The organism is Collinsella sp. CLA-ER-H9, assembly GCF_040092295.1.
GTDB lineage: Bacteria > Actinomycetota > Coriobacteriia > Coriobacteriales > Coriobacteriaceae > Collinsella.
The window spans coordinates 1-57,671 of the sequence record NZ_JBBNLV010000009.1 but is presented as its reverse complement, the minus strand read 5'-3'; the positions used below and the strand labels follow the sequence as shown (position 1 = coordinate 57,671).

The following is a 57,671-nucleotide window of genomic DNA, read 5'->3' as shown; positions in this document are numbered from 1 at the left end:
ATTGAGGTCCTGCGGGAGCACCTGGCGCAGCAGGTCATTCTCGTCGACCGAGGTGGGGCCGGCGATCTCGGAGTTAAATCCCACGCCCTTGTTGCCGACGCGATCGGCGATGATCTTGTCCAGACCCACAAAGGCACCGCCGCAGATGAACAGGATGTTGGTCGTGTCGATCTGCAGCAGCTCTTGCTGGGGATGCTTGCGGCCGCCGGTGGGCGGAACGCTTGCCACCGTGCCCTCAAGGATCTTAAGCAGCGCCTGCTGAACGCCCTCGCCCGAAACATCGCGGGTGATGGAGAGGTTCTCGGCCTTGCGGGCGATCTTGTCGATCTCGTCCACATAGATAATGCCGACCTGCGCGCGCTCGATATCGCCATCGGCGGCGTTGATAAGCTTGAGCAGGATGTTCTCCACGTCCTCGCCCACGTAGCCGGCCTCGGTGAGCGCGGTAGCGTCGGCGATGGCAAACGGCACCTCGAGGATGCGCGCGAGCGTCTGGGCGAGCAAGGTCTTACCGGTGCCGGTGGGACCGAGCAGCAAAATGTTGGACTTGGCGAGCTCCACCTCGTCCATATCATCACCGAGCTGCGAGTCCAAGCCGTCGTCAAAGGCCGAAAGCGCAGCGCCACCCTCGATCACGCGGCGGTAATGGTTGTACACGGCAACCGACATGGCGCGCTTGGCGTCCTCCTGGCCCATGACATAGGCCGAAAGCTCGTCATAGATCTCGTGCGGTGTCGGCACGTGCGTAATGACCTGGCGGGCGTCGTCCTCGAGCTCAAAGCCCTCGGCCTCGGGGTCCACGGCAGGCTGGGACGCAGCCTGGCCGTGATCGTTGAGGAAGCCCGGCAGCTTGCCGTTGCGGGCAGCGTCCATAAAGTCCGAAGCCAGCGACTCCTCAAGGATCTCGGAGCAGGCGGCGACGCACTCGTCACAGATAAAGATGTTGGTCGGACCCTTAACAAGGCGGCGAACCTGCCCCTGCTCTTTTCCGCAGAAGGAGCAGCGGATGGGGTTGCCGTTCTCGTCGAAGTTGTCCTGCATGTTACCGGCCATCCTAAGCGTCCTTCGCGGCGATGTCGCGCGAGGTGACGATACGGTCGATCAGGCCGTAGTCGAGGGCCTCGGCAGCGGTCAGGTAGTTGTCGCGCTCGGTATCGGCCTGGACTTTCTCGATGGGCTGGCCCGAGGCATCGGATAGGATCTGGTTGAGCTCGCGGCGGGTCTTCTTGATCTCCTCGGCCACGATCTCGATCTCGGTCTGCTGGCCCTGGGCACCGCCGCTGGGCTGGTGAATCATGACCTTGGAGTGCGGCAGGCAGAAGCGCTTGCCCTTGGCGCCGGCCGAAAGCAGCACGGCGGCCATAGAGGCAGCCATACCGACGCAGATGGTGGAGACCTGCGGCTTAATGAAGTTCATAGTGTCCAGAATCGCCAGGCCGGAGTAGACCTCGCCACCGGGCGAATTGATGTAGAGCGAGATATCCTTCTCGGCATCCTGGCTCTCAAGATGCAGCAGCTGGGCAACGACCAGGTTGGCGCTGACGGAGTTGATCTCCTCGCCCAAGAAGATGATGCGGTCGTTGAGCAGGCGCGAATAGATATCGTAGCTGCGCTCGCCGCGCGGCGTCTGCTCGATAACGTATGGCACGAGGGCGGAATCGAACTTAGCGATCATACGCATCTCCATTTCTCTCTTGCGGACCAAATTGGTTCTAGATAAACGTACGGTGCCCGCATGCTATGCATTGGCTGGCACCGTACGAAGCAACCGGATAACCGGTGTATAACTTTACCCCATCACGGGCGCACGCATGCGCTCGCGGGCAAGGTGGCGAGAATTACTCGGCGTCCTTGGCGGTCTCGTCGACCTCGGTCACCTTAGCGTTCTCGACCAGGTGGTCGACGGCCTTGGAGCGACGGATGGACTCACGGACGGCAGGCATGCGGCCGTCGGCGATGAACTCGGCCTTGGAAGCCTCGACGTCCTTGACGCCGGCCTTCTCGAACTCGGCGTTGATGTCGTCCTCGGTGACCTCGATCTTGAGCTCGCGGGCGAGGGCGTCGAGAGCCAGGGACTCACGGGCAACGTCGTTGGCCTGCTTGTGCAGGTCGCCGATGAACTGCTCCATGGTCAGGCCGGAAGCGGGCAGCCAGGTGTCCAGCGTCATGCCGCGGGCAGCGAGGTTGGACAGGAAGTTCTGGCCAAGCTCCTCAAAGACGGACTGCTCGTAGTCGGCGTCCATCTCGTCGAGCTGCAGGCGCTCGGCGAGAGCGGAGACGCAACGGTTCTCCTTCTCGGCCGGGAGGCGGGAAGCCTTGTCCTGCTCGATCTCGATCTTGATGGCGTCCCGCATAGCGTCGATGCTGTCGAAGCCAAAGTCGGACTTGACGAGCTCGTCGGTGAGCTCGGGGGTGTTGCGAACCTTGATGCCCTTGACGGTGACCTCGACGGTGTGGGTCTCGGCCTCCTCGCCCTCCTCGACCTCGTCGGTCCAGGTAACGGTCTTGACGTCGTCAACGTTGGCGCCAATCAGGGCCTCGTTGAACTCCTTGGGGTTGCTGTCGCTACCGGCGATGAGCATGCGGCCCTCGGCAGCGAAGTTGTCGGCGTTCTCGACGGCCTTGAGGTCGACGGTGACGTAGTCCTCGGCCTCGACGGCGCGACCCTCGACGTCTTCGAAGGTGGCACGGTAGTTGAGGAGCATCTCGACCTGGTTGTTGATCTCGGACTCGGTGACCTCCGCAGGGGGCATCTCGATCTCGACGGCGTCGAAGGAGGAGAGCTCAGCGGCGGGACGCAGGGAGAACTCGACGGTGTAGGTGTAATCCTCGTGATCCTTGGCGAGGTCGAGCTCCTTGTAGTCACCATTCTTGGTGGGAACGATGTCCAGCTCGTTGAGGACGGCGGGCTCGTTGGCGGCGATCAGGTCGTTGGTGGCCTGAGCGAGGGTAGCCTCGGCGCCAAGAGCGGAGTCGATGACCGGACGGGGAGCCTTACCGGCACGGAAGCCCGGGAAGCGGTACTTCTTGGCGGTCTCCTTGTAGGCCTTCTTGATCGCGGCGTCGACGTCGGCGGCCGGGATGGTGACCGTAGCGGTGAGCTTGGCGTCCTTGACGTCAGAAGCGGTGATGTTCAACACGTTCCTCCTCATACTGCCCAGCTTATCTGAGGTGCTGGTACCTTTATGCAACAAGCGTCGCGAGGGCATAAGCCGACGCGGGTGCGTTGGTGCGGGCGAAAGGACTCGAACCTTCACGGGAATCCCACCAGAACCTAAATCTGGCGCGTCTACCAATTCCGCCACGCCCGCATGAGCGCACAGATTAGGAATGATAGCAGATACGAGCGACAAGCGCACGCACACGTTTTACAGGCTCACGACCTCACCACGAGTGCAAAAGGCGGGGCGAGTTGCCCCGCCCCGCCAATTACGACTTGTTCGATGACCCGCTACTCCCCCAGCAGGGCCTTCTCGGGCGTGATCGGCAGCGAGCGTACCTGATGTCCGGTGGCGTGTGCCACGGCCGAGGCCACGGCGGCGAGCGGCGTGTTGATGACGACCTCGCCAATCGACTTGGCGCCAAACGGACCCGTCGGCTCGTAGCTCGGCTCAAAGGCCACGCGAATGTTGCCGATATCCAGGCGCGTGGGCAGCTTGTAGCTCATAAAGTTGCCGGTGCGCAGGCGGCCGCGATCGTCGTGCTCGACGATCTCATAGAGCGCGTGGCCGATACCTTGGGCAATACCGCCCTCGGCCTGGACGCGCGCGAGCGCCTCGTTGATCACGGTACCGCAGTCGACGGCCGCCGCGTAGTCCACCACAGCCACCTTGCCGGTGGCCTTGTCGACCTCGACCTCGGCAATACCGGCCATAAACGGCGGAGGCGAAACGGGCAGGCAGGCAGAGGCGTGCGAGGTGAGCGCGTCGCCGCCTGCGATATTCTTGACGCACAGGTTGGCAAAGTCGCGCAGCGTGAGGTAGCGGTTCTGCTCGCGCGCGGCACGCTCGTCGGACAGGCGCACGTACTGGCCATCAAAGACCACGTCGGCGGCGTCCACGTCCCACATCTGGGCGGCCTTGGCGCAAATCTTCTCACGCAGCTCGGTCGCGGCGTTCTTGGCTGCAAGGCCCGTCACGTACGTACCCGAGCTCGCGTACGAGCCGGCGTCGAACGGCGACACATCGGTGTCCACGCCGCGTACCACAATGAGCGAGCTCTCCACACCCAGCTCCTCGGCGGCGATCTGCGCCAGGATCGTGTCGACGCCCATGCCGTTATCGGTGGCGCCGGTGCCGATGGTAATGAAGCCGTCCTCTTCAAGGCGCATGTCGATGCCGGCGATATCCACATTGGAGATACCCGAGCCCTGCATGGTGAGCGCGCAGCCCAGAGCACGCACGCGGTCGCCCAGGTCCACGGCCAGCGGCTTGTCGCGCCAGCCGATCATGTCCATCGCGCGAAGCAGGCAGCGGTCGAGCGCGCAGGCGTTGAGCTTCTCGTTGTAGTACTGCGGCATGATCTCGCCCTCGCGCACGATGTTCTTAAGGCGCAGGTCGGCGGGATCCATGTGCAGCATGTCGGCAAGCTCGTTGACGGCGCTCTCGACGGCAAACTGGCCCTGGGTGGCACCGTAGCCGCGATACGCGCCGCCGCGGTTGGTATTGGTGTAGACGGCGTCCCAGCTAAAGCGACTCGCCTTCACGTGGTTGTAGATGGGCAGGCTCTTGTGGCCCGAAAGGCCGATCGTCGTGGTAGCGTGCTCGCCATAAGCACCGGCGTTGGACAGCGTATGCAGATCGATGGCCGTGATGGTGCCGTCGTTCATGGCGCCCAGCTTAACGGTCATCTGCATCTGGTGGCGCGAGTTGCCCGCAGTGATGGTCTCCTCGCGGGTGTAGCAGCAATAGCTTGGACGGCCGGTCTGCTGAGTGACGAACGCCACGAAGATCTCGCAGCAGCCCGTCTGCTTGGAGCCAAAGCCGCCACCGATGCGCGGCTTAATGACCTGCACCTGTGACTGCGGAATGTCGAGCGACTGCGCGACCATGCGGCGCACGTGGAAGGGCACCTGCGTCGAGGTGGTCACCGAGATGCGGCCGAACGCATCGGTCGTCGCGAAGGCGCGGAAGGTCTCCATGGGCGCGGTCTGCGTGGCCTGGCTCGTGTAGGTGCGGGTGAAGACGATGTCACTCTGGGCGAAGGCCTCGTCCAAGTCGCCAAAGTCGCTGGTACCGCTGCACACCAAGTTGCGAGCAACGTCGCCGCCTTGCGGGAACATAAAGGTCACGTCGCCCTCGGGATGGACTACGATGTCGTTATCGAGCGCCTGGGTAAAGTCGAGCAGGGGCTCAAGCACCTCGTAGTCGACCTTGATGAGCTTGAGCGCCTTGTCGGCGGCCTCCTCGGTCTCGGCGGCGACGATCGCCACCTCTTCGTTTTGGTAACGGACGAGGTTCTCGAGGATCAAGCGGTCGTAGGGACTCGGCTGCGGATAGCTCTGGCCGGCGATAGTAAAGCGGCGCTGGGGTACGTCCTCGTAGGTGTAGACGCCCACCACGCCGGGCACCTTCAGGGCGCGCGACGTATCGATGGAGCGGATCTTGGCGCGGGCATACGGGCTGCGCTTGAGCTTGACGATCAGGGCGCCGGCGGGCACCAGGTCGCCCGTGTAGACGGGACGCCCCTCAAGCAGGGCCTTCGAGTCCTTCTTGGGCTGCTTGTGGGTAATCTGCTTGTACGAGACACCGTCGCAGCTGGTGTCGTTGACCGGCAGCTCGGGCATCTCAAAGCCCACCTGCACGCCGGACTCGTTAAGAAAGCGCACGATGGCGCGCAGCTGGCTCTCGTAGCCGCTGCAACGGCAGAGATTGCCGGCGAGCTGGCGCGAGAGCTCCTCGCGCGTGGCGACGAGGCTCGGGTCCTCCTTGGCGGCGCGGGCAAGCGCCAGCACGTTCATGATGAGGCCGGGGGCGCAAAAACCGCACTGCTCGGCACCTTCGGCAGCCATTGCGCGGGCGAGTGCCTCGGACTCGGCCTTGAGGCCCTCGAGCGTGGTGATGGAGCGGCCCTCAACACGGGCGGCGGGAACCGAGCAGCTCAGCACCGGGTCGCCATCGAGCCACACCGTGCACAGGCCGCAGTTGGTGGTCTCGCAGGCACAGCGCACCGACGCGCAGCCCTGCTCGCGCAGCAGCGCAAAGAGCATGGTATCGGGGGCAATCTGAACCTTGACCTTGCGGCCGTTGAGCGTAAAGGAAAGATCGATGAGTTTGGCAGCCATTAGCGCACCTCGCTAGAATCGACGCCGGGCACGCGGCGGCAGGAATACTCGTCCGTGGCGAACTTAGGGATCTGCACGCCCTCGAGCTCGCGGGCAAGCGCGGCCGAAAGCTCGATGCCGGCGGCGCGGCGCACGGCCTGCACGGCAAGTGGCGCCGAGATGCGACGGCGGTACTCGGCCGAGCCCCACAGATTGGTGCCGTAACTCAGCGCGCGTACGGACGCTGTCAGGGCACGTAGCTCGTCCTCGGAAGGCTGCTCGTTCACCAGGCCGCATGCCTCGCCCTGCAGCAGGGTCGCGCGCAGCGGACGGGCACCCACAGTGACATGCCAGGTATTATCCCACCAGGCGGCGGTGACATTCAGCGAGGGGAAATCGGTCGCAGCCTTGCGCACGGCCTCATAGCTTGCGCGGTAATCATGCTTAACGACCACCACGTGCTCAATCACGTCGCGCACATAGCCCATGTCCACGAACTCGGCGAGCGGCAGGCGGCCGGCACCCGTCAGCTCAACATACGAATCGAGCGCGAGGAAGGCGGAGAGAACGTCCGAGAAGCCAAAGCGACCGTAAATGCTACCGCCCACCGTGGCGGTATTGCGCAGCTGCACGCCCACGATATCGTGGACGGCGAACTCAAAGACATGGTTGACAAGCGCGTTAAGCTCGGCATGGCGCTCGAGCTGGCGCAGGGTGCACATGGCGCCGATGCGAAACTCGGTCTCGGTCTCCTCGATCTGATCGAGTCCGCAGGCCGAAAGGTCAATCGCCGTCGCCACGCGACGCGAACCCAGGCGCATCCAGATGCCGCCGCCCACAATCTTGTTGTTGCGGTTCTTCTGTAAGAGCTCATAGGCTTCGGCCGCGTTTCCAACACGGACGTAGGTACCGAACTTGAGCACGTTCTCCCCCATCTCTCCACTTGTCCAGTACTTTTAAGTGTACCAAACGAGGGGCCGCGACCTTCCACAGCACAAAAACCTCCCTCCCATCCATAACTTGCGGTGAAATACGGACTATTTGTCGGGCTTAGGGCGCCCAACAGTCCGTATTTCACCGCAACTTAAGGGGCGACTGGCGGAGAACCAATGGAAATGATCCGTTTTCCTCCGTCCCATGCGGATCAAAAAAAGGCTCCCAGCCAAGATGGCTGGGAGCCTTCTGCGATGCTATATCGAGCGAAGATTTAGCAGACGCCCTGGGCGAGCATAGCGTCGGCGACCTTCAGGAAGCCGGCGATGTTAGCGCCCATGACAAAGTTGCCCTCCTGGCCGTACTCCTTGGCGGTGTCGTCCACGTTGTGGAACATGCCGCGCATGAGCTGCTCGAGCTTGCCGTCGACCTCCTCGAAGGTCCAGGACAGGTGCTCGGCGTTCTGGCTCATCTCCAGGCCGGACACGAGCACGCCGCCGGCGTTGGCAGCCTTACCGGGCATAAAGGCAACGCCGTTCTCCTGGAAGTAGGTCGTGGCCTCGATGGTCGTGGGCATGTTCGCACCCTCGCCGACCACCTTGCAGCCGTTGGCGACGAGCGCCTGGGCGTCCTCGAGCAGCAGCGTGTTCTCGCGAGCGCAGGGCAGCGCGATGTCGCAGGGCAGCTGCCAAACGCCACGGCCGTCGCCCTCGTGCCACACGGCGTTGGGCTTCTCGTCAACGTACATAGCGAGCGTAACGCCCTTGTCGTGGCCGGAGCGCTTCTTGTTGTAGACGTGCTCGAGCACGGTGTAGTCGATTCCGTCGGGATCCTCGACCCAGCCGTGAGTATCGGAGCAGGCCAGCACCTTGCCGCCGAGCTGGGAGACCTTCTGGACGGCGTAGATGGCGACGTTGCCGGAGCCATGAACGACGACGTTCTTGCCCTCGAAAGAGTCGCCGCGGCTCTTGAGGTACTCGTCCACAAAGTAGGCCAGGCCGTAGCCGGTGGCCTCGGTACGGGCGAGCGAGCCGCCAAAGGAGAGGCCCTTACCGGTGAGGACGCCGGTCCACTCGTTGGTCAGGCGCTTGTACTGACCGAACATATAGGCAACCTCGCGGCCGCCAACGCCCAGGTCGCCGGCGGGAACGTCGGTGTTGGGGCCGATGTGGCGATAGAGCTCGGTCATGAAGGACTGGCAGAAGTGCATGATCTCGTTGTTGGACTTGCCCTTGGGGTCAAAGTCGGAACCGCCCTTGCCGCCGCCCATAGGAAGGGTGGTCAGGCTGTTCTTGAGGATCTGCTCCAGGCCCAGGAACTTGAGCATACCCAGGGTGACCGTCGGGTTAAAGCGCAGGCCGCCCTTGTAGGGTCCAATGGCAGAGTTGAACTCGACGCGATAGCCGCGGTTGACCTGAACCTTGCCCTGGTCGTCGACCCAGGGAACACGGAACATGACGATACGCTCGGGCTCGACGAGGCGCTCCAGCAGGGCGGCCTCCTCGTACTCGGGATGGGCGTCGAGCGCCGGCTGAATGGTGCCGAGGATCTCGGTCGCGGCCTGGATGAACTCAGGCTGCTCGGGATAGCGGGCCTTGAGCTCTTCGAGAACTTTCTGCGTGTAGCTCATGCTTCCTCCAATGATGGGAAACGAAAATGTCGGTCGCGGCACCCTATGCGCCGCGAACTTTATCGAGTATGGATAATATCGCACTGTTGCAGCAAAGTTTCGCATAAGCCGACGAGCGGATGTTTCGTTTTGATTACGATGCAGGTAGAGGCGTTTTTGAGTGCCTGACGTGCAAAACCCGTGTTTCAAACCTGTTTCGTCCACGTGTTCCAAACCACCACATTGGGGACAGGCACCTTTGTGGTGGTTTTGGTGGTTAGAGGACGAGCTGATAGTAGTCGGCGGGGGTTACGCGGCCCCCGGTGGCGACGCGGAAGGCGGCGAGGGCATCGCCGGAGAACGGCATAGCCCAGCACAGCCCGCAGCCGGCGGTGATGGAGCCAGGCAGCGGCATGATGCGCCCGGGAACACCGGCGGCAAGACACAGCTGTTCGCATTCCATCACATCGAAGGTGCTGTCGAACGAAACGATGATTTTACGTTCGCGATCGAGGGCATCACCGGACGGGCCTTCACGGTGTGCCTCACGATACGCCGCGGCGGCCGCTTCCTCTTCCGCAGTATGTCCACAGCCACCGCAACCGCAGGTACAGGGTTCGGACCCGTCGCAAGTGCAAGGTTCTCCCGTGTCGGGACAAATATCGTGAGACATGGCAACTCCAATCGTCTAGGCGAGTAACTCGGCCGCCGCAAACTCCTCGGGCGTATTGACGTTCTCGAAGCAGAGCGTCGAGCCGGCGACCGCGACAATCTGAAGCTCGTCCATATAACCAGCGTTCACCCGGTCGATCAGGCAGCGGATTCGCTGACGGTCACCGGCGAGCAGCTCTTGGGCAACCGGAGCACACGCGTCACGGCGCCAGACGGCGCAAAGCGGCTCAATCCCCCGCTCCTCGCGCGGTACGCACACATCGAGCGCCTCGGCCTCAACATGACCAGCAAGCGCGCCGATGAGTTCCGGCGAGACAAACGGCATATCGCAGGCAACGATCGCCGCGAGAGGAAGCCGAGCCGCAGCCAACGAGCTCGCGATGCCGCGCATGGCGCCCGCCGAGCCTTCAAGGTCCGCCACCACACGCGGCACCAGGTCGCCAAACGCGCGCTCCTCAAGGTAGGCAAGCTCGCTGGGACGCGACGTCGTCACGACCAACTCGCCGGCAACTGGCGCCAGCCGACCCAGCACGCGTTCGATGAGCGGCTCGCCGCAAAACGCCATGCGAGCCTTATCACAGCCCATGCGCGACGACAGCCCACCCGCTTGGACGACACAAGAAAGATCGGCACGTCTTACGGTAGTCATACGGCAAAACACCTCCATCGGCATGCTCGAAACCCGGTGCACGAAGCTAAATACAGCCACCGAAATAGCAGCGCTACGAAAAGCTCGTGCAAAAACAAAACAGCGCCTTTGCGGCACGCAGCAAGACCGCGAGCACAAAAGCGCTGGTAGCGTATGGCGGGAACGTATGTGAATCGAACACATCCAAGACGTTTTGCACGCCTCGCAACGGTTTTGAGGACCGCGGAGCCCACCGGAGCCCATCCGTTCCCAAGTGCGGCGGTATTTTACCAAACCGAAACGGCTCCATCCCAAAAAGACGAACAAGAAGTTGCGGTGGAATAGTTCCTATATTTGCTGCCAAAGCCTCCAAATAGGAACTATTTCACCGCAACTGAGGAGGCGGGAGCGAGTGACCGGTCTAGCGTAGGGAGCGCAGGCCGCCGGCTTCCTTGTCGAGCACCGTAAAGCGCACGGCATCCAGGTGTTCCAAGATGCTGATGGCGCGCTTGCGCGACACACCCAGGGCCTCGCGCAGCACGCTCGTGGTGGCAGCGCCACCGGCATCGGCGATGGCGGCGGCAACAAGCTCGCGCGCATGGGCCTCGGCGGCAGCGGACAGGGCAACGTCGCGCTCGACCTTCACGATCGAGCGGTTGAGCGAAAGCTCGCGCAGGGCACGCGTCATGGTGTCGCGATCGAGCTGCAGTTGCTCGCCCACCTCGGGCAACGTCGGTGCATCGAGGCCGGCTTCGTCCAGCAAGGCAACGATACGTTCGCAGGCTTCGCGAACCACGCGTGCCGCCGCGGCGGCCGAATGCGGATCGAATACCTCGGCGCCCTCGGCGGCGCACACACCACGCGAGCAGCCCTCGGCAATCAGAGCCGCGGCAACGCCTTCATCAGCGGCAGACCACGCAGCATGGGCAACGGCGCCAGGCGTAAAGCCCGTCTCCTTGGGAGCCGCCGTGTGCATGGCTGACAGGGTCGCCGCCAGTGCATCCATCGCGGCGTCGAGCACCGTGGCGTCCGCCAAGTAGTCCGCATCACCCACGGCAAGCTTGCGAACGGAGCCCTGCGCCACCAACCCGCGCAGTGCGGCATCGACCTCGCCGACACCAAGATCCAAAGCGTCGGTAACATCAACCGCCGTAACCGGCAGCATCTGCAGCGCCAGCCAAGCGCCCACACCGCCCGCGGTATCGCCGGCCTCAAGCGCTGCAAGCAGCGTGCGCTCCCCCGCCGAAAGCTCGCGCGAGCGGCGGCAGCGCGAAAGCAGCACGCGCCCGCCGCCGATGAGCATAACGGGCGAATACGACAGCACCACGGCGTGGTCTCCGGCGCGCAGCGGCAGCGGCTCCTCCAGGCGCACCTGCACGGTACGGGTCTCGCCCACCGCCATGGGGGCCTCGCCCTCCAAAAGCATGATGCGACCGACAACCTCGGCCGTGCCGGCCATCACATGCACGCGCGCACCCGACTCGAGCACACGCGGCTTGGCTCCCTCACGGCCCAGGTAGGTGAACGTCATCATAAAGCGTAACGTCTGACCAAAGCGATTCGCCACGCCCAGCAACTCGCCGCGGTCAAGCGCCGCGACACCGTCACCAACTAGGTTGAGCGCCACACGCTGACCAGGCAGCGCGCGCGGCGTATCGCCATGCACCTGAATCCCGCGCACGCGACAGACCGTACGCGACGGCAAAGCCATCAGCTCGTCGCCCACCGCAACCGGCGCATCGTGCAGCGTTCCCGTTACGACAGTGCCGACGCCCTTAATCGTAAAGCAGCGGTCAATCGGCAGGCGCGGCGCGGCATCGGTGCGCTCGGCACGGTCGCGGCAGGCATCCCAGCAGGCACTTACCTGCTCGTCGAGCACCGCAAGCAGCCCGTCGATCCCCTCGCCCGTCTTAGACGACACGGGCACAATCGGCGCGCCCGCAAACACGGTACCCGACAAAAAGTCATCGACATCGAGCTCGGCAAGCTCGGTCATCTCGGCATCGGCAAGGTCGCACATCGTCAGCGCGACCACCATATGCGTGACGCCCAGCAGCTCCAGCACATGCACGTGCTCGCGGGTCTGCGGCATCACGCCCTCGACGGCAGAGACCACCAACACGGCAACATCAATGCCCGTGGCACCCTGCACCATGGCGCGCAGGTAATGCGCGTGGCCCGGCACGTCGACCAGGCCGACGATCTTGCCGCCCGGCAGCGCCAGCTCGCCAAAGCCCAGCTCCACGGTCATACCGCGACGGCGCTCAACCTCCAGACGGTCGGGATTCTTGCCGGTCAGCGCCTCGATCAGTGCGGACTTACCGTGGTCAACGTGACCCGCCGTGCCAACGATAACGGGGCACTCCACCAGCGTTTGAACCTCACTCATCGAGCAACCGCCTTCTTAACGCATGCGGCAAGCGTCGACGCCGCCGTCTCGATATCGCGGTCGCCCACAAGCGTACGGACGTCAAACAAAATGCGATCGCGCGAGGTTCGCGTGACGACCGGCGTGTCGAAGTCCTGGACAAGCGAGCGCTTGAGCGCATCGACCGTCAGGCGCGCGTCAACAAGACGCACGGCAACGCACATCGTGGGCAGCTCCACGGTAGGCAGCGAGCCGCCACCGGGGGTCGACGACTCCTCGACGATTTCCACCTGCACGGCACACGGGCAGCCAGCCTTATCGAGGCCCGCCACCATCAGCTCGCGCAGCTTGCGTGCGCGACGCTCCAGATGAGCCTGCGGCAGCGTAAGCATGCTGAGCACCGGAATATCACGATGGGCAACATCGGCACCGTCCATGTAGATACGCAGCGTGGCCTCGAGCGCCGACAGAGCCAGTTTGCCCGGACGCAGAGCACGCATGAGCGGATGTGCGCCGCAGGCCTGGACCAGATCGCGACGGCCCATGATGATACCCGCCTGAGCGGCACCGAGCAGTTTATCGCCCGAGCACGACACCAGATCGAGCCCTGCCGAAACCGAAGCCGGCGTGGTTTCTTCGCCGCCGCGCACCAAGATGTCGTCGGGTAGCAGCGCTCCCGAGCCCTGATCTTCGTAGAAGAGCAGGTCATGCTTATGAGCAAGCGCCGCAAGCTCCCGAGAGCTTACCTCCTCGTGGAAACCCTCGATGCGATAGTTGGAAGGATGGACCTTAAGGATCATCGCCGTATCGGGCGTGATGGCGCGCTCGTAGTCGCCCAAATGCGTGCGGTTGGTGGCGCCGACCTCGACGAGTTTGGCGCCCGAAGCCGCCATGACATCGGGGATGCGGAAGCTGCCGCCAATCTCGACAAGCTCGCCGCGGCTGACGATGACCTCCTTGCCTGCGGCATGGGTCGCCAACACCAGCAGCACCGCGGCGGCGTTGTTGTTGACCACGAGCGCGTCCTCGGCACCGGTAAGCGAGCGGATGAGCTGAGCGGCATGTTCCTTGCGCGACCCGCGCGAGCAGGTGTCCACGCTGTACTCGAGCGTGCTGTAGCCGCGCGCGACCTCGGCCACGGCCTTTGCCGCCGACTCCGCGAGCGGGGCACGGCCCAAGTTGGTATGGATAACGACACCCGTGGCGTTGACGGCGGGACGCAGGCTCGGCAGCGCGGAGCGATGCGCACGCCACTCGATGGCCGAGGCCAGGTCGCGCTTAGAGCGCGGGGCAGCACCGGCGCGAATGGCGGCGCGCTCCTCGTCGAGCTCGGCCGTGACGGCAGCATGCGCCACCGCGTCGCAGGTCTCCCCCGCCGCCTTCACTACCGGCCACTCGGCAAGCAGCTCGTTGACGGAGGGAATGGCGCGCAGGCGGGCGCGCACCTCATCTGACATGTTCTGGCTATCGCTCATATGAGGCCTTTCAAAACCAAAAGTGAATCAATCGTTCGAACGTCAAACTATCAGCCAACTCGATTGGCTGAATCAATCAGTCGTTATTATCCTCGCGCGCCGCAATCTTTTCCACGCGAACGGCGTTTTCCTGGGTGAGTGCGGCGCCCGTCAACGGATCCCAGCGCAACGGCGTATGGTCGAGCGGGCCCACGCCCAAGCCTTGAGCGCCACCGGCATGTGAGCCAAACGAACGCCCACCCGGGGCGGCCGACGTAAAGATGCACGCCGGATGCAGATAGGGCGTCGTCTCTACGCGCACGCGATCGCGGCCCATGTCGCTCACAAGCTCGACGACCTCGCCATCGGCGATACCCATGCGAGCGGCGGCATCGGCATTCATCTGCACAGCATCCAAGTCCGACCCCGCCTCGGCGGCACCTTGGGCCGCAAGCCTTCGCGAGGTATGCGACTCAAAGGGACGGTTGCCGCTAATGAGGCGAAACATCCCCGGGCCGGGCTCCACCATGGGCGCGATCCAACCGGGAACGCGGCCCAGACCGGTTCGGCCCCACACGTCGCTTGCTAGCGCGATCCTGCCACCGTTCAAGGGAATCACCGGCTCGCCCGTACGCGACGGCAGTGCAACGCCCGTGTCGGCCCAGCCGCGTTCCTTGAGCTCGTCCAGATCGATCCCAAACGGTGCCACCTGGGCAGCCGCCAGATCGTCAGACGTAAACCGGAAATACTCGCCCACGCCACACGCCTGCGCCAGACCGACAAAGATCTCCCGACCGGGACGCGTGTCGTTATGCAACACGGGCAGCACGGCGTTGCGGTAGAACACGCGCGAATCATTGGCGCCCACGACTGTGCCCACACCGCGATCGGCCTCCAGGTACGTCACGTCGGGCAGCACGAAATCAGAAGCACGCGCCGTCTCGGACCAGCGAATGTCAATCGTCACGAGCAAGTCGAGCTGTTCCAGAATCGATAGCCACGCCCCGGCATTGCCATAGCCCGCACCGGGGTTACTGGCATAGACGATGAGCCCACGCAAATCGCCGGCAAGAATCGACTGACCGATGGTCGTGCACAGGCCGCGCACCGGATCGACCAGTGGATAGCGCTCGGAGCCCAACTTGGGCTCACGTGGCATCGACGGCGTTGCGAAACGCGCAGGGTCCAAATCGCCCAACGCAAGCGGCGTGGGCGGGTTGAGGGCACCGCCCGCATGCCCAATACAGCCCAGCAGCACATCGACCAGACAAATCGCGCGCGCGGTCTGGGTGCTGTTGGCATACGCGATACCGATGCCGCCATGAAAACCCGCATCCACCACAGCGGCAGGCGCGGCGGCAGCGAGATCGCGCGCAGTCGCGCGGATGTCGTCCGCCGGCACGTCGCACATCGACTCGGCCCACTCGGGCGTCCAAGCATGGGCCGCCTGCGCAAGCTCGTCAAAACCCGTGGTATAGCGGGCAACAAACTCGCGGTCGTACAAGTCCTCGGCAATGAGCACATGCGCAATGCCCAGCAGCAAGGCTAGGTCGCAGCCCGGGCGTACGCGCAACCAGCGGTCGGCGAGCGCAGCCGAGCCGCTGCGCCGGGGGTCGACCACGATGATCTTCGCCCCTCGGCGACGGGCATCGTTGAGCGCATCAACGGCCCCCATCGTCGACGAATCGACGATGGAACGCCCCAGGTACATGATGCAATCGGTATGCGCCAGGCCGGAGGCGGGACTATAGCCCAAGCTGTGCTCCCAACCGGTAAGTCGGCTTACCTCGCAGGCACCGTCGGCACCGTACACGTTGGGCGAACCAAGCGCATGCATAAAGCGATGCGCCCAGTAGCGGTCGAACGAGGGCACGCCGAGCGTCATGCCCAGCGCACGGGGACCATGCCCGTCAACAATCTCCCCAAGGCGCGCTGCGATCTGCGCGAACGCCTCATCCCACGAAATCGCATCGAACCCCGAGCCATCAGCTCGTCGGCGCATGGGGTGCAAAATCCGGTCGCGCTCGTCAAACGGCATTGCCAGGCGATGCCGTCCGCGGGCGCACAGGGCACGCGCCGAGCACGGATGCCCCGGCACCGGCAACTCAGCCACCACGCGACCGTCCTCAACGCGTGCCGCAAAGGCGCAATCGGCATAGCATCCCCCGCATGTGGTCACCACGGTGCGACCGTCACGCTTCGCAGCAGATGCCATCTCGATTACCCCTTTCATCAGCCAAACACAACAGTCCAAAAGCCCGACAACGAGCCCCAGACCCAAAAAGCCTCCCGCACGGCAACGCCCCGCGGGAGGCCCAACGTCAAACAGACGGTACCTTACGCCTCGGACTTCTTGGCGTAGATAAACCAGTAGCCGAGCGCGACCAGAACCGCGCCGCCCACGATGTTGCCCAGCGTGGCGGCGGACAGGTTAAACGCAATGCCCGCGGCGTTGAGCGCATCGGCGCCGGCGACGTCGGCACCGTAGCCGCACGCATGCATCACGGCGCCCATGGGCAAAAAGTACATGTTGGCGACGCAGTGCTCAAAACCGCAGGCCACAAAGGCGGCGATGGGAAGCAAAATGCCCACAACCTTATCGACCACGGTCTTGCCGGCGGTACCGATCCACACGGCCAGGCACACAAAGATGTTGCACAGGATGCCGCGGAAGAAGATCGTCACCCAGTCGACCGTCACCTTGCCGGCGGCGACGCTCACCATGGAATTGGCGACCGCCTCGCCGTTGAGCTTGTAAATGCCGGCCATGTACACCAAAAAGACGATGAACAGGGCACCGACAAAATTACCGACCCACACGACGACCCAGGCCTTGAGCATCTGAACCAGGGTGATCTTTTTGCTCTTGAGTGCGCAGACCATAAGCGAATTGCCGGTAAACAGCTCGGCGCCGCACACCAGCACGAGCACCAGGCCCAGGCAAAAGCACAGACCGCCCACGACGCGCTGAGCGCCCCAGCCCAGCGTGCTGTCGCTCAAGAACACGGTAAAGAACAGGCCGCCGAAGGCGATAAACGCGCCGGCGAACATTGCCAACAGAAAGGCCTTAGCGACCGGCAGGTTAGCCTTGGTCACGCCGGCGGCCTCGGTCTTGGCCTCGATCGCGGCGGGCGCCAAGCAATCGGGAGAGGGGTACTCCACCTTGGAATCTGCCATGTCAATCACTTCTTTCCTAATCAGCAGGAACAAGCGCTCCTATTGCTCTTGCCCCAAGCGGACAAAGTGGGAAAAGTCGTTGGCGGCCACGGCGTCATACACGGCGTCGACGGCGTCAAAGACCTCCGGGGACATGGGGTTGTAAAACTCCGTATCGCCCGGCTGAATCCCTATGAAGACGATATCTTCGCACGATTGCTCGATTTCCTCGATCAGAATCGACAAAGGGAGCGAATGCGTGGTGAACATCGACTTGCGGGCCACATCACGCTTGTCGAGCAAGCGGATGGACCCGACGGGCAGCGCCATGTCGGCGGCATCGACCAAGACCAGACGCGGCGGACGCTCGCGCTTGACCTCGATGATGTCATCCTCGGGCGTCTGACCGCCGTCGATGGTGTACCAACCGGCAATGGGCGCGTCCTCCATCTTTTTGGAGAGCACGGGGCCGGCGGCATCGTCGGCACGCAGCACGCTTCCCGCCGTGAGCACGATACCCGCAAACGGGGCACCGTTCACACGTCCATCCACAACGCGACCCATTACTGCAACCTTCCCGTCAGATACACGCCCGACACATCGCGCACGCGCTCAACCAGATCGCGAAACTTCATTAAGAACGCGACCTGCTGGGCATGCAGGCCAAAGTCGTCGTCGAACACCGAGATACCGGCCTTGGCCGAGCCGCGAAAACCGCGCTCGTCGAGCAGCGCATCGCAGGCCTCGAGCAGCGACGGCACCGCCGCCTTGTCGAGCTGGCACTCGCCAAAGGAGCGGATGGCCTCGAACTTGGTCTTGGCCTCCCCCTCCGGCAGCGCGTCGACGAGCGAATAGAACACATCCACCGGCACCGACAGGCGCGGCTCAAAGCAGTCGAGCACGCCGGTGTGGTGGCCCACGGCGAGCGTGTAGTACAGCACGTCGCAGGCCTCCTGGGGAACGTCTTCCTCGGTCTCCACAAACTTACGCGTGAGCTCGTAAAAGACCACCTGGTCGGGCGCATGGCCCAGGCAGGGGTCGGCGACGCCCTCGGCGGCCTCATCGCTTGCGCGAGAGGCATCGCCAAAAGAACCGCCGAGCATGCCGGGGCCCGCAAAGTAACCAGAGCGGTCCGTGAGCTCCATCTAGCGACCTCCGGCCAGCACCAGATCCTGCAGCGCCGAGTACACCTCGACGCGGCGCGGATCGTCCTGCTTGTCGATGAGCAGCGCCATGGCACCGCGGATATCGCCCTTGGGCGCGCCCTCGAGCGTGTCCATAAACTCGTTGGCCAGGTCGCGGCCGTAACGGTAGCCGCTCATGGCGCGAGCCTCGCGCTCGATGGCAACGCGCAGCTTGTACGGCACGCCGGGGTGCAGGATATCGGCCTGCTCGCCGGCGGCCTCCACCGTGGTCTCGGCATGAAGCTTTTGGTCCAGCAGACCGAGCGCCATGGCAAAGCCGTAGATGGTCTGCGCGGGGCTGGGCGGGCAGCCGGGGATGTAGACATCGACCGGCAGGATCTTGTCCGTGCCGCCCCAGACGCAGTAGTTGTCGTAGAAGATGCCACCGGTGCAGCCGCACGCGCCATAGGACACCACGATCTTGGGATCGGGTGCGGCCTCAAAGGCGCGCAGGGCCGGCATGCGCATGGCACGCGTCACGGCGCCGGTGTACAGCAGCACATCGGCGTGACGGGGCGAAGGCACGACCTTGATGCCAAATCGCTCGACGTCAAAGACGGGCGTGATGGAACCGAAGATCTCGATCTCGCAGCCGTTGCAGCCGCCGCAGTCGACACGGTAGACGTACACCGAGCGCTTGATCTTCTTAAGAAGGGTCGCCTTGGCCTTCTCGATGCTCTCGTCGAGCTCGATCTTGGTCGGGCGGTACTGAAGCCGCTCGGGCAAAAGCGTGGGTTCGGCCATGGTTACTCCTCCTTCGTATCAAAATCCATGATGATGCCCTCGACCGGTGCAGGTCCAGCGGGGATCTCGGGCGCATCGGGGTTGAGCTCGCGGTCGATATACTCCGGGTTTACGCCGTGGCCGCCCAGATACTCCATGCCGGGGCCCTGGGGCTCACCGGACGCAAGCGTCTCGTTGGCAGCCATGCCGGCAGCGTTGCCGGTCTTTACGACCGAGGCCGCACGCAGGGCGTCGAGCTCGCGCTTGCACTCCTGGCACATACCGACGGTACGGGCGGCCTGGATGGCCTCCATGCCGCCGGTCTTTTGCAGCAGGCGCTTGGCGTAGTCGATCTCCTTGTGCGGGGCAAACGGCTTGCCGCAGCGCGAGCAGTGCTCGAGCGTGTAGACGCTCTTGCTGGTGAGGTCGTCCTTGCTCATAACGGCCAGCTCAAACTCCTCGGTGAGCTTGATGGCCTCCATGGGGCAGGCCTCCTCGCAGCGGCCGCAGAAGATGCAGCGACCGTAGTCGATCGACCAGGTGATGGTATCGGCCGCAAGGTCGGTGTCCATGCGAATGGCATCGGCCGGGCACGCCACGCCGCAGGCACCGCAGGCGATGCAAAGCTCGGCATTGTGCTCGGGCTTGCCGCGCATGTCCTTATTGGTGGGAAACGGCGCAAACGGGTACTTGACCGTCGCGTCGCCGGCCTTGGCGTTAACCTTCCAAAGCTTCAGCATATTAGAGCGCCTCCTCATCGAGCGGAGCGGCCATGGTGCCCTCGCCCGCAAGCGGAGACTTGTCGCGCCAGACGTTCTCGAACTGCTCCTTGTCGAGCACGTGGTCGCGCTTGGCGGCGACATCGGTCACCGTCACGCGGTCGGTGCAGGAGTAGCACGGATCGAGTGAGCCGACGATCAGCGCAGCGTCGCCCACGGTGTTCCCGCGGAACATGTAGCGCAGGACCGGCCAGTTGCTGTACGTGGCGGCCTTGGCGCGCCAGCGATAGCACTTCTGGTTATTGCCGAGCATGGCCCAGTGCACGTCCTCGCCGCGCGGCGCCTCGGTGGCGCCGATGGCGTACTTGTGCGGGGTGTACTCCCAATCCGTGGTGAGGATGGGGCCCGACGGGCAGTTCTCGAGCATGGTCTCGATCATGTCGATCGAATCGTAGACCTCCTGGATGCGAACGGCGGTACGGCCGAAGGCATCGCAGGTGTCTGCCGTAGCAGCATGCATCTTCTGAACATCCGGATCGGCGTAGCCGTCGAAGGGATGGTCAAAGCGCACGTCGCGGGCATAGCCCGAGCCACGCATGAGCGGGCCGACCGGCGAGAAGTCGCGTGCGATCTTGCGGTCCAAGATGCCGATACCACTCGTACGCTCAATAAAGTTGGGCGTGGAGAGCAGCACGTCGACGAGCTCCTGAACCTCGGAGCGCAGCTGGTGGATGGTCGTGAGCGTGGAGAGCTTCTGCTCGGCCAAAATGTCGCGACGCACGCCGCCGATCACGTTGAGGCCGTAGGTCTTGCGGTGACCGGAGAGCTTCTCGGCCAGGTCCATGGATTTCTCGCGGACGCGGAAGAACTGCTGGAAGCCGGAGTCGAAGCCCGTGTAGTGAGACGCCAGGCCAATGTTGAGCAGGTGCGAGTGCAGGCGCTCGACCTCGAGCATGATGGCACGGATGTACTGGGCGCGCGGCGGGACATGAATGCCCTGGGCGCGCTCGACGGCCTCGGCATAGGCCACCGAGTGGGCGCAGCCGCAGATGCCGCAGATGCGGTCGGCGAGGAACGTCACGGCATCATAGTTCAGGCGCGTCTCGGCGACCTTCTCCATGCCGCGGTGCACGTAGAACAGACGGTAGTCGGCGTCGACGATCGTCTCGCCCTCAACGAACAGGCGGAAGTGGCCGGGCTCGTCGGAAGTAATGTGCAGCGGGCCCATGGGGACGAGCGTCGTCTCCTTGCCCTTGGTATCGGCCAAGAACTCGTAGTTTTCCATGTCGCTCGCGGGAGCGGGACGGAAACGGTAGTCCATGGAGTCCTTGCGCAGCGGATACAGGCCGCTGGGCCAGTCATCGGGCAGCACCAGGCGGCGACGGTCGGGCAGGCCCTCGGGGATCAGGCCGAACATGTCGCGAAGCTCGCGCTCGCCCCACACGCAGGCGGGGACGAAGGGCGTCACGGACGGGAACGTCATCTTGGCGGGATCGACCTCGGTACGCACGGTCACCCAGCCGGGGTCCTCCCCCTCCATGGAGATGACGTAGTACACGGCGTAACGGCCGCACAGGCTGCGCTCATCGTTGCCGATGATCACGGGAATCCAGCCGTAGCGCTCGTAGTACAGGTAGTGGACGGCCTCGGGCAGCTTGTCCTGCTTGACGGTAATCGTCAGCTGGTCCTCGCACTGCCACTCGACCTTCTCGATGCAGCCCGGAACGGCGCGGCGCAGGGCCTCGACATGGCTCTCACAGCGGCGGGCATACACCTTGTTCTCAGTTTCAATCATTCGTTACTCCACCTCGCTCTGAGCGGTCTCGGTACCGAACACAGCGCGGTACATCGGCGTCGCGTGAAGTTCCTCGGTGCTCTGCTCGAGCACGATGCTAGTCGCGGTCTCCACACCGTGCACGAGAGGCAGCGGGGTGGCGATGCCAAACCACAAGATCATGACAGCCAGGATGATTTCGGGGATAAGCATGAGCGCCGGGGCCTCATGCTTGCCCATGCCCTGGGGCGCATGGCCGAATACCGACTTGAGTGCGATGCGGGTGAGCGCGGAGATGGCCACGGTAAGACCGAGGGCGACCACGACGACCAGCCACATGGGACCGGCGGTAACACCGGCGACAAAAGTCAGGAACTCGGAGATAAACATGCCAAAGGGCGGGAAGGCACCAAGACCGAGCAGTGCCAGGATGGCGAGCGCGGCGGTTGCGGGGGCAACCTCAACGACGCCCTGGATCTTGGCCAGGCTACGCGTGCCAAAGGCGTGCTGGATGTTGCCGGACACGCAGAAGGCAAGCGTCTTGGTAAAGCCGTGGAACACGCAGTGCAGCAGGGCCGCGGCGATACCCAGCGGGCCACCGATACCCAGGCACAGGGCGATAACGCCCACGTTCTCCACAGACGAGTACGCAAAGCGGCGCTTGAGGTCGTCCTGGCGAAACATCGAAAGTGCCGCCACCAAAATGGACAGCGTGCCGACGATCAACAGCAAAAGTTGCGGATACTCGGCGCCCACGGCCTGGATGGTAAAGCCGTAGAAGCGCATGATCACAAGCATGGCGCACTTAAGCAGCACGCCCGAGAGCAGGGCCGAGACGGGGCTCGGGGCCTGGGAGTGGGCATCGGGCAGCCAAGTGTGCATGGGGAACAGGCCGGCCTTGGTGCCAAAGCCGATCACGATAAACGCAAAAGCGAGGCGCATGAGCGTCGGGTCGAACTGGTCGGCATACGGCAGCACGCACGACAGGAATGCGGCCTCGTGGGCATTGGGAATCACGTCGGCGGCGTTGGCGTAGATCAGCAGCGTACCGAACAGGCCAAAGGCCACGCCGGCGGTGCAGACCATCGCATACTTCCAAGAAGCCTCGAGGGCCGTCTTGTTCTTGTAGATACCCACGAGGAATACGGTGGAAAGCGTGGTTGCCTCCACGGCGGCCCACGTGAGGATCATGTTGTTGGACAGGCACGCGAGCAGCATGGTGAACACAAACAGGCTAAACAGCGCAAAATACTGCTTGGCGCGCTCGGCGGGCATGGAGCCCTCCTCGATATCGGCCTTTACATAGGGCAGCGAGAACAGCCCCGTAAGAAAACCGATAAAGCCGATGAGCAGCACAAAGATGGCGCCCAGCGAATCGAGGTGAAACCACAGGCCAAAAGCGCTCGCGGTGTCGCCGCTCATAAGGACTTCACCGGCCGTCATAATCGACAGCACCAGGACGGCTGCGACGGAGACCAGGTTGAGACCGGCAAACACGTTATAGGACGTGTTCTTGGGCAAAAATGCCATGACCAGCGAGAACACCAAAGGAGTCGCGAGCAGGGCGAGAATCAACGTTTCCATGGACTACCCCCTCAGCTCGGACAGGTCGCGCGCATCGAGCGAGTGGGAGTCGTCCCAAATGCGACGCACGACGATGGACATGATGATGACGGCAAAGATGGCGTCAGTGGCAATACCGATCTCGATGATCTCGGGAGCGGTGGGGGCCAAAAGCGCGAGCGTCACATGGCTGCCATTTTCCATAAGGCAGTATCCAAAGATCTGCTTCATGATGTTGCGCTGCGAGATGATGCAGGTGAGGCCCACAAAGAAGTGAGCGAAGCTAATGGCGAGCGCAGGCGTTGCGACCTCGGCCGTGGGCAGGCTGATCTGCGTCACGACGGCAAAGCAAATCGCGACCTCGACGGCGATGATGCAAATGGCCCACGCGGGCTTAAGGCCGGCCTTGAGCGATGCGTCGCTCGGCTCGCCCATCTTCTTGTATGCGCGGTTGAGGATGTAAGGGACCAGGACGACCTTGGTGATAAAGGCAGATCCGGCCCACATAAGCAGCTCCTGCGCACCAGTGGTGACGCCGAGCGTGGCGAGAAGCCCCACGAGCACCAGCGACTGCACCGCATACCAGTGGATGGAATGTTTGATGTTCTTGGAGACAACCACCATGGTGGACGTGACGATCAGAAGGCCGCCAAGGATGTTGACGATCGAATAACCCATGTCGTTCTACCTCCTAACCGATCCAGCTGGCCGAAAGCGGGCCGCTGACGATGACCATGATGATGAGCACGATGAACACGAACGCCATCGCGCGGGGAAGCGGGGCTCCCGCAGCGACCTCTTCGCTCGGCTCGCCGGGCAGGCAATAGCCCATCCACTTGAGGAACCAGGCAAAGGTGGCGACGGTCTCGGCAACCATGATGCACACGAGCACCAGGATCGCGACGTTACCGGCACCCACAGAGAAGCCGCCGGCGATGATCTGGAACTTCGAGAAGAACGTGTTCATGGGCGGCACGCCGGCAATGGCGAGTGCCGCGACACCAAAGCCCACGCCCGAGATCGGGTACTTCTTTACGATGCCGCGAAGCTTGGGCAGCATACGCGTGCCGAGCGTAAAGGAGAACGAACCGGCGATCAGGAAGAACAGCGTCTTGGCGAAAGCGTGGTTAAAGATGTGGCACACGGCGCCATCAAAGGCCAGCTGGCTGCCAAAGACCGAAAGGCCCAGACCAAAAAACACATAGGAGAGCTGGGCGATCGTGGAGAAGGCCAGCAGGCGCTTCATGTCCTTTTGCGGCAGGTACATAAGGAAACCAAAGAGCATGGTGACCATGGCGTCGATAATGGCAACCCAGCCCACGATCTCGGGAATCTCGCCGGCAGAGACGAGTGCACGCGCGAACACGCACACGCCGACCTTAACCATCGAGGCGCCATGCAGGTAGGCCGAAACAGGCGTCGGCGCCTCCATGGCCGAAGGCAGCCACATGTACATGGGAACCTGTGCGGACTTGGCCCAGGCCGCAAACAGCACGAGCAAAAGGACGATAGCCTTGAGCTTGGCATCGAGGCCGGCAATCGCGGTAATGGCGAAGGTGCCGGTGTGGGCAAACACGATGGCGGCGCCCAGATACAGGCCGAGCGCACCGATATGCGTAATGATCAGAGCCTTCATGCCGGCCTTCTTGGCCGTAGGCGTCATGTAGTAGCTAATGAGGCCCCAAGAGCACGCACCCGTGATCTCAAAGAACACGAGCTGGCCCAAAAGGGTCGAGCTGTACACAAGGCCGGCCATGGCGCCGATGAAGGTCGCGAGGTACGCGTAGAAGCGACGACGCGGTGCGTCGGGATGCTCACGGTTATTCTCGCTCATATATGGAATCGAATAGATCACGACAAGCAGGCCGATACCCACAAAGGCGGGCGCGAGCAGCGTGCTCATGCGATCGAAGGTGAATCCCATGACGAGGGTCTGCCCAAACGAGATCAGGGGGACCTGCGTGTCGGGCATGCCGGCGCCAGCGAAATTCGCGGCGAGGGCGATGGTGCAGACCGTCGAGACGGCGGCACCCAAAACGCTGAACCACTTGGCGTACGGACGGGGGAACAGGGCGACGAGCACCGAGGCCACCATCGGGGCCGCGATAGCGACCAAGCCGAGAAGGGACAGACTGACTGCAAATGACATTGTTTCTCCCTTCTCCTACACGCCGACGACCACGAAGACAAACGCCAGAACGGCGATGCCCACGACGGCCCAGGTCTGATTGCCAAGCACCTTAAAACGCGAGCGCGAGCAGGAGTTTTCGATCACGCCGCATACGACAAAATCGATCAGGCACTTCACCAGGAAGATGACTGCACCCAGAACAGCGGCGGCGCCCACGGTCGCGGGCTCGCCCCAGGGGATGAAGATCGCGCAGAACCAGGCGACGACCAGGACCTGCTTCATGGACATGGCGAGCTTGGCCATCGCAAGCGACGGGCCGGAAAGCTCGGCGAGCGGACCTTCCTGGAGCTCCTGCTCGGCCTCGGCCTGATCAAACGGCAGCTTGCCGAGTTCCATGTAGCAGGCAATCGCAAAGGCGATGCCGGCGAGGATTACGGCGACCGGCGCGTCGATGGCGCCCGTCATGATGTGCTGACCCATGGTGGCGATGTCGGTGGAACCGCACACCAGGGCGGCGGCAAACAGCGCCAGCAGCATGGACGGCTCGATGAGCACGCTCATGAGCAGCTCGCGGACGCCGCCGATACCGGCGTAGGCGTTGGACGAATCCACGCCGCAGAGGGCGAAGAAGAAGCGGGCGAGCGCCAGGCTGTACATGATGGTGATGGCGTCACCAAAGACCGGGATGGGGCTTTGCGCCGTAAAGAGCGGCAGGCCCATCGCGAGCATAAAGGCGACGGCGAAGAACAGCGGCGGCATAATGCGCAGCGCAAAGCTCGCGTCCTCGCTCTGGGACTCGGGGCGCGCAAAGAGCTTGGCCAGGTCGCGATAGTCCTGCATGATGCTGGGGCCGCGACGGTTGTGCATCTTGGCGCGGATCACGCGGCCGAGACCGGAGAAGAACGGCGCGACGGCCATAACGACCACGCCCTGCAGAACGGCAAGTACGATGTTGTTCATGCTCTCCCCTCCTTAACCCATTTGCACGGCGAGCACGAGGAACACCACGAGTGCCGCGACGATGTAGCAGATATAGATGCTGTAGTTGCCGCCCTCGAGCTTAGTCGCGAGGTCGGCGAGCTTCTCGACACCCTTATGCGGGGCATCGACGAGAACCTTGTCGGGTACGGGCTCCACAGCCTCGGCCACACCGGTGAGCTTCTGGAAGAAGTGCGCGATGGACCAGCAGACGGCCGTGCAACGGTCGCGCAGCGTGTAGAGCGGCTGCATAAACCAGGACACCTCGGAGGCAAAGGTCGTGGCCACGACGGGCATATGCTCGTTGGGAGCATAGCCGCACGCCCACGGCTGGGACTTCTGCACCTTGCCGACGGTCTTGAGCTTGCGATAGCCACAGGCAAGGCCGACGAGCACCACGAGCGCAATGGCGATCGCGGGCGTGGAGGTGGCAGCGCCGGAGTACTGGTTCATGAGCTCCATGCCCTCGGCGGCAAACACGCCACCGTACGGATGCAGCACGGACGCGGCGACATCGACCAGAACGGGCGCGATCACGGGAGCGCCAATGCCCAGCACGACGCAGATGGCCGCGAGCAGACCCTGCGCAAACACCATGGGGGCGGGAACCTCCTTGGCATTGGCCGCGGCCTCGGAGCGGGGCGCGGAGGCAAAGGAGACGCCATAGGCCTTGACGAAGCACGTGACGGCCAGCGCGCCGGTAATGGCAAGCGCGACGGCAGCGAACACAGCCACGATCATGACGGCCTTGTCACCCTGCATGGCGGCATTAAACAGCGACTGATAGGTAAACCACTCGGACACAAAGCCGTTGAAGGGCGGGATGGCCGAGATGGCAAGCGCGCCAACAAGGAAGCAGATGGCCGTTGCCGGCATACGACGGAACAGGCCGCCCATCTTCTCCATATTGCGGGTACCCGTGGAGTACAGCAGCGCACCGGCGCCCAAGAACAGCTCGCCCTTAAACATCGCGTGGTTAAACGTGTGGTAGAGGGCGGCCATCAGAGCCAGGACGGCGATGCCGACAGAGTTGAGCGCCATGGCGGCCATGGAGGCGCCGACGCCGAGCAGAATGATGCCGATGTTCTCGACGGAGTGATAGGCCAGCAGGCGCTTGATGTCATGCTCCTGCAGGGCGAAGGCCACGCCGAGGACCGACGAGATCGCACCGAAGACCATGACCATAAGGCCCCACCAGACCTGAACGCCCGAGGCAGAGAGCAGGTCGAGACCAACCTTGAGGATACCGAAGATACCGATCTTGATCATGCCGCCGGACATGAGGGCCGACACGTTGGACGGCGCCTCGGGATGTGCCTTGGGCAGCCAGCCGTGCAGCGGGATAATACCGGCCTTGGCGCCAAAGCCAAAGAAGGCGAGCACGAAGCACACGGATGCAACCGCGGGGCTAAACTGCGTGGCGCGGAAATCCGCAAAGGCAAACGAGCCACCGGCGCAGTTGGTCATGGTGAGGAAGCTCGCCATGATGAGCACAAAGCCCACGTGCGCGATCACAAAGTAGAGCCAACCGCCATGGATGGAGTTCTCGTTCTCCTCGATCACGACCAGGAAGTACGAGGTCAGCGACATGAGCTCAAAGGCGACCAGGAACCAAAACACGTTGTCGGCGGTGATGACGAGCATCATGGACGCCACGAAGGTGTTAAAGAAGAAGCCGGCGCGGCCCTTTTTGCCCGGGTACTCATCAAAATAGTTGAGACCGTAGATCGAACCGGCAAACGCGAGCACCGAGATGAGCGCCACGAACAGGCCGGACAGCTGATTGAGCAGCAGCTGGAAATGGGCAAACGGGAAGAACACGATGGTGTCGACCGACGTGACATCGCCCAGCACGGCCTGGATACCGGCCACAAACGAAAGCACCGCGGCGACGGCGCCGATAAGGCAGCCGGCGGTCTTGGCGGCGTTATCGGCCTTGATCAGCAGAACCGAGGCGAGCGCACCGATGCACGAGACGGCAAGCGATGCGATAAACAGCGTCATGCTATCCATTGTTTACGCTCCCTTCTGCTTTCTCGGAGAGGCCCTGGGGCACAGCGGTAACGTCGACGACTGGACCGTTTTCGATCGAGCGCAGGCGCTTGGCCTCGTCGAGCTCGCGATCGGCCGCGCCGCCCATGACGGTCAGCGCCTTGGTGGGGCACGCCGCCACACAATGCGGGCCGTCCGGATCGAAGGCGCACAGGTCGCACTTGACAGCGCAGGTGTACTGGCCGGGAGCCCACGTAAGCAGGCTGCTCAGGGACTTAGGATACGAAGGCGTCGGGTCGCACATGCCTGCGACACCGGCGATAGACGTGCCATCGGGATGGATGGCTCCGAAGGGGCACGCGATGGCGCACAGCCTGCACCCGATGCACTCCTGCTCCTTGACGTGGATGCGATCGCCATCGTGCTCGATGGCATTCACCGGGCAAACCTCGGCGCAGGGGGCACCCTCGCAATGGTGGCAGGCAAGGGCGGCCGAAATACTGCCGGTCTTCACGAGCGCCAGGCGCGGCGTATCCTGAAGACCCTGCATCCGGTGGGCGTCGGCACAGGCGGACTGGCATGTTCCGCAGCCGATGCACCTCTCCGGGTTGATGTCGATGAAGCGGTTCATCCCCACTTCCTTTCAAAATAACGGGCCGGGCTCCCGAACGTACGGGACGCCCGGCCCAAAAAGCCAACGAGAACGGGGCTACACGATTTGATTCACGTGCGTCTCGTCGTCGAACTTGGCGGCGCCAGGCTCAACGTCCTGGGGAGCGGCGGCGTCGACCAGAGCCTGCTTGAGCTCGGTGTACTGACGCTCGACCTCGCCCTCTGCCCAAACCTGGTCGGCAATGGCGTCGACCTGGCAGGCGGAGAACTTATCCTCGGGCGTATGCGAGACCGGGTCGACCTTGTGCATGGTCAGCTCGTTGCACTTGCCGATCCACCACTGGTAGGTCATATAGACCGTGCCCTTGTTGATACGGTCGCTCACGTCGGCGCGGCTGTATACCTGGCCGCGGCGGCTGTGAATCGAGACGATGTCGCCGTTCTTGATGCCGCGCGCCTGGGCGTCCGCGGGATTCATGCGGACAAAGCCGGGCTCGTCGGCGAGCAGCGCCAGCGTCTTGCAGTTGCCGGTCATCGAGCGGCAGCTGTAGTGGCCGACCTCGCGGACGGTGCACAGGATGAGCGGGTACTCATCGTCGGGAAGCTCGGAGGGCGCCTCCCAGTCGTGCGCCATCAGGTTGGCGCGGCCGTCCTTGGTGGTGAACTTGCCACCAGCGAACATGTCGGGCGTACCGTGGTCGTTCACATCGGTGCTCTTGACCGGCCACTGGGCGTAACCGCCCTCGGGAGCCATCTTCTCGTAGGTCGCGCCCACAAAGTTGGGGCACAGGCTAATGCACTCGTTCCAGATCTGCTCGGTGTTGTCGTAGTGCATGGGGTAGCCCATGCGCGTGGACAGGTCCGCGAAGATCTCCCAGTCGTGGCGGCACTCGCCCTTGGGCGGAACGGCCGCGTCAAAGTGCTGGAAGCTACGGTCGGATGCGGTAAAGACACCCTCGTGCTCGCCCCAAGAGGTAGCGGGCAGGATGACGTCAGCGAGCATGGTCGTCTGCGTCATAAAGATGTCCTGGCAAATGAACAGATCCAGCTCGGAGAGCGTCTTGCGCATACCGGCCGAATCGGGCTCGGTCTGCACCGGGTCCTCGCCGTAGTTGTAGAAGCAGTGCACCTTGCCCTCGTCGACCAGGTGGCCCAGGTCGGTGAGCTTGTAGCCCTCCTCGAGCGGGAGCTTTTCCTCGGGTACGCCCCAAGCCTTGGCAAACTTGGCACGCACTGCCGGGTCGGTGACTTTCTGGTAGCCAGGGTACAGGTTGGGCAGCATGCCCATATCGCAGGAGCCCTGGACGTTATTCTGGCCACGCACGGGCGCGAGACCGGAATTGGGTTTGCCGATCTGGCCGGCAACGCAGGCGATGGAGGCGATGGTGTGCACCGTCTTAAGGTTCTGCTTCTGCTGGCATACGCCCATACCCCAGCCAATGATGGCAGAAGGCTTCGCCGTGGCGTACATCTCGGCAGCTTGGTGGATCAGCGCGGGCTCGACACCCGTGATGTCCTGTACGGATTCGGGAGTGTAGTTCTTGATGGTCTCCCACCACTCGTCAAAGCCGTTCGTGTGCTCGGCGACGAATTCCTTGTCGTAGAGGCCATCGTTGACCAGACAGTTGGCAAAGGCGTTGAGGAACGCAACATTGCAACCGTTCTTGATCGGAAGGTAGAGATCGGCGATACGCGCGGTTTCGATATGGCGCGGGTCGGCGACGATGATCTTGCAACCCTTTTCTTTGGCTCGCACGATACGCCTTGCGACGATAGGGTGCGAATCGGCAGGGTTATAGCCGAAGAGGAAAATGCAGCCCGCATCCTCCATACCGGGGATGGAGCATGACATGCAACCTGAACCAACCGTGTCCATCAGACCGAGGACAGTAGGGCCGTGTCAAGTACGGGCGCAGTTGTCCACGCTGTGGGTGCCGATGCACGCACGCGTAAACTTCTGCATGACGTAGTTCGCCTCATTGCCGCCGCCTCGCGAGGAGCCGGTGGTCATGACAGCGTTAGGACCATATTCGTCAATTATGGCCTGCATCTTAGATGCGGTGAAATCCAGTGCCTCGTCCCAGCTTACGCGCTCAAGATCCGCGCCCTTGGTGCGGCGGATCATCGGGTGCAGTACGCGAGGAGTCAAGATCTTGGTGTCGTTGATGAAGTCGTAGCCGCTCATGCCCTTAAGGCACAGCTCGCCCTGATTGGTGATGCCGTTGAGCGGTTCGGTACCCACGACCTGGCCGTTTTGGACCAAGAGGTTAAACTGGCAACCGGCGCCGCAATACGGGCAGATCACTTTATGCTTCTCCATGACACCCTCCTTCCTTTCTCTGCTACCGATTAATCGGTACGTATTTGACAATCGTTGGGCTTGTATGGCCGCCCGCCTACGCCTCGTTTTCGATGGTGGCGCGGGCACGCTCGGCAGTCAGCTCCGCCAGGCGCTCCTCGTCTACCAGGGTGAGGCCCTTGGTCGGGCACGCCTCGGCACACGCCGGACCGCCGGGACGGTCCACGCACAGGTCGCACTTGAGCACGAAGCTCTTGGTCTGCGAACCCACGCGCACGTCGCCCATCAAGACGGGGACCTGCGTGGTCGCCACGCTCACGGCGCCAAAGGGGCAGGCCATGACGCAGCTCTTGCAGCCGATGCAGTTGTCCTCGTTGACGCCGATACGATGGTTCTTTGGATCAAAGAACAAGGCGCCCGTAGGGCAGGCCTTGGCGCACGGAGCGTCCTCGCAGTGGTGACATGCCACCGGCGCGGAAATCTCGTAGGTGCGCGTTACGCGCAAGCGAGGTGCGGCGATGTTGCCGGGGATATCGTGTGCCTCAATGCACGCCGCCATACAGGTTTGGCACCCAATGCAGCGCGAGGAATCGGCTACGACTCGTTTATTGCCCATGTTGTTCACTCCCTCCTGAATCCCATGCCGGAGAGACCCTGTCGACGTTGCCCCGGACCGCCCGTGGTCCGGCATCGACGTATCGAGTGCATGCGGCGAAACAGGCACTCGGTAGAATTTCTCCAACGGTATACAGGTTGAATATACGCAGTTGCAGGGGGCAAACTTGAGCATAGGCCCTGCAATACGGGTGTATTGCAGGGGTTTTGGCAGGTTGGAATTATTCTCTAAAAGCTATAAAGGTGAGTGTATTACATGCGTACACCTCTGAGATTTTTACGCGCTCTCATTTTGGATGTACTACGCTTGTATTCGTGTTAATGGTTATTTACTTGAGCGAAATAAAGTAATCGTTATAAGATGCTCAAGTATCGGCACATGCCGCATTTGACCGACTATATTGCACGCTCATTAAGGGGGCCAGTGATGTCATCGACTCAAAAAAGAGCCATCCTGCAGGTGCGCATTCGCGAGGAAGACAAGCAGCATGCCGAGCGTCTTTACGACGCCATGGGCACATCGCTCGCCGAGGCTGTCCGTTTATTTGTCGCGCAAAGCATTTTGATGCGCAAACTCCCCTTTCAGCCGGTCGCCGTGCGCTCAAAGGACGGCACCGCCGCCTATGAATCGCTCAAAGCATATGGTGACCCCAATCGCCGCGCCGAGGAGCGCAATGCCTGGATTGAATACCTTGCCACAGAAAGTGACGATTCGATTTTGGGCCCCGAGGAAGTAGATATCCATGAGTAGCACCATCATCGACGAGACCGTCATCCTGCGCTACCTGCTTGACGACGACGAAGTTCTTTCACCACGCGCCGCCAAGGTCATCGCCACGCGCACCGCTCGCGTCTACCCCGAAATCATCACGCGCGTCGTGGTCACACTGCGAGACGTCTATAAGGTTCCCCGCGTTGAGATTGCTGCGGCCATGAAAAGGCTGCTCGATGACGTCATGGTCGACGAGCCCACCGTTGTCGCCCTTGCCGTCAAACTGTTCGGCAAAACGCATATGGACTTTACCGACTGCCTCCTCGCAGCCCGAACCGCCATCTACAACGATGATGTCGTGAGCTTTGGCAAGCCCATCATCCAAGGCATGATCGATTACCGCCGCAAGCGCCAAACCGCCGCCGATGCTCGCGACCGCGCCGCCGAAGCCCGCAGCCGAAGCACCGACTCCACCATCGACAAGCTCCGCCACCAACCCCGCAGCTAACCCCATCCCCTCCTAAGTTGCGGTGAAATACGGACTGTTTTATGTCTTTAAAGGCCTCAACAGTCCGTATTTCACCGCAACATATTGAAGGTTGGCTGCGAACGATTTCGCTATCGGGAGTCGGCGTAGGGTTTTGTTGCCGGAATGCCGTAACCGCGCATCATGGCACCGAACGATTCTACGTCGTAGGTGTCCGATAGCTTGAAATGAATGACGTTATGACCCATGGCACGCAAGTTCGCATCGCGCAATAAGGCGGCTCGATAGGTTTTTGCCGCAGCATGTTCCGAATCTTTTTGAGTTTCATCCTCAAACTTACCCAAACCATGAAGCTCTGCCAACATCCATGACCCATCTGGCATCTGCCAACCATAATCTGCCAGATAATAGCAGGCGTTTCCTGGCCGATCAATCTCAACCTGAAGCTCGGGCGCAACGACGCCTGCAAGGATCATTGCCGCTCGCGCCTCGGACTCTCCCCCGTTATCCGATCTTCCGTCCATATATTCGAACACGCCAAACGCACGGGAGATGCCATGCAAACCGCGACAATTGGCCTGTGCATACGCACGCAGCTCCTCGCGGTCAACATCGTACTCACGAGCCAATCCATCGACGTAGCCAAGCGCATACCGAAATGCACTCGTGCGGGCAATATCGACCACCGTCCGATAGGGGTCTGTCAGCGTAAACGGGCCGAGACGCCATACCTCGCCCGGGCGCCATCGACGATACTCAACGAACTCATATGTATCGCGCCTTGAAGACCGTGGCAGCAGCACTTGCACTTTATCCAGAAGCGTATACGCCGAGCCGATGCCGTAGAGCAGCGCTGCCGTCGATCCGCAAAACACAGCATCCGGTTCAACGACCGCAATAGCGGATGCCAACTGAAAGATGCGATCTTCAACCCCAAGATTATTCCAATAGACCGGATCCGCATACACATGGTTGTAAAGACGAAGCATGAGCTCTTCCTGCATAAGCTCGCGAGCACGGCGTTCATCCCAAGGATCAATTGTTATAAGCAGCTGTCCATCTTGATGAATTCCAAGGACCGAGAATAGCATCCTTGCATATGACTGAGGAAAATGTTTGCCTTTATCGAGCATGGCCAACCCCATAACCATCACGGCGGAGAGAATACCATTACGCTATCGTATGCTTCCGTCCGCAGGCCTTGCCAAAAGCTGACCAAAAACTTGACGTCGCAGGTCAGAGCTTCAGAAAATATTTCCACTCTCGGTAGACGGTCACTACGACCCTCCCAACGGCATCAAAATCCAACCTTACAAATAGTTGCGGTGAAATGCGGACTACATGGGCCATAAAAGCCAAAAAACAGTCCGTATTTCACCGCAACTTAGGAGGGGATGTGGGGTCCCCGGCATGTATATGAAAATGGCTCTGGTTCCCAGAAGGAACCAGAGTCATTCATCTATCTTATGGAGCGGGCGACGGGAAGTCCAAGGGTTTGCTTCGCAAACCCTTGTTTCGCTGCGGGCCATTGGCCCTTGCGTGCTGCGCTGGAAAATGCTCACGCATTTTCTCAGCTTCGCACCCTGCCGGGTTCGATTCCCGTCGCCCGGCACGCTTATGAAAACGGCTCTGACACCAAATGGAGCCAAAGCCGTTAAAACTATCCTATGGAGCGGGCGACGGGAATCGAACCCGCGTCATCAGCTTGGAAGGCTGGGGTTCTACCATTGAACTACGCCCGCAAGATATGGTCGGGACGACAGGATTTGAACCTGCGACATCCTGCTCCCAAAGCAGGCGCGCTACCAAACTGCGCCACGTCCCGAAGGTGTTGAGCAGCTAAGGCATAAACCTTGCGTGTCCCAAAGCGAAGGAAATTATAGGGGAGACTTCCCGCCTGTGCAAGCGCAGAAACCCTAGCTCCTCGAATGTGCGACAAACTGGCTATGAACCAAACCGATCACAAACGCCGCCACAGCAACCGGCGCCCACGCGGCACCGATATCCGCCAGCGGCAGCACATCAAACGGTAGCCACGCGCCCGCAAAGAACGCGTCGCGGACCGAGGTGATCACACTCTGCACGGCAACCACGCCGCCGACCCAGACCCACACCTGCGGATGAGCGTCGCAAAAGCCGTGCACCAGGCCCATCAGTACCAGCACGATGGCAACGGGATACAAGGCGTTGAGCATGGGCACCGAGAACATAAGAATCACGTCGAGGCCCACGTTGGAGAGCACGCACGAAAACGCTGCGAACACAAAGGCGAGAACCGCAAAGGGACGGCGCATGGCCTCCTCGGAGGCCTCCGCTCCCCCTTCGACCACATACGTCTCGCAGAAGTAACGCGAGCAGCAGCTGATGAGGCCGATGCACACGTTCATGCAGGCAAGGAAGAAGATGGCGAAGACCACGACCGTGCCGGCAAGCCCAAAATGCATGGAGGCCGAACGGGCGAGGATGGCGGCGCCGTTGGTAGCGCCGGGCATCACGGTGCCGAGCTGCATGCCGGCAAGGCCTAAGCCGCAGTAGATGATGGCCATGAGCACGCCGGCGATAACACCGGAACGCGAGATCTCGAAGGCTACGCGCTTGTCATCGGTAACACCCAGCTCGTGGATGGTCTCGGCGATGATGATGCCGAAGGCAAGTGACGCGAGCAGGTCCATGGTCTGATAGCCAGTCAGAAAGCCCTGCACGGCAGCACCGGCATCGTAAGGGGCCTGCGGCGCGGCAGCCGGTCCCAGCGGCGAGATCACGGCAGCACCCACGACCAGCACGATGAGCGCAATGAGCGCAGGGCCCGTAATGCGGCCGAGCACGCGCGTGATGACGCCTGGACGCAGCGTGAGCGCAAACGCGACGACGAAGAACCCGATGGCAAACACCAGACGTGCCGTGCCGAGCGAAACGCCCTCGGGTAGCAGCGGCACCAGCATTTCGAACGCCGTAGAGCTTGTGCGCGGAATGGCCAGGCACGGACCGATGGCCAGGTAGACCGCCGCAACGAAGAATTCGCCAAACTTAGGATGCACACGCCCAGCCAGCTCTCGGGCCGTGCCAGCGAGCGCGACGGCGATAAATCCCATAACGGGCAGACCGATAGCGGCAATCAAAAAGCCGATCATGGCAACCGGCGTGGCAGAACCTGCCTGCAGCGCCAGCAGCGGCGGAATAATGAGGTTACCGGCGCCAAAGAGCATCGAGAACAGCGCAATGCCGACGGTAACGACATGGTCGGAACGCAGACCGCGCGGGGCGGATGAAGCCATAGGCACACCTTTCGGGTCGAAACAAAAACGGGACGGGCAAAATACCCGTCCCGCAAGTATAAACGCTCCAGCAGCTTTAGCAGGCTAAATTGCGCAGAGCATCGATAGCCGTGTCGACTTCTTCGGTCGTGTTGAAATACCCAAACGAGAAGCGGACGACACCCTGGCGCTCGGTATCTAACGCACGGTGCATGAGCGGAGCGCAATGGGCACCGGGGCGCGTCGCAATCCCCCACCCTTGCATGAGCGCGTCCGAGATCTCGGCCGAGTCGATATCACCCACGTTGAGTGAGACGATCGCCGAGCGCACGGGCTGGTCAAACGCACCGTAGAGCACAATGCCGGGGATTTCGCGAGCACCGGCGAGGAAGCGCTCTGCAAGCGAGCGCTCATGCGCCGCAATCGCCTCGACCCCGCCTTGCGCCTCGATAAAGTCGAGACCGGCAGAAAGTCCCGCGACGCCGTGACCGTTGAGCGTGCCCGCCTCCAGGCGCGTGGGCCACTCAAGTGGCTGCAGTGGGTCAAAGCTGTGCACGCCCGTGCCGCCCATGGCCCACGGAGACACGTCAATGCCCTCCGCCACGGCCAGGCCGCCGGTGCCTTGGGGTCCCATGAGCCCCTTGTGGCCGGTAAAGCACACAATGTCGAGCCCCATGGCATGCATATCGATACGCGCCGTGCCGGCAGACTGAGAGGCATCGACGATCACCAGCGCACCGGCCGCATGGGCCATGGCCGCCACGCGCGCAATGTCGACCGCGTTGCCGGTCACATTTGAGGCGTGCGTCACAACCACGGCACGCGTACCGGGCGTGACTAGCCGCTCGAGCTCGTCGTAGTCGAGCGCGCCGTTCGCGTCGCAGCCCGTATGCTCAACCGTCACACCCTGCTCCGTCGCCAGGCGATTGAGCGGACGCAGCACCGAGTTGTGCTCGAGCACCGTCGTGACCACGCGGTCACCGGGACGCACCACGCCACAGATGGCGGTGTTGAGCGCCGCGGTGGAGTTGGGCGTAAAACACACATGGTCCGCCCTCGGGCAACCCAAAAGGCGCGCAATCTTGGCACGGCAAGCGTGAATCGTACGAGCGGCATCGAGGGCACCCGACGTGGCGCCGCGCCCGGCATTGCCAAGCGAGCACATCGCCTGCGTCACGGTATCGATGACCGTCTGCGGCTTGTGCATGGTCGTCGCCGCGTTATCCAGGTAGATCATCGCACGACCTCCCACATGTCGATCACCGTAAAGCCCTCGGTGGGAACGCCTGCCGCAGCAAGCTCGCCGCGCAGCAGGTCCTCATCCGAAGGCTGTGCCTTCCATGCCAAACCGCAGCCGGCAGCGACCTCCCCGGGCACGGGAATTGTTCGCCCAGGAAGGCCGCGCTCGATGCACAGGGACTCGCAGCCCATGGCGGCCGCCGTGGTAGGAAACGTGATGACAAGCGCCGGGCGCTTCTCCCTCATGGCAACTCCAACCAATACGCTACGGGCGCACAACGCGCACGGCCTGCTCCATCTTCTCCACGATCACGTACATGTTGGTGACCTCGCCCACCGCCAGCTGGTCCTTAATGCCATAGTGATCGAGGCAGGTGCCGCAGGTTAGGATCTCAACACCCTGCTCGGCCAGACCCTTCAGGTCGTCGAGTACCGGTGAGCCCTCGACGGTGAGTTTGGCGCCGCCGTTATAGAACAGCATGGTCGCGGGCAGCTCCTCCTGCTGCGTCACGGCAAAGATGAAGGCCTTCATGAGCTTGTGGCCCAGCTCGTCGTCGCCGCGGCCCATGCAGTCGGTGTAGACGGAAATGACGAGCTTGCCCTTGCCGGCGCTGGCATCGCAGAAGGCAGCGCCATCCTGCTCGGGATCAGCCACGGCAACGGCGCCAGAGGTCGCCACGGTCACGTGCCATTCGACGTCAGAAACCTTCTCGACCGAGGCCGTGCAGCCCTTCTCCTGCGCCATCTTGGAGATGTTCTTGACGGCGGTCTCGTTATCGACCGAGGTCACAACCGTGCCCTCGCCATCAAGCTGCTTCAGGGCTTTGAGCGTCTTGACGACGGGCAGCGGGCAGGCATCGCCCATGGCATTGACTTCAATCTTGGTAGACATAGTATTTCCTTTCGAATTAATCGTTTTAGAACGGTACAGAGCTCAATAAACGTGTCGTTAACGGACAACGTGGACGGCAGGACCGCCTGGCACCGGCTCGCACACGCGACCGACAACGGCGGCGATACGCCCCTCGGCATCCAGACGGCGCGCAAGCTCATCCACATCCGCCGCGGGCGCCGCAATAAGCAAACCGCCTGAAGTCTGTGGATCGTACAGCGCATCCAACATGCCCGGCTCAAGGTCCTCGTCGGCCGTCACGCGCGGGCCAAAGAAGTCCTGGTTGCGGTAGGAGCCAGCGGGGATAATGCCCAGACGCGCCATGTCGAGCACCTGGTCAAAGAGCGGCACCGCCCCCGACGCAAGCTCAATCTGCACGCCCGAGCCCTCGGCCATCTCGCACGCATGCCCAATCAGGCCAAAGCCCGTAATGTCGGTGCAGCCGTGAAGTTCGAGCCCCTCGGCCAGACGAATCGGCGCCTCGTTGAGGGTGCACATCGAGTCAAACATGGCTGCGGCCTCGTCCTGCTCGATAAGCTCGCCCTTAATGGCCGTGGTGATGATGCCCGAGCCCACCGGCTTGGTGAGCAGCAGTACATCACCCGGGCGCGCCCCACCGTTGGCAAGCATGCGGTCGAGCTGCACAAAACCCGAGACGGACAGGCCGTACTTGGGCTCATCGTCGTTGATGGTGTGGCCGCCCGCGATGGTGCAGCCCGCCTCGACGCACTTGTCGGCGCCGCCCGCCAAGATCTGACCGGCCACCTCCACCCCTAGGCAGCTGGGGATGCAGAGCAGGTTCATGGCATGCGAGGGAGTGCCTCCCATGGCGTAGATGTCCGACAGCGAGTTGGCGGCGGCGATCTGGCCAAAGAGGAAGGGGTCGTCCACCATGGGTGGGAAGAAGTCGACGGACTGCACGAGGCCCAGGTTCTCCCCCACCTTGAAGACGCTCGCATCGTCGGAGGTATCGAACCCCACGAGCAAGTTGTCATTATGCACATTGGGCAAATCGCCCAGGACCTGGGCGAGGGCTCCGGGAGCCAGCTTGGCGGCTCAACCGCTCGCGGCCGTCATAGACGTGAGCCTAATCTGATCGTCAGCCATCGATACCTCCTCTCATCGGTCAATCATTTTCTCCCAGTATACGCATGAATGCGAGCCGACGGCGGATGCATTAATTGAGCGCCTGTGCGCGAATCGCCGCGCCGATCGCTCCGGCAAAGCGAGCCTGGGGCGAGGTGGTCACCGGCGACCCCAGTAGCTCGCCCAACCGCTCCACCACGAAGGCGTTCTCGCACAGGCCACCGGTCAGGTAGTACGGGGCGCCCGCGGCCTGCCCGGCCATGGTCGCCACGCGCGAGACCACGCTGTCGATCACGCCACGCGCAATGTTCTCGCGCGGCTCGCCACGACCGATCAGGCTGATGACCTCGCTTTCGGCAAACACCGTGCACATGCTGGAAATCTTGGTAGGCTCGCCGGAACGTGCCAGATCGGCCATCTGCTGCTGGGAAATACCTAGGCGGTCGGCCATGATCTCCAAAAAGCGCCCCGTGCCGGCGGCGCACTTGTCGTTCATGGCAAACTTGGCCACTCGGCCACTTTTAAGCTGAATGACCTTGGTGTCCTGACCGCCCACGTCGATCACGGTGCCGTGATCGCCAAACAGGCGCACGGCACCGGTACCGTGGCAGGTAATCTCGGTCACGACCTTGTGCGCATAGGGCACGGCGACACGACCGTAGCCGGTCGCGACCACGCGCACGTCGTCGGCCGTCACGTCGTAGCCGGCCGCTGCCAGCGCCTCGCGCAGCCGCTCGGAAGCATCGACCGAGGAAAACCCGGTTGGCTGCACGCACGTCCAGGCCACCGAACCCTCCCCATCGACCACAGCAGCCTTAGCCGCCGTAGACCCGATATCAATCCCGATCCCTATCATGGCTCTCTCCCAATCTAAACATCAAAGACAGCGGCGCGTTCAGGCGCCTTAGCTCTAGGTTTCTCAGGTACCGGAGATTGTCCCGAAAGAGGAGCGCAGCGTACTTTGGGTACGCAAGCGACGGTTTGAGGGGCAAGATCCGGTGCCTGAGGAAGCTAGAGAGTTTCGATAAAGGCAGCGATGCGCGTCTCGATCTGGCCCATGTCGCCGTTGCTGTAGTCGGTCTCGATCTTCATGTACGGAATACCCGCACCCTCGACGGCCTCCTGCATGCGCGCGCTCTCAACGTTGAAGGTGTGGCAGGCCTGTAACACGCTCTCTACCACGCCATCGACGTGGTACTTCTCGCACATGGCCAGCGTATTTTCCATACGACCGTCGTTGGGCGTCATGACCGAACAGTTGATATCCAGGTAGCGGTCGGCGATGGCGCGCAGGATGTCGGGAGCCTCCGGGTCGATCATCATGGCCGCCGTGCGCTCGCCCGAGCAGTCGTCCATGCACACGACCACACCGCCGTTGGACTCGATGGTGCGGCCGATCTTGTTGATCACACCGCCCACCGGGCAACCGGTGATCAGAATGCGCTTAGCATCCGCCGCAACCGGGCGCTCGCCCGCGTCGTAGGCCTCGCGCAGCTTGGCAACCTTTTGCTCCAGCTGCTGCGTATAGGCCTCAATATCAAAGCTGAACGTACCGGCAAACATAGTGCTCATCAGGTCGACGCCGCTCATGGCCGCCGGCTGGTTGGCCTGCAGCGCAAACATCTCGAGCTGGGCAGCACGCAGGCGATTGCGACGACGGACGGCGGCGCGCAGGTCGTCATCGGTAATCGTAATGCCGTAGAAGCCCTCGAGCTCCTCCTTGAGCAGGCGGCACTCCTCGTACCAGCCTTCACGCTCGTAGGCGCGATCGCGACCCTGCGGCAGGTGCAGAATGTGCGTGCGCTTGAGCTCGTTGAGTAGCTCGTACATCTTCTTCTTGCCGTCGCAGGTGGTCTCGCCGATGATCATGTCGCTAAAGTACGTAAACGGACACTTTTGCGAGTAGGCAAAGCCGTACGTCGATTTGATGAGCGGACACAGATTTGCCGGCAGCACCTTCTCGGCCTCGGGAATCACCTCGTCGGACGTACCGCACAGAGCGACACTTGCGGCGCCCGCGGCATCGATAATCTCGAGCGGCGTATAGCTGCACAAGAAGCCGACCAGGCGATTACCCGCCTGCTTATAATCCTTGACGCGAATAAACGCCGCCTTGCGCTGTTCGTTGAACTCCTCAAACGTGGACGGCAACGGCTGCTCAATATATTCCGACATATAGCTCCTTAACAAACCTTTTAACCAAACAAGGAAACGGCTTTCCCAGGTGCTCGAGGTTGCCGTGAAAGAGGAGCGCCGCGTACTTTGGTACGCAAGCGACAGTTAGAACGGCAAGATCGGGTGCCTGGGGAAGCCGCCGAGACGGATAGCCCTAAATGGTTTCCAAGAAAGCCTCGATCCTGGTTTGCAGTTGGCCTGCATCCTCGCCGGCGTAGTCGGTCGTGATGTGCATAAACGGAATACCGGCCTCCTCGGCGGCCTTCTCCACGGCAAACGACTCCATCTCGTAGAGCGTGCAGAACTGCAGGGCCACATCGACGATACCGTCGGCATGCAGATCCTTGGCCATCTGGACAATGTCCTTCATACGCTGGTCATTGGGCGTAAAGACGGCGCAGTTGATCTTAAAGTAGCGCTCGGCGATGGCGTCGAGCATCTCGTCGACCGTCTCGCCGGACTCGTCGATCAGGTCCTTGTAGTAGCGCGAGCCCGTGCAGGACTCCTCGCCCACCACGACGCCGCCGGCCTTCTCGATGAGGTTGAATAGCTTCCAGTTGGGCACGGCCATGGGCGTGCCGGTGTACAGGATGCGCTTGGTCCCCTTGGGCGCCACGCCCTCGCCGGCCTCGACACGCTGCTCGCACTCAGCCGCCATATCGTTAATGGCTCCGGTCAGACGCGGCGTGTCGTCCATAAAGGCGGCCTGAACGGTCAGCAGGCTGTCGAGACCGCTGATGGGCGCCGGGTCGGCAGCGCGCGTGGCAGCGAGGCGCTGCAGGGCACGGCGCTTCTCATTTACGGCGTGGATGGCGGCCTTCAGGCGCTCGGGCGTAATCGTGACGCCGCACTCTTCCTCGATCTTGGCGGCGAGCTTCTTGACCTCGGCCTTCCAGGTCACGAGCGTCGACTTGTCGTGTACGTTGGGGATATCCATGACGTACATGTTCTTTTGCGTGGCAAAGAACTCGTAGGCCTTCTTCTTGCCATCGCAGGTGTTCTCGCCGACTACCAAGTCGCTCGACTCGATGTAGGGGCAGACCTCGCCCAGCTTAAAGCCGGCAAAGCTCTTGATAAGCGGACAGGTGTTGCGCGGCAGATGCTCCTCGACCTTGTCGGTCGCCCAGTCGGCACCCGAGCACAGGCCCACGGGAATGCCGTCGCAGGCGAGCACAATCTCCTCGGGCACGTAGACGCAGAACGAGCCCACGATCTTGGTGGCCTCGCCGGCCTCCTTCTTGTCGAGCATCTCCTTAATACGGCCGCTGTGGATGTTGGTGGCTACAAAGTCCAGGTAGGACGTGGACTTGGGGCGATTGTTCTGCGTCAGGAACATATCGCCGTACATCTGGCCCACGGCGCCCAGCAGCATGTCGTGGTCGGCAAGATTCATGCCGAGGCTCTCCCACATCGGATGGAAATCGAATTCTTCAGCCATGACGGTTCCCCTCTCGAACCAAAAACGGATAACAGCGGTATCGATGCACGACGGACGGCGATTGCCCGGCCGTGCTCAAACCCGGAATTTTAGGGAACCTGCCTTGCGGACGGTTATTTAGTTGTGCGTCGTCTCTCCCGGAGCCGTGAACATACCTGCTCATATGCGGCTCCGAGCCATATACAGGGCACGCGCGGCAACGCGGCGAATATATGTCGTCTGCGGCATGTGCGCACCCTCCTTTACAAGTTAAGGTCAACTATATCAACGGTTGTCGTCCAGACGAACACCGCCGACATGCGTACGACAGCGTCGTGTGCCGTCGTTTAATAAATAATTATCTTAATTGATAAGAGTTTGTCATCCCTCATTCGTCGTGCGACAAGATAAAGCCGACGAGGCTTATATCCCCGACGGCATTACCCGGCGCTATCGACAAACCAAATGGATCCTGCTGGCATCAAAATGCATGCGCAGCGTCTCGCCTGCTTGCGGTAGCTCGTCGACAGGCATGCCCACTTTGTTGACCTTCCACTGCAGACGCGTGGGCGCATCGGCCCGCGGCGCATCCAACAGCACCAGGCGCTCAAAACGCGAATCGCTCACGCGCGCCACGTGCAAATCGTAGCTGTTGCGACCACGCTCAGCACGATTGTCAACATGGAAGTAGCTTGCGCGAATGCCCAGGTACACCACATTATCGGGAACCTCGCGGCCCACGTTAAAGGTCATGCCCCAGTCGAGGGCCTCAACTTCTTCGTCGCCAATCTTGCGCGCCCGGCTTGTGTTCTTGCACCCCGTCAGACGCAGCGCCGCCAGCGTCTGCGGACGGCGAACCACGTCCTCGATGGAGCCGATCTCCTCAACATGCCCGTTGCGCATCACGCAGATGCGCTCGCACAGACGGCACGCCTCGTCGATATCGTGACTCACGTAGAGCACGGTGCGGTTGCATACATCGAACAGGTCGAGCATGTTCTGCTCGAGGGCGCTCTTGAGGTACGCATCGAGCGCACTCATGGGCTCGTCGAACATAAAGATGCCCGGGTGCGCCGCTACCATGCGGGCGAGCGCCACGCGCTGCTGCTGGCCGCCCGAGAGGCGCGCGGGATAGCGGTCGGCAAAGTCGGCCAGTCCAAAGATACTCAGGTAGCGCTCGGCAAGTTGCTTGCGCGCCGCGGCGTCGCCTGCACCCTCAACGCCAGCGCACACGTTATCGGCCACCGTCATGTTGGGAAACAGCTGATAGTTTTGGAACAGCAGGGCACACTTGCGCTCCTGGGGCGACAGGTTGATGCCCGCCGCCGAGTCAAAAAAGGTCACGCCGTTGACGACGATCTTCCCCTCGTCGGGGGTCTCCACACCGGCAATGCAGCGCAGTGTACAGCTCTTGCCACAACCCGAGGCGCCCAGCAGCGCCACACACTCCTCGCCGGCCTCAAGCTGCATGTCGAGCATAAACCCCGGAAAGCGCTTTTTGATATCCAGGACAAGCGACATGGCCTATCGACCTCCCTTCGAGACGGCGTCATCGCGCATGAGCTCGGCCAGCGCCTCGCGATCGATACGCAGCGCATCGCCGCCGACTGGGTCGAGCGAATCGGCCTGGCCACCCAGCTGCTTGGCCTGCTTGCGCTCCGCACGGGAAAGGCCCCGCTCGCGATACTTTTGCGAATGAGCGGTGTACATATTGATGAACAGAATGACCAGGAAGCTGAACGCAATTACGACCACGACCCAAAAGAGGGCTACCGACGTGTTGCCCCCCATCCACTCAAAGTAGATGGCGATGGGAATGGTCTGGGTAATGCCGGCGTAGTTGCCCGCAAAGAACAGGGTGCAGCCAAACTCGCCCATGGCACGCGCGAAGGCGAGCACCGTGCCGGCGGCGATGGAGGGCCAGCCGAGCGGCATCATGAGCTTGGCAAAGATGCGACGTTCGGACCATCCCAAGGTTCGCGCGGCGTCGAGCATCTGCGTATCGAGGCTCTCAAAGGCACCGAGCGCCGTGCGGTAGACCAGGGGAAACGACACCACCACGGCAGATATCACCGCCGCGGGCCACGTAAAGACGATCGAGACGCCATGCGCGATAAGCCACCGACCGACCCCGGTCGAGCGGCCAAACAGCATGAGGAGCAGAAAGCCGCAGACCGTGGGCGGCAGCACCATAGGAATCGTAAAGACCGAATCGAGCAGGCCCTTGATACGACTCGAGGTACCCATAGTCTTCCACGCGGCGAACAAGCCCAGCGCAACGGAGATCAGCAGGGCAAGGCCGCTCGTTTTTATGGACACCCAAAACGGGCGATAGTCGATGTCGCCCAAAAAGGAGACCAGAGAGGTCAAGGGCCCCTGCTCATCCCGTAACACGACAGACGATGCCTCAACCATTTGAGCGCTATCAAGCCAACGCGCGCCGCCCTTGGCATCACCTGAGGCTGATGCAATCACCACATAGCGGTCCCCATCCGCACCGTGCTCGTCAAAGCCATAGGTATACCCGCCGGCATCAAACGTTGTTTCCGCCGTGACATACCAAGGAAGATCCATATCCCCCAGCTGCGCACCTCCCATGCAGTTTGCGCTGTCGAGCTCACAGACGAGGGCCTTGAGACCCGATACGCACTCGTTGTCCTGCGGATCCAATCCAAACTTCTCGACCGCCTTGGGCGATATCCACACCACAACGCGATCGGCAGCAGGCGCCACCACAAGGTCCACGTCCTCGTCAACGGGAAACCGGTAGCCCTCAGGCTGGCCTTCCATGGCACGAGCGGTCCCCTTGGCCAACCGCTCAAAACCCTCGATCCCATAGGAAAGCCCATGAGCGGTCGCAGCAACCTGGGCCCCGTCCTCAGCATCCCCAGCCAACGCAAATCCCGGCACACAGCAAAGCGCGAAGGCCAAAGCACAGGCGACAAGCATGCGGAATCTATTAAGCACGAAAAGCTCCAAGCGAATACAAGGACGGAGTGAAACACAAAACGATGGAATTATCACGCCAAGCCGCACTACGCGGAAAGCTCAAAGCCGTACTTAGCCCAAATCTTCTGAGCTTTCTTGTTGGTCAGGCAGAAGTCGATGAACGCCTTGGCCTCGTCGGCATGCTCGGAGCCATCGGCGACAGCGCCCGGATACACGATGGGCTTGTGCGAATCCTCGGGGCACACGAAGGCCTCCTCGATGCCGTCGTAGCGGAAGATGTCAGAGCTGTAGACAAAACCGGCCACGCAGTCGCCTGTGGACACATAGGCGGCGGCGGTACCAACTTTGTCGGCCAGCGCGACCTTGTCGGCGATCTCGGGAGCATACTCGCCGTCGTCGCCCTCGGTGCCGGTGTAGAGGCCCACGGAGGCCAGGGCCTGGTTGGCGTACTTGCCGGCGGGAACGGTCTTGGCGTCGCCAATGGCGATCTTGCCGTCCAGATTCGCGACGTCGTCGATGACCTCGACCTTGGTGTCGGAGCCCTCGGCGCGAATGATCACAAGGTCGTTGACGAACATATCCTCACGGGTGTCGGCATCGACGAGTCCGGCGGCCTCGGCGTCGTCCATGGTGCCCTTGGAGGCCGTGATGAGTACGTCAACCGTGGCACCGGCACGCATCTGCTCGACAAGGTCGCCGGAGGCCTTAAACTGCGTGTCGGCAAACGTGGTACCGGTCTGGTCGGTGTAGAGCTCCTGGACCTCGGGAAGGGCCTTCTCAAGTGAGTTGGCAGCAAAGACCTGAAGCTCGACAGCTTTCTTGGAAGATGCCTTAGCAGAACCGGTAACAGATCCGGCCGGCTCGGACGCCTTGTTGCTCGAGCAGCCGGCAAGCCCAAGACCGGCAGCGGCGACAGCAGAAAGCGAGACGAATCCGCGGCGAGAAACCATATCGAACATGTTCAACCCTTTCGGATCTTGTGCCCGGGTACCCCACCGCGGGCTTTAATCTGCAATCAGATTATACTTCTGCGAGAATAATGATAGTGAGAAATTATTCTCGCCAGAGAATATAGTTTCGAGTTGCCATACACCTTGGCGTCGCTTCGGCGGAAAACAAAGGCGGAGCAGCCGTTCAGGTCGCCCCGCCGCAGGTAAACCGCTTATTTGGCGTGCCCGCCGCCCGCCGTCATTTGGGCCGCATGCTCCAGCTGGTCGCTCACGGCCTCCCAGCTTTCGCGGGCCGCTTTCGTAGATCCCGGAAAGTTGATGACAAGTGTATACCCACGCTGCATGCACACGGCGCGCGAGAGCATAGCGCGGCGTGTCTTGGTCATGGAATACGCACGGATTGCCTCTGCAATACCCGGCACATCGCGGTCGCAGACGGCACGCGTCGCCTCGGGTGTCACGTCGCGCATCGAAAGCCCCGTGCCGCCACAGGTGAGCACGACATTGGCGTGGCACGCATCGGCGGCTTCCACAATGGCATCACCGATTTCGCTGACGTCGTCGCGCACGACCACATGCGAGGCGACCGTCCATCCCTGCGCCTCGATAAGTTCCTCGAGCGCGGCACCCGCCTCGTCCTGCGCAAAATCGCGCGTATCCGAGCACGTCACGATCGAAATCTTCAACTCCATAGCGTTCCCCCTATAGCACCGTTCCCTCGGGCAGGTCGACGCGAACAACGTCCACGACATCTCCCGCCCTGAGCTCGCACGGTCCTTCGTCAATACACAGCAGGCAGTTCGCACGCTGCATAGTTCCAAGCAGCGCCGAATTCTGCGTCTTGGCCTCGGTCACCAGCAGCTCACCGGTCTCGGGGTCGCGCAAAACCGTCGCGCGATCGAAGAAGCGTCGGTCCTGGCGCTTCTTCACGCCGTGCGTCAATATCGCCTGCTGCACGGGACGCATGCCTTCGGCAAATCCGCGCATCTTGCGAATCGCCGGGCGGGCGAGCATCTCAAAGCCCACATACGCCGCTGCGGGATTGCCCGAAAGCCCCAAATACGGCTTACCCCCAAGCAAGCCAAACGTAATGGCCTTGCCCGGACGCATCGAGATGCGATCGAACAGCACCTCGCCCTCGCGCCGGACGAGCGCCGTCACGAAATCGTAATCACCCGCCGAGGCGCCACCGCTCGTAATGACAAAATCGCACTCCTGCACGGTACGATGCACCAGCTCGGCAATCGCCTGCTCATCATCGGGCGCAATGCCGTAGAACACGGGCTCGGCGCCGGCATCGAATGCCTCGGCCATTAACGCCGAGGAGTTGGAATCGCGAATCTGACCGCGCGCCGGCAGCTCACCCGGCGCGACCAGCTCCGTGCCCAGCGAGATAATGCCCACGCGCGGAGCGGCATGGACCTTCACGCTAGCGTAACCGGCGCTTGCCAGTAGGCCGGCGCCCGCCGGAGCCACGACCTCGCCGGCGTGCATCACAACATCGCCGGCATGAGCCTCCTCGGCGGCAGAGCGAACGTTCTCCCCCACCTTGGCAGGCGCCGAGAAGCTCACGCGTGAGCCCTCGTTGCCATTGCCGTCAAGCACCTCGACAATCTCGTATTTCACCACGGCATCCGCACCCTCGGGCACCGGCGCACCCGTCATGATGCGGACCGCCTCGCCCGGGGCGATTGCGCCCTCAAACACATGGCCCGCGGCCTCGTGTCCGATAACGTCGAGCGTCACCGGCGCCTCGCCAGACGCCTGCACCAAGTCCGCCGAGCGCACGGCATATCCGTCCATAGCGCTGTTGGCAAACGGCGAGATGTCGATATCGGCCACCGCGTCCTCGGCCAAGGGAAGACCGGCGGCCTGCCACACGGGAATCTCGATGAGATCCGTCGGAACAACATGCGACAGAACAATCGACTGCGCGTCCTCCAGCGGAATGAGTTTCTCTGCCATATGCACCTCTTAATGCCACGGCGCACAACAGGAGCGCCGATTCTTTATGCTTGTCTCAGTATAATCCCCCGACGCACGACCGCGACTCGGCCTGTACCCGCAAATACACCTGTCGGTTGCAGGCCGCGAAACAGAATGGAAACCAACCCACCGGCTCGTCGCGTTTACCGCGTTTTATAATGCTTGCGTTACAACCTAAAAGAGGAACATATGGCTCATAACGACAAACCCGAAAGCGCAAACGAGGCGCAGGATCATTCCCAGCCGCTCGACGACGGCGGCCTTTTCTCCCTTAGCGACGTCATCATGGCAGGCAGGCAACAGCTCACCCGCTCCGAGCATCTCTTGGCTGCCGACACACTCCGCAACGCCCGCAACCTACTCGCGAGCGCTAAGTTGCTCGTACTCGTCGTCATCGTCTCGCTCGCCATGGGCGTTGCCGCTTGGGCGTTTTTGGCCTCGCTGAATATCGCGACCGACTATCGCGAGCACCATGCATGGGTCTACGCCTTGCTTCCTGTTGTGGGCGTTGCCACCGCATGGGTGTACAAAAACCACGGCCTTGCCGCCAAACGAGGCAACAACCTGGTCATCGACTCCGCTCTGGGCACACGTCTCATCCATATGCGCATGGCCGTCCTCACCTTCGTCTGCTCCACGCTCACGCACCTAACGGGCGGATCGGCCGGTCGCGAGGGAGCCGCGGTACAGATTGGCGGCACCATCGCCAGCAACATCTCGAGCCTCGCCCACCTCAAAAAGCATGACCACCACGACCTCATGCTCGCCGGCATCTCGTCGGCCTTTGGCGCCGTATTCGGTTCGCCCCTTGCCGGCGCGTTCTTTGGCATGGAGATGTGTTTTATCGGCAAGATCGACTACACCGCGGGCATCTACTGTCTGGTCGCCTCGTTTACCGGCTACTTTACATCACTCGCCCTGGGTACCGAGTACGAAGCGAATGTCATCGCCAGCGTTCCCAACATGACACCACGGACGGTTGCCATCGTTGTTATCAGCGCCATTATCTTCGGTCTGACGGCACGCCTCTTTGCCTGGTCGGTTCGAACCGTCAAAAGCCTGTACGGTCGCTTTATCACCAACTACCTTGCTCGCGCACTCGTGGGCGCGCTCGTGGTGCTCGCGGCATACGCGATGCTCGACGCCTGGAAGTATGCCGGCCTTGCCACCTGGCTCTCGGGCGCCGGGTTCGCCGGTAACACGACCCTTGCCGACGCAGCCATCAAGCTCGTGGTGACGGCGCTTACCCTGGGTGCGGGCTTCCAAGGCGGCGAGGTCACGCCCCTGTTTGGCATCGGCGCGGCGCTCGGCGGCTGGATCGGTTGCCTCGTCGGTATCGACCCCAGCTTTCTGGCGGCGCTGGGCATGCTCGGTGTTTTCTGCGCCGGCCTTAACGTGCCCATCACCACCTGTATGATGGCCATCGACCTGTTCCACGGCACGGCAGCCGGCTTCTTCGTGATCGTGGCGTTTATCAGCTATCTTGTCGGCGGCCACCGCGGCGTATATCCCGCGCAGCGCATTGTCTCGCCTAAACGCCGTTCGCTTATTGTGGATGAGGGCGGTACGGTAGCGGATGCTATCGAGCGCCACAACGACCTGATAGAGTAGACGTTAGTATTCGCCGTGCAGCCACAATCGGGGGCAATTCGACCTGAGCGCGACCGCACCGTCACGTCATACGCCAGGAGTCGCCCCATGCACGCAACTGATTTTGGTCGCACGCTCATAATCGCCAACCCTGCCGCCCAGTCGGGTGCGGCGCGCGAGGTCGCTGAGCGCCTGCAGCGCTTTTTGGACATGACCGCGCGCGCATCCCAGTTTGATCTGGTGCTAACCGAGCACATGGGACACGCCAAGGAGCTTGCCGCACAGGCTCAGGGCTATCGTACCGTTATCGCACTCGGCGGCGACGGCGTGATCCACGAGGTCGTCAACGGGCTTATGACACAGGATGAGGCGGTCCGGCCCGCTCTTGCCGTCCTGCCCGTAGGCTCCGGCAACGATTTTGCCCAAACGCTCGGTATCGATGATTTCTCCGGTAAGGATTTTGGCGCGCTGCTCACCTGCGAGCTGCAGCGTCAGGACATCGGGCGCATTCGCTCATGGAACCCCGCAAACGGCAGCGGCGAGGCTTCCGTTGTGTACTACGACCAGACGCTTTCGGTCGGCATCGATGCCGCCATCGGCCTGGGCACCACCGAGCTGCGCAAAAAGACCGGCTTGACGGGCGCGCCGCTCTACACCCTCTCGGGTCTGGAGCAGTTTGGCCTGCGCTATCGCAACTACCTCATGACAGTCAGCTTTGACGGGGCGCCCGCCGAGCGCGTGAGGGCGATTATCATGGCGATTCAGCTGGGCCCCACGTATGGCTCGGGCTATCGCATCTGCCCCGATGCCGACCCCTGCGACGGCATGCTCGACGTCTGCTACGCATGCGGCCCCGTCCCTCGCGCGATTGCCCTGCCTATGTTCCTCTCGGCCAAAGACGGCCACCATACCAAGTTGCCACCGGTTCGCATGCGCCGCTGCCGCCATGCCGAGCTCACCTTTGAGGAGCCCGACTACCCCATCCAAGCCGACGGCGAGCCCATCGTCGCCTCGCGCATCGAGGTCGACATCCTCGCCGGCGCCCTCCATGTCTGGCGCCCCACCCGCTAACCCAACCTAAGTTGCGGTGAAATAGGGACTGTTTATGCAGCAAGTGCCGCAAAACAATCCCTATTTCACCGCAACTTATGAGGAGGCTATTCGTCGCTGCCCGGTTTGCGACGGTTGGCCTTTTTAATGGCGTTGAAGTGCTTGTCATTGAGCCTGCGCTGGCGAGAGCGCTGAGGCACCTTGGTCTTTACGCGTCGGCGCGGTGGACGCCCGCGACGCTCAAGCTCAGCGCGCAGCTTACGCAGGCAGCTGCTACGGTTTTGGAACTGACTGCGGCTCTCGCGCGCCGTCACGGTAATCCCCGTGGGCCCATGCTTCATGCGCACCGCCGAGTCCGTCGTGTTCACGCCCTGCCCACCCGGGCCCGTCGCGCGAAACACCTGAACCTCGCAATCGCGTGCCAACTCCTCGACCGACATCTCGGCATAGTGCGCATACTCACGCCATCCCATCTTGTTCTCATCCATATCAACACCTCCCCTCATACAAAAAATGTGACAAAGGGACAGTCCCTTTGTCACATCGCATACCAATCGCTTGTGTTGCGCGCTTAGGCGAAGGTGATCTCGCCGGTCTCGCAGTCCATATCGGCGATGCGGGCCAAGCTCTCGACGCGGAAGCCGCGCTCGCGGAGCTTATCGCCGCCGCCCTGGAAGCCCTTCTCCACTGCAATGCCAATACCGGACACCTCGGCACCCGCAGCCTCGCAGATCTTGATGAGACCCTCGAGCGCGCAGCCGTTGGCCAGGAAGTCGTCGATAATCAGGACCTTGTCACCCTCGGACAGGAAGCGCTTGCCGACGATGACCGGGTACTCCTTCTGCTTGGTAAAGGAGTAGATGGTCGTGGCATACTGCTCGCCGTCAAGGTTGATAGACTGCGCCTTCTTGGCAAAGACCACCGGCACGCCGCCAAAATGCTGAGCCGCGATGCAAGCCATGCCAATGCCCGAAGCCTCGATCGTCAGGATCTTGTTGATCTCGACACCCTCGAACAGACGGGCCCACTCGGCACCCATGTGGTCGAACAGCTCAACGTCGCACTGGTGGTTGAGGAAGGCGTCAACCTTAAGGACGTTACCGGCCTTTACGATGCCGTCATGGCGAATACGATCCTCAAGCTCCTGCATGGCGCAACCCCTTCTCGCGGCAACGATACCGCGCGATTAATAAACGTTGTTCGATAGTCTACCACGGACCGACCCCCGCCCGTCCCACAAGCCGCATCGCACCATAAAGCCGCAAGACCAGTAGATAGGCCGATTCGTGGCAAGCCTGCCTCCACAAGCTAATGGCGGGCGCGCACCCTCACCAAACGCACCATGGCAAGCGCAAAGCCCACGGCGGCCACAGCCATGAGCACGTAGAACACCGAACGGAAACCAAACAGGAACACATCCGGACGGCCTGCAACAAAACTGGTCACGGCCTCGCCCATCGCCACGCTCATCTGCCCATACAGGATATGCGACGCCGCCGTAATGCCCACCGCCATACCCGCATAGCGCGCTAGACTACCCAAGCTGCCTGCAAAACCGAGCGCCTCGCGCGGGGCCGAACCCATATACAGCGAGTTGTTGGGGCTCTGGAAAATCGACGTGCCGCACGACATAAACGCGGCACAGCACACGATCACAGGGATAGAAGAGTGCTCGTCGAGCGTGCTTACCGCAAAGAGACCGCACACGTACACGCCCAGGCCGACCGCCGTGGGGCCCTCGCAGCCAACACGGTCCGAAACCGTTCCAGAAAGCGGGCCGATAAAGGCATTCACCATCGGCAGTGCCAAAAAGAGCAGTCCGGAAATATCGGAGCTAAAGCCATGGGCGTCCTGAAAATAGAACGGCAGAATAAACTCGGATGCGCCAATGCCAACGAACACGATGAGCATGCAGGCAAGGTTGATGGTAAAGGCCGAATTTGCAAAGCAGCGACGAGCAGCCTCGATCAGGGACATGGGACGCTCGCCGGCCTCCGGCTTAACATGCGGCAGCGTGTAGAGCCCCACGATAAACGAGATGACGCCGATGGGCAGGTTGATGAGGAAGATGCTCTCCCAGGGAAAGCTTGTCACCAGCATGCCGCCGAGCACGGGGCCACACATCATGCCGAGGGCCACAAAGGTCGCGAGAATACCCATGGCACGACCTCGTTCGCGCGCCGGAAACGATTCGGTGATGATACCCATGTTGTTAGCCATGGCCGCTGCGCAACCGATGCCCTGAACAATGCGTGCCAGGATAAGAACCTCGAGCGAGGCCGAAAGGCCGCACAGCAGCGAACCGACCGAAAAGACGATGACGCCCAGCTGGAACACATTCACCTTGCCGCGCACATCACCCAGACGGCCAAACGGCAACATAGCCACGCATGTCGCAAGCAGATACACCGAACTCACCAGCTGGATGCGGTCGAGGCCCACGCCCAGCTCCTTTTGCATCACGGGCAGCGCCACGGTCACGACGGTCGAATCCAGACACACCATAAACGTCATGATGAGCACGGTAAACAGAATCGCCCATTTGTTCTTGCCATGGGTGTCGCCCTCTAGAGCAATGTGCTCGCGGCGCAGCTGCTCTGCAGTTTTCTCCATATCCATCCTTTCGAGTGGCCCAACGCAAAAAACGGGGCCCCAATCGCCTGCAAACAGCCGCGATTGGGGTCCCGCCTACGGAATCGGAACGAAAGGTCGCCGAAGCTTTCTGCCAGCATCGGCACCTTGTAAGGAGCTAGCCTAGCACTGCTCGAGCGCCTGCTCAAGGTCAGCAATCAAGTCGGCCGTGTCCTCGAGGCCGCACGACAGGCGTACCATGTCGGCGGAAATGCCACAGGCGATGAGCTCTTCATCGTTCATCTGGCGATGCGTGGCGTTGGCCGGATGCAAGCAGCAAGTGCGGGCGTCGGCCACGTGCGTGGCGATCTGGGCGAGCTTGAGGCTCTTCATAAAGGTCTCGGCCGCCGCGCGACCACCGTTAAAGCCAAAGCTCACAACGCCGCAGGTACCGTTGGGCATGTACTTCTGAGCCAGGTCATAGTACTTGTCGCCCTCCAGGCCCGGATAGCTCACGAAGCGCACCTTGGGATGACTCTGCAGGAACTTGGCAACGGCCAGGCCGTTCTCGCAATGACGCGGCATGCGCACATGCAGGCTCTCGAGCGAGCTGTTCAAGAAAAACGCCGCCTGCGGGTTCTGCATAGGACCAAGATCGCGCATGAGCTGCGCGGTAGCCTTGGTAATGAAGGCGCCCTCGCGACCGAACCTCTCGGCATAGGTCACGCCGTGGTAGCTCTCGTCGGGCGTGGTGAGACCCGGGAACTTGTCCGCATGGGCCATCCAGTCAAACTGGCCATGGTCAACGATCACGCCGCCCAGATAGGCAGCATGTCCATCCATGTACTTGGTAGTGGAGTGCGTAACGATGTCGGCGCCCCATTCAAAGGGACGGCACATCACGGGCGTCGGGAAGGTGTTATCGACCATCAGCGGCACGCCGTGGTCATGCGCAGCCTTGGCAAAGCGCTCAATATCGAGCACGGCAAGGGCGGGATTGGCGATCGTCTCGCCAAAGACGAGCTTGGTATTGGGCTCAAAGGCTGCCTCGAGCTCTTCATCAGTGCAGTCGGGGGCAACGAACGTGCAGGTCAGCCCCATACGGCCCATGGTGTGGGCGAGCAAGTTGTACGTGCCGCCATAGATGGCAGAGCTCGCGACCACGTGATCGCCGGCACCGGCCACGTTAAAGATCGCGAGGAAGTTCGCAGCCATGCCCGAGCTCGTGAGCATCGCGGCAGTGCCGCCCTCCATCTCGCAGATCTTGGCGGCAACCAGATCGCACGTGGGGTTCTGCAGACGGCTGTAGAAATAGCCCGACTCCTCCAGGTCAAACAGCTTGCCCATGTGCTCGGACGTGTCGTACTTCCACGTGGTGGACTGGTAGATGGGCACCTGACGCGGCTCTGCATCTCCCGGGTGATAGCCGCCCTGAACACATGTAGTACCGATGGTCTGCTCGCTCATATCTAGCTCCCTTGCCTGGGTTACGTTTTATTCGGTTCACGATACCGCTACCGCACACCCCTCTCAACCCATCCCCAAGGTGGGTTATGAGACAAATTGATCCGGGGCATTTATCTCAAGCCTTGGACATTTGCTCGATAGATAAAAATGAGGCATACATGAAGCTCTCGATGATTACATGCACCGGCACGGGTACCATAGGCGGGTACACCGTGACCAAGGAGACAACGATGAAGCAAATCGATACGGCCCAGCTCGACATCACCGCCTGTCAGGCTCAGGCTGCCGAATACCACGCCCGTGGCTTTAACTGTGCACAGGCCGTCGCCTGTACGCTCGCGCCTGCCGTCGGGCTCGACCCCCAGGTCGCCTTTACCCTCACCGAGGGCTTTGGCGCCGGCATGGGCGGCATGACCGAGACCTGCGGCGCCATCTCGGGCGCCGTGGCCATCATGGGCTTCGTGATGAGCGACGGCATGGAAAACCCCAAGACCAAGGGCCAGACCTACAAGCTGTCGCGCGAGATTGCCAAGCGTTTTGGCGAGAAGAACACGACGACTGTCTGCGGCACGCTCAAGGGCATCGGATCGGACAAGGGTCCGCTCCGCAGCTGCCCCGGCTGCATCGACGATGCCGTCGAGATCGCCTGCGATGTGCTAAAGCAGCTCGCCGAGTAAACGGCGGCAACAGAAAAACGACGGCCGGCGCACTTGGGATTCATCCAAAAGCACGCCGGCCGTCGCCGTTAGAACTCGGCAAATTCAGGAGCGCCGACCTCAATCTCCTCGCGCCCCGCCATAAGCTCGCGCATCTTAGCGCAAAACGGCTCCTGCTCCCCCGCTTTAAACACCAAATGAAGTGTCACGGCATCCGCGTAATCGGTATCCGAAACCTTGGCACCCGAATCCTGCGCCAAGCGAAGCACCTGCTCATACTGCGGATAGGCCACATGCACGTCAACAGGCACGACGCTCGTCATCTCGACGATCTGCCCGGCCTCCTGAGCAGCGGCCACCGCCGTCTGCGTCGCCGCGGTATAGGCGCGTACCAAGCCACCAGGCCCCAACAACGTGCCACCAAAATAGCGCGTCACTACGCAGCAAACATTTTTGAGTCCCGCACCGCGCAACACCTCGAGCGTCGGCATACCGCTCGTGCGGCTCGGCTCACCGTCATCGCTCTGGCGCTCGCGTCCATCGACCAAAATCCACGCGGGTACATTATGTCGAGCGTCGTAATGACGCTTGCGAACCATCTCGATGAAGGCATTCGCCTCATCCTCGGACTCAATATGGACCAGCTGGGCAATAAACCGGCTCTTGCGGTCCACAAACTCGCCCGAAGCCTCAATATTCGATTGCAGAGTAAAATAGCTGTCCAACAAAGCCCCTCAACAACAAGCGAAGCAACAAACAGCCTCAATAATACGGCAAAGGCCGTACCGATAACCCCAGTAAATAGAACGGAACCGTCGATGATTCCGTCAACGAAAGCGAGAACCCGTCAGCGCGAGCAAGGTGCCTTGAAAGACGAGGGCATTGACCTTATGGTCATGTCCGAAGGCTTGAAAGGCAGATTGCCGCGCTGACGGGTTCGCAGCGTCAACATAGTTGCTGAGTGGGCCTATAAGCCGGGTTCTGTCGTGAACGGTCATTTATCTTGTCTGCACGTTACCGTGCAGCTCCACGCACGCTACCCGAACGCGGACCGGGCCGGCCCATAGCGTTCCTATTCGCGCTTGCTCCGGATGGGGCTTGCCAAGCCGCCGTGTTGCCACGACGCTGGTGGTCTCTTACACCACCGTTTCAGCTTTTCCCTTTACGCCTTGCGGCGCAGGTGGGAGTCTTCTTTTCTGCGGCGCTTTCCGTCGGATCACTCCGCCCGGCCGTTAGCCGGCATCCCGCCCTCTGGAGCCCGGACTTTCCTCACGCGTGCTGCAAGCAGCACATCGCGCGACCGTCTGGCCCACTCAGCAGTGCAAGAGTGTAGCACACCGTTGCCGCAGGCAATGGCACAACACAAGCGTTCGACACGATAAACCAAGAACCCTTGATTATCGACTTCATTCGAACACCTCCCACATTCATCCGCACATGTGCGGATGAATGTGGGAACCCGATACCCTGAGGGCCGGATCGGCCGGCCCCGGGAGATCGGAGGACGGCATGTCCGGA

The 57,671-nt window shown here is 61.9% G+C and carries 48 protein-coding genes, 4 tRNA genes, 1 other RNA gene and 1 pseudogene (1 of these 54 running past the window's edge); 5 read left to right on the top strand and 49 right to left on the bottom strand.

Translation table 11 applies throughout. From position 1 onward, the window contains the following. The 27 genes from clpX to AAAX73_RS06680 all read right to left on the bottom strand — a co-directional run. On the bottom strand, positions 1–1,053 hold the 5' portion of the coding sequence (gene clpX / locus AAAX73_RS06810) for an ATP-dependent Clp protease ATP-binding subunit ClpX (RefSeq protein WP_349125460.1). The gene continues 357 nt to the left of window position 1, outside the view; the window shows 1,053 of its 1,410 coding nt (coding positions 1–1,053); its start codon is at positions 1,051–1,053; its stop codon lies beyond the left edge, outside the window. A 1-nt stretch (position 1,054) separates the two neighbouring features. Further along, positions 1,055–1,675 (bottom strand): ATP-dependent Clp protease proteolytic subunit, encoded by a 621-nt coding sequence (locus AAAX73_RS06805; protein ID WP_117655093.1) that lies wholly within the window; start codon positions 1,673–1,675, stop codon positions 1,055–1,057. Between the two features lie 163 nt (positions 1,676–1,838). Then, positions 1,839–3,140, bottom strand: a complete 1,302-nt coding sequence (tig, locus tag AAAX73_RS06800) for a trigger factor (protein ID WP_349125459.1) — start codon at positions 3,138–3,140, stop codon at positions 1,839–1,841. A gap of 87 nt (positions 3,141–3,227) precedes the next feature. Next, positions 3,228–3,311: transfer RNA gene (locus AAAX73_RS06795), tRNA-Leu, on the bottom strand. A gap of 140 nt (positions 3,312–3,451) precedes the next feature. Next, on the bottom strand, positions 3,452–6,283 hold the full coding sequence (locus tag AAAX73_RS06790; protein WP_349125458.1) for a molybdopterin cofactor-binding domain-containing protein: 2,832 nt from the start codon (positions 6,281–6,283) through the stop codon (positions 3,452–3,454). Further along, positions 6,283–7,185: an FAD binding domain-containing protein gene (locus tag AAAX73_RS06785; protein WP_349125457.1), complete on the bottom strand. Its 903-nt coding sequence runs from the start codon at positions 7,183–7,185 to the stop codon at positions 6,283–6,285. Before AAAX73_RS06785 ends, AAAX73_RS06790 begins: the two co-directional genes overlap by 1 nt. Before the next feature lie 284 nt (positions 7,186–7,469). Further along, on the bottom strand, positions 7,470–8,825 hold the full coding sequence (gdhA, locus tag AAAX73_RS06780) for an NADP-specific glutamate dehydrogenase (RefSeq protein ID WP_349125456.1): 1,356 nt from the start codon (positions 8,823–8,825) through the stop codon (positions 7,470–7,472). Positions 8,826–9,081: 256 nt separating this feature from the next. Beyond that, positions 9,082–9,477: a DUF3343 domain-containing protein gene (locus AAAX73_RS06775; protein ID WP_349125455.1), complete on the bottom strand. Its 396-nt coding sequence runs from the start codon at positions 9,475–9,477 to the stop codon at positions 9,082–9,084. 15 nt (positions 9,478–9,492) lie between these two features. Then, complete coding sequence (locus AAAX73_RS06770) at positions 9,493–10,125, bottom strand: molybdenum cofactor guanylyltransferase (protein ID WP_349125454.1); 633 nt, start codon at positions 10,123–10,125, stop codon at positions 9,493–9,495. A gap of 154 nt (positions 10,126–10,279) precedes the next feature. Next, positions 10,280–10,376 (bottom strand) — tRNA-Sec (locus AAAX73_RS06765). 149 nt (positions 10,377–10,525) lie between these two features. After that, positions 10,526–12,493, bottom strand: a complete 1,968-nt coding sequence (gene selB / locus AAAX73_RS06760; RefSeq protein ID WP_349125453.1) for a selenocysteine-specific translation elongation factor — start codon at positions 12,491–12,493, stop codon at positions 10,526–10,528. Beyond that, a complete protein-coding gene (gene selA, locus AAAX73_RS06755; protein WP_349125452.1) occupies positions 12,490–13,947 on the bottom strand; it encodes an L-seryl-tRNA(Sec) selenium transferase in 1,458 nt (485 codons plus the stop codon). The genes selB and selA overlap by 4 nt, the downstream gene beginning before the upstream one ends. A gap of 76 nt (positions 13,948–14,023) precedes the next feature. After that, complete coding sequence (locus AAAX73_RS06750; RefSeq protein WP_349125451.1) at positions 14,024–16,141, bottom strand: molybdopterin-dependent oxidoreductase; 2,118 nt, start codon at positions 16,139–16,141, stop codon at positions 14,024–14,026. Between the two features lie 122 nt (positions 16,142–16,263). Next, positions 16,264–17,103, bottom strand: a complete 840-nt coding sequence (locus tag AAAX73_RS06745) for a formate/nitrite transporter family protein (RefSeq protein WP_349125450.1) — start codon at positions 17,101–17,103, stop codon at positions 16,264–16,266. A gap of 39 nt (positions 17,104–17,142) precedes the next feature. Next, positions 17,143–17,646, bottom strand: coding sequence for a hydrogenase maturation peptidase HycI (hycI, locus tag AAAX73_RS06740; RefSeq protein WP_196025392.1), 504 nt, complete (start codon positions 17,644–17,646; stop codon positions 17,143–17,145). Then, positions 17,646–18,227 (bottom strand): formate hydrogenlyase maturation HycH family protein, encoded by a 582-nt coding sequence (locus tag AAAX73_RS06735; RefSeq protein ID WP_099431578.1) that lies wholly within the window; start codon positions 18,225–18,227, stop codon positions 17,646–17,648. The genes hycI and AAAX73_RS06735 overlap by 1 nt, the downstream gene beginning before the upstream one ends. After that, positions 18,228–19,010, bottom strand: a complete 783-nt coding sequence (locus AAAX73_RS06730) for an NADH-quinone oxidoreductase subunit B family protein (protein ID WP_022095195.1) — start codon at positions 19,008–19,010, stop codon at positions 18,228–18,230. A 2-nt stretch (positions 19,011–19,012) separates the two neighbouring features. Further along, a complete protein-coding gene (locus AAAX73_RS06725) occupies positions 19,013–19,729 on the bottom strand; it encodes a formate hydrogenlyase complex iron-sulfur subunit (protein ID WP_349125449.1) in 717 nt (238 codons plus the stop codon). A gap of 1 nt (position 19,730) precedes the next feature. Beyond that, on the bottom strand, positions 19,731–21,503 hold the full coding sequence (locus AAAX73_RS06720; RefSeq protein WP_022095197.1) for a hydrogenase large subunit: 1,773 nt from the start codon (positions 21,501–21,503) through the stop codon (positions 19,731–19,733). A gap of 3 nt (positions 21,504–21,506) precedes the next feature. After that, complete coding sequence (locus AAAX73_RS06715; protein ID WP_349125448.1) at positions 21,507–23,066, bottom strand: hydrogenase 4 subunit F; 1,560 nt, start codon at positions 23,064–23,066, stop codon at positions 21,507–21,509. A 3-nt stretch (positions 23,067–23,069) separates the two neighbouring features. Beyond that, positions 23,070–23,723: a hydrogenase 4 membrane subunit gene (gene hyfE / locus AAAX73_RS06710; RefSeq protein ID WP_118237867.1), complete on the bottom strand. Its 654-nt coding sequence runs from the start codon at positions 23,721–23,723 to the stop codon at positions 23,070–23,072. A gap of 13 nt (positions 23,724–23,736) precedes the next feature. Next, complete coding sequence (locus tag AAAX73_RS06705; RefSeq protein ID WP_022095200.1) at positions 23,737–25,194, bottom strand: hydrogenase 4 subunit D; 1,458 nt, start codon at positions 25,192–25,194, stop codon at positions 23,737–23,739. A gap of 15 nt (positions 25,195–25,209) precedes the next feature. Next, complete coding sequence (locus tag AAAX73_RS06700) at positions 25,210–26,136, bottom strand: NADH-quinone oxidoreductase subunit H (RefSeq protein WP_217750438.1); 927 nt, start codon at positions 26,134–26,136, stop codon at positions 25,210–25,212. A gap of 12 nt (positions 26,137–26,148) precedes the next feature. Then, entirely contained in the window at positions 26,149–28,167 is a 2,019-nt protein-coding gene (gene hyfB, locus AAAX73_RS06695; protein WP_349125447.1) for a hydrogenase 4 subunit B, read from the bottom strand. Beyond that, a complete protein-coding gene (locus AAAX73_RS06690; RefSeq protein WP_349125446.1) occupies positions 28,160–28,777 on the bottom strand; it encodes a 4Fe-4S dicluster domain-containing protein in 618 nt (205 codons plus the stop codon). Before AAAX73_RS06690 ends, hyfB begins: the two co-directional genes overlap by 8 nt. Before the next feature lie 78 nt (positions 28,778–28,855). Further along, a complete protein-coding gene (fdhF, locus tag AAAX73_RS06685; RefSeq protein WP_117746397.1) occupies positions 28,856–31,078 on the bottom strand; it encodes a formate dehydrogenase subunit alpha in 2,223 nt (740 codons plus the stop codon). A gap of 76 nt (positions 31,079–31,154) precedes the next feature. Next, entirely contained in the window at positions 31,155–31,673 is a 519-nt protein-coding gene (locus AAAX73_RS06680) for a 4Fe-4S dicluster domain-containing protein (protein ID WP_022095206.1), read from the bottom strand. A gap of 426 nt (positions 31,674–32,099) precedes the next feature. Here AAAX73_RS06680 and AAAX73_RS06675 point away from each other — a divergent pair, with 426 nt between their 5' ends. Both AAAX73_RS06675 and AAAX73_RS06670 read left to right on the top strand, forming a co-directional pair. Continuing rightward, the gene (locus AAAX73_RS06675) at positions 32,100–32,423 is read left to right on the top strand and encodes a type II toxin-antitoxin system RelB/DinJ family antitoxin (protein WP_158556511.1); all 324 of its coding nucleotides are present in this window, start codon (positions 32,100–32,102) and stop codon (positions 32,421–32,423) included. Then, positions 32,416–32,892: a hypothetical protein gene (locus AAAX73_RS06670; protein ID WP_349125445.1), complete on the top strand. Its 477-nt coding sequence runs from the start codon at positions 32,416–32,418 to the stop codon at positions 32,890–32,892. Before AAAX73_RS06675 ends, AAAX73_RS06670 begins: the two co-directional genes overlap by 8 nt. A gap of 110 nt (positions 32,893–33,002) precedes the next feature. On the opposite strand, the gene AAAX73_RS06665 is transcribed toward AAAX73_RS06670, so the two are convergent. The 16 genes from AAAX73_RS06665 to glp all read right to left on the bottom strand — a co-directional run bounded on the left by AAAX73_RS06665 (position 33,003) and on the right by glp (position 48,798). Continuing rightward, the gene (locus AAAX73_RS06665; RefSeq protein ID WP_349125444.1) at positions 33,003–34,004 is read right to left on the bottom strand and encodes a hypothetical protein; all 1,002 of its coding nucleotides are present in this window, start codon (positions 34,002–34,004) and stop codon (positions 33,003–33,005) included. 535 nt (positions 34,005–34,539) lie between these two features. Continuing rightward, positions 34,540–34,613 (bottom strand) — tRNA-Gly (locus AAAX73_RS06660). Positions 34,614–34,619: 6 nt separating this feature from the next. Then, positions 34,620–34,696 (bottom strand) — tRNA-Pro (locus tag AAAX73_RS06655). A 91-nt stretch (positions 34,697–34,787) separates the two neighbouring features. Beyond that, on the bottom strand, positions 34,788–36,146 hold the full coding sequence (gene brnQ, locus AAAX73_RS06650) for a branched-chain amino acid transport system II carrier protein (RefSeq protein ID WP_349125443.1): 1,359 nt from the start codon (positions 36,144–36,146) through the stop codon (positions 34,788–34,790). A gap of 76 nt (positions 36,147–36,222) precedes the next feature. Beyond that, positions 36,223–37,362, bottom strand: coding sequence for an aminotransferase class V-fold PLP-dependent enzyme (locus tag AAAX73_RS06645; RefSeq protein WP_349125442.1), 1,140 nt, complete (start codon positions 37,360–37,362; stop codon positions 36,223–36,225). Then, entirely contained in the window at positions 37,359–37,610 is a 252-nt protein-coding gene (locus tag AAAX73_RS06640; RefSeq protein WP_349125441.1) for a DUF3343 domain-containing protein, read from the bottom strand. Before AAAX73_RS06640 ends, AAAX73_RS06645 begins: the two co-directional genes overlap by 4 nt. A 19-nt stretch (positions 37,611–37,629) precedes the next feature. Beyond that, on the bottom strand, positions 37,630–38,256 hold the full coding sequence (gene yedF / locus AAAX73_RS06635) for a sulfurtransferase-like selenium metabolism protein YedF (RefSeq protein WP_349125440.1): 627 nt from the start codon (positions 38,254–38,256) through the stop codon (positions 37,630–37,632). Positions 38,257–38,313: 57 nt separating this feature from the next. Continuing rightward, positions 38,314–39,363, bottom strand: a complete 1,050-nt coding sequence (gene selD, locus AAAX73_RS06630) for a selenide, water dikinase SelD (RefSeq protein ID WP_349125439.1) — start codon at positions 39,361–39,363, stop codon at positions 38,314–38,316. 70 nt (positions 39,364–39,433) lie between these two features. Beyond that, entirely contained in the window at positions 39,434–40,198 is a 765-nt protein-coding gene (locus tag AAAX73_RS06625; RefSeq protein ID WP_349125438.1) for an acyl-CoA dehydratase activase, read from the bottom strand. Positions 40,199–40,353: 155 nt separating this feature from the next. After that, on the bottom strand, positions 40,354–41,517 hold the full coding sequence (locus AAAX73_RS06620; protein WP_349125437.1) for a double-cubane-cluster-containing anaerobic reductase: 1,164 nt from the start codon (positions 41,515–41,517) through the stop codon (positions 40,354–40,356). A 154-nt stretch (positions 41,518–41,671) separates the two neighbouring features. Next, positions 41,672–42,955 (bottom strand): double-cubane-cluster-containing anaerobic reductase, encoded by a 1,284-nt coding sequence (locus tag AAAX73_RS06615; protein WP_349125436.1) that lies wholly within the window; start codon positions 42,953–42,955, stop codon positions 41,672–41,674. A 429-nt stretch (positions 42,956–43,384) separates the two neighbouring features. Further along, on the bottom strand, positions 43,385–44,455 hold the full coding sequence (locus AAAX73_RS06610; protein WP_349125435.1) for an ATP-binding cassette domain-containing protein: 1,071 nt from the start codon (positions 44,453–44,455) through the stop codon (positions 43,385–43,387). A gap of 3 nt (positions 44,456–44,458) precedes the next feature. Beyond that, on the bottom strand, positions 44,459–45,901 hold the full coding sequence (gene modB, locus AAAX73_RS06605) for a molybdate ABC transporter permease subunit (protein ID WP_349125434.1): 1,443 nt from the start codon (positions 45,899–45,901) through the stop codon (positions 44,459–44,461). A gap of 68 nt (positions 45,902–45,969) precedes the next feature. Then, positions 45,970–46,842: a molybdate ABC transporter substrate-binding protein gene (gene modA / locus AAAX73_RS06600; RefSeq protein ID WP_349125433.1), complete on the bottom strand. Its 873-nt coding sequence runs from the start codon at positions 46,840–46,842 to the stop codon at positions 45,970–45,972. A 203-nt stretch (positions 46,843–47,045) separates the two neighbouring features. After that, positions 47,046–47,525: a MogA/MoaB family molybdenum cofactor biosynthesis protein gene (locus tag AAAX73_RS06595; protein ID WP_349125432.1), complete on the bottom strand. Its 480-nt coding sequence runs from the start codon at positions 47,523–47,525 to the stop codon at positions 47,046–47,048. 10 nt (positions 47,526–47,535) lie between these two features. After that, on the bottom strand, positions 47,536–48,798 hold the full coding sequence (gene glp / locus AAAX73_RS06590) for a gephyrin-like molybdotransferase Glp (RefSeq protein WP_349125431.1): 1,263 nt from the start codon (positions 48,796–48,798) through the stop codon (positions 47,536–47,538). A gap of 210 nt (positions 48,799–49,008) precedes the next feature. On the opposite strand from glp, the gene AAAX73_RS06585 reads away from it, so the two are divergent. Both AAAX73_RS06585 and AAAX73_RS06580 read left to right on the top strand, forming a co-directional pair. Next, a complete protein-coding gene (locus tag AAAX73_RS06585; protein WP_349125430.1) occupies positions 49,009–50,430 on the top strand; it encodes a chloride channel protein in 1,422 nt (473 codons plus the stop codon). Between the two features lie 87 nt (positions 50,431–50,517). Further along, positions 50,518–51,480: a diacylglycerol kinase family protein gene (locus AAAX73_RS06580; RefSeq protein ID WP_349125429.1), complete on the top strand. Its 963-nt coding sequence runs from the start codon at positions 50,518–50,520 to the stop codon at positions 51,478–51,480. A gap of 86 nt (positions 51,481–51,566) precedes the next feature. Here the strand turns inward: AAAX73_RS06580 and AAAX73_RS06575 are convergent. The 4 genes and pseudogenes from AAAX73_RS06575 to AAAX73_RS06560 form a co-directional block, all read right to left on the bottom strand. Then, a pseudogene (locus tag AAAX73_RS06575) lies at positions 51,567–51,878 on the bottom strand (peptide chain release factor-like protein); the annotation flags it as partial. Between the two features lie 152 nt (positions 51,879–52,030). Then, positions 52,031–52,609 carry a xanthine phosphoribosyltransferase gene (locus AAAX73_RS06570; RefSeq protein ID WP_022095227.1) on the bottom strand — a complete coding sequence of 193 codons (579 nt, stop codon included), beginning with the start codon at positions 52,607–52,609 and terminating at the stop codon, positions 52,031–52,033. Positions 52,610–52,767: 158 nt separating this feature from the next. Next, positions 52,768–54,072, bottom strand: a complete 1,305-nt coding sequence (locus AAAX73_RS06565) for an MFS transporter (protein WP_349125428.1) — start codon at positions 54,070–54,072, stop codon at positions 52,768–52,770. A 141-nt stretch (positions 54,073–54,213) separates the two neighbouring features. Continuing rightward, positions 54,214–55,497 carry an O-acetylhomoserine aminocarboxypropyltransferase/cysteine synthase family protein gene (locus AAAX73_RS06560; protein ID WP_271736915.1) on the bottom strand — a complete coding sequence of 428 codons (1,284 nt, stop codon included), beginning with the start codon at positions 55,495–55,497 and terminating at the stop codon, positions 54,214–54,216. A 230-nt stretch (positions 55,498–55,727) separates the two neighbouring features. Between AAAX73_RS06560 and AAAX73_RS06555 the strand changes: the two genes are divergently transcribed. Continuing rightward, complete coding sequence (locus AAAX73_RS06555; protein ID WP_055251626.1) at positions 55,728–56,174, top strand: C-GCAxxG-C-C family protein; 447 nt, start codon at positions 55,728–55,730, stop codon at positions 56,172–56,174. 68 nt (positions 56,175–56,242) lie between these two features. Here AAAX73_RS06555 and AAAX73_RS06550 read toward each other — a convergent pair whose 3' ends face one another. Then, positions 56,243–56,881 (bottom strand): YigZ family protein, encoded by a 639-nt coding sequence (locus AAAX73_RS06550; RefSeq protein WP_271736914.1) that lies wholly within the window; start codon positions 56,879–56,881, stop codon positions 56,243–56,245. 226 nt (positions 56,882–57,107) lie between these two features. Then, positions 57,108–57,469: RNase P RNA component class A (gene rnpB / locus AAAX73_RS06545), an RNA gene on the bottom strand. Between the last annotated feature and the right edge of the window lie 202 nt (positions 57,470–57,671).

Bases quoted from the DNA above. Each gene is read 5' to 3' on its own strand.
- modA (WP_349125433.1), bottom strand. From the start codon at position 46,842: ATGTTCGATATGGTTTCTCGCCGCGGATTCGTCTCGCTTTCTGCTGTC.
- AAAX73_RS06700 (WP_217750438.1), bottom strand. From the start codon at position 26,136: ATGAACAACATCGTACTTGCCGTTCTGCAGGGCGTGGTCGTTATGGCC.
- selB (WP_349125453.1), bottom strand. From the start codon at position 12,493: ATGAGTGAGGTTCAAACGCTGGTGGAGTGCCCCGTTATCGTTGGCACG.
- yedF (WP_349125440.1), bottom strand. From the start codon at position 38,256: ATGTCTACCAAGATTGAAGTCAATGCCATGGGCGATGCCTGCCCGCTG.
- AAAX73_RS06775 (WP_349125455.1), bottom strand. From the start codon at position 9,477: ATGTCTCACGATATTTGTCCCGACACGGGAGAACCTTGCACTTGCGAC.
- AAAX73_RS06715 (WP_349125448.1), bottom strand. From the start codon at position 23,066: ATGGAAACGTTGATTCTCGCCCTGCTCGCGACTCCTTTGGTGTTCTCG.
- AAAX73_RS06555 (WP_055251626.1), top strand. From the start codon at position 55,728: ATGAAGCAAATCGATACGGCCCAGCTCGACATCACCGCCTGTCAGGCT.
- AAAX73_RS06680 (WP_022095206.1), bottom strand. From the start codon at position 31,673: ATGGGCAATAAACGAGTCGTAGCCGATTCCTCGCGCTGCATTGGGTGC.
- selA (WP_349125452.1), bottom strand. From the start codon at position 13,947: ATGAGCGATAGCCAGAACATGTCAGATGAGGTGCGCGCCCGCCTGCGC.
- AAAX73_RS06595 (WP_349125432.1), bottom strand. From the start codon at position 47,525: ATGGAGTTGAAGATTTCGATCGTGACGTGCTCGGATACGCGCGATTTT.
- AAAX73_RS06730 (WP_022095195.1), bottom strand. From the start codon at position 19,010: ATGGCCGAACCCACGCTTTTGCCCGAGCGGCTTCAGTACCGCCCGACC.
- AAAX73_RS06770 (WP_349125454.1), bottom strand. From the start codon at position 10,125: ATGACTACCGTAAGACGTGCCGATCTTTCTTGTGTCGTCCAAGCGGGT.
- AAAX73_RS06620 (WP_349125437.1), bottom strand. From the start codon at position 41,517: ATGTCGGAATATATTGAGCAGCCGTTGCCGTCCACGTTTGAGGAGTTC.
- AAAX73_RS06750 (WP_349125451.1), bottom strand. From the start codon at position 16,141: ATGGCATCTGCTGCGAAGCGTGACGGTCGCACCGTGGTGACCACATGC.
- AAAX73_RS06790 (WP_349125458.1), bottom strand. From the start codon at position 6,283: ATGGCTGCCAAACTCATCGATCTTTCCTTTACGCTCAACGGCCGCAAG.
- AAAX73_RS06805 (WP_117655093.1), bottom strand. From the start codon at position 1,675: ATGATCGCTAAGTTCGATTCCGCCCTCGTGCCATACGTTATCGAGCAG.
- AAAX73_RS06720 (WP_022095197.1), bottom strand. From the start codon at position 21,503: ATGATTGAAACTGAGAACAAGGTGTATGCCCGCCGCTGTGAGAGCCAT.
- brnQ (WP_349125443.1), bottom strand. From the start codon at position 36,146: ATGGCTTCATCCGCCCCGCGCGGTCTGCGTTCCGACCATGTCGTTACC.
- AAAX73_RS06580 (WP_349125429.1), top strand. From the start codon at position 50,518: ATGCACGCAACTGATTTTGGTCGCACGCTCATAATCGCCAACCCTGCC.
- glp (WP_349125431.1), bottom strand. From the start codon at position 48,798: ATGGCAGAGAAACTCATTCCGCTGGAGGACGCGCAGTCGATTGTTCTG.
- AAAX73_RS06735 (WP_099431578.1), bottom strand. From the start codon at position 18,227: ATGGAGCTCACGGACCGCTCTGGTTACTTTGCGGGCCCCGGCATGCTC.
- hycI (WP_196025392.1), bottom strand. From the start codon at position 17,646: ATGGGTCGCGTTGTGGATGGACGTGTGAACGGTGCCCCGTTTGCGGGT.
- AAAX73_RS06570 (WP_022095227.1), bottom strand. From the start codon at position 52,609: ATGCAGGAGCTTGAGGATCGTATTCGCCATGACGGCATCGTAAAGGCC.
- hyfB (WP_349125447.1), bottom strand. From the start codon at position 28,167: ATGGATAGCATGACGCTGTTTATCGCATCGCTTGCCGTCTCGTGCATC.
- AAAX73_RS06585 (WP_349125430.1), top strand. From the start codon at position 49,009: ATGGCTCATAACGACAAACCCGAAAGCGCAAACGAGGCGCAGGATCAT.
- AAAX73_RS06725 (WP_349125449.1), bottom strand. From the start codon at position 19,729: ATGCTGAAGCTTTGGAAGGTTAACGCCAAGGCCGGCGACGCGACGGTC.
- AAAX73_RS06690 (WP_349125446.1), bottom strand. From the start codon at position 28,777: ATGAACCGCTTCATCGACATCAACCCGGAGAGGTGCATCGGCTGCGGA.
- AAAX73_RS06665 (WP_349125444.1), bottom strand. From the start codon at position 34,004: ATGCTCGATAAAGGCAAACATTTTCCTCAGTCATATGCAAGGATGCTA.
- AAAX73_RS06610 (WP_349125435.1), bottom strand. From the start codon at position 44,455: ATGTCGCTTGTCCTGGATATCAAAAAGCGCTTTCCGGGGTTTATGCTC.
- gdhA (WP_349125456.1), bottom strand. From the start codon at position 8,825: ATGAGCTACACGCAGAAAGTTCTCGAAGAGCTCAAGGCCCGCTATCCC.
- AAAX73_RS06670 (WP_349125445.1), top strand. From the start codon at position 32,416: ATGAGTAGCACCATCATCGACGAGACCGTCATCCTGCGCTACCTGCTT.
- AAAX73_RS06640 (WP_349125441.1), bottom strand. From the start codon at position 37,610: ATGAGGGAGAAGCGCCCGGCGCTTGTCATCACGTTTCCTACCACGGCG.
- AAAX73_RS06615 (WP_349125436.1), bottom strand. From the start codon at position 42,955: ATGGCTGAAGAATTCGATTTCCATCCGATGTGGGAGAGCCTCGGCATG.
- AAAX73_RS06675 (WP_158556511.1), top strand. From the start codon at position 32,100: ATGTCATCGACTCAAAAAAGAGCCATCCTGCAGGTGCGCATTCGCGAG.
- AAAX73_RS06705 (WP_022095200.1), bottom strand. From the start codon at position 25,194: ATGTCATTTGCAGTCAGTCTGTCCCTTCTCGGCTTGGTCGCTATCGCG.
- AAAX73_RS06560 (WP_271736915.1), bottom strand. From the start codon at position 55,497: ATGAGCGAGCAGACCATCGGTACTACATGTGTTCAGGGCGGCTATCAC.
- AAAX73_RS06645 (WP_349125442.1), bottom strand. From the start codon at position 37,362: ATGATCTACCTGGATAACGCGGCGACGACCATGCACAAGCCGCAGACG.
- hyfE (WP_118237867.1), bottom strand. From the start codon at position 23,723: ATGGGTTATTCGATCGTCAACATCCTTGGCGGCCTTCTGATCGTCACG.
- AAAX73_RS06745 (WP_349125450.1), bottom strand. From the start codon at position 17,103: ATGGCAGATTCCAAGGTGGAGTACCCCTCTCCCGATTGCTTGGCGCCC.
- AAAX73_RS06625 (WP_349125438.1), bottom strand. From the start codon at position 40,198: ATGATAGGGATCGGGATTGATATCGGGTCTACGGCGGCTAAGGCTGCT.
- AAAX73_RS06565 (WP_349125428.1), bottom strand. From the start codon at position 54,072: ATGGAGAAAACTGCAGAGCAGCTGCGCCGCGAGCACATTGCTCTAGAG.